63 protein-coding genes, 1 tRNA gene and 1 riboswitch (2 of these 65 only partly in view) are annotated in these 57,394 nt (G+C 36.7%); of the genes, 48 read left to right on the forward strand and 16 right to left on the reverse strand.

Annotated features, from left to right (window positions below):
- Window positions 1-333, reverse strand: partial view of a phospho-sugar mutase gene (locus QM859_RS00575; protein ID WP_414261725.1) — the beginning only. It extends 1,386 nt beyond the left edge of the window; only the first 333 of its 1,719 coding nucleotides appear in the window; its start codon is at window positions 331-333; the stop codon falls past the left edge of the window.
- 151 nt (window positions 334-484) lie between these two features.
- On the opposite strand from QM859_RS00575, the gene QM859_RS00580 reads away from it, so the two are divergent.
- The gene (locus QM859_RS00580; protein ID WP_414261726.1) at window positions 485-2,386 is read left to right on the forward strand and encodes an ABC-F family ATP-binding cassette domain-containing protein; all 1,902 of its coding nucleotides are present in this window, start codon (window positions 485-487) and stop codon (window positions 2,384-2,386) included.
- 44 nt (window positions 2,387-2,430) lie between these two features.
- Here QM859_RS00580 and QM859_RS00585 read toward each other — a convergent pair.
- From QM859_RS00585 to QM859_RS00595, 3 genes are all read right to left on the reverse strand, one after another.
- Window positions 2,431-2,502, reverse strand: a tRNA-Arg gene (locus QM859_RS00585).
- A gap of 106 nt (window positions 2,503-2,608) precedes the next feature.
- Entirely contained in the window at window positions 2,609-2,989 is a 381-nt protein-coding gene (gene mscL / locus QM859_RS00590) for a large conductance mechanosensitive channel protein MscL (RefSeq protein ID WP_414261727.1), read from the reverse strand.
- Window positions 2,990-3,067: 78 nt separating this feature from the next.
- On the reverse strand, window positions 3,068-3,502 hold the full coding sequence (locus tag QM859_RS00595) for a GtrA family protein (RefSeq protein ID WP_414261728.1): 435 nt from the start codon (window positions 3,500-3,502) through the stop codon (window positions 3,068-3,070).
- 28 nt (window positions 3,503-3,530) lie between these two features.
- A riboswitch (PreQ1 riboswitch) is annotated at window positions 3,531-3,628 on the forward strand.
- Between QM859_RS00595 and QM859_RS00600 the strand changes: the two genes are divergently transcribed.
- The 23 genes from QM859_RS00600 to QM859_RS00710 all read left to right on the forward strand — a co-directional run bounded on the left by QM859_RS00600 (window position 3,626) and on the right by QM859_RS00710 (window position 22,640).
- Entirely contained in the window at window positions 3,626-4,135 is a 510-nt protein-coding gene (locus tag QM859_RS00600; protein WP_004252705.1) for a QueT transporter family protein, read from the forward strand. (Overlaps the previous riboswitch by 3 nt.)
- Window positions 4,136-4,251: 116 nt before the next feature.
- Window positions 4,252-4,671 (forward strand): hypothetical protein, encoded by a 420-nt coding sequence (locus QM859_RS00605; protein ID WP_414261730.1) that lies wholly within the window; start codon window positions 4,252-4,254, stop codon window positions 4,669-4,671.
- An 89-nt stretch (window positions 4,672-4,760) separates the two neighbouring features.
- A complete protein-coding gene (locus tag QM859_RS00610; RefSeq protein ID WP_414261731.1) occupies window positions 4,761-5,558 on the forward strand; it encodes a formate/nitrite transporter family protein in 798 nt (265 codons plus the stop codon).
- Window positions 5,559-5,638: 80 nt separating this feature from the next.
- The gene (locus tag QM859_RS00615) at window positions 5,639-6,913 is read left to right on the forward strand and encodes a DUF2130 domain-containing protein (RefSeq protein ID WP_414261733.1); all 1,275 of its coding nucleotides are present in this window, start codon (window positions 5,639-5,641) and stop codon (window positions 6,911-6,913) included.
- A complete protein-coding gene (locus tag QM859_RS00620) occupies window positions 6,910-8,160 on the forward strand; it encodes a glutamyl-tRNA amidotransferase (protein WP_414261735.1) in 1,251 nt (416 codons plus the stop codon). The genes QM859_RS00615 and QM859_RS00620 overlap by 4 nt, the downstream gene beginning before the upstream one ends.
- Window positions 8,153-8,950, forward strand: a complete 798-nt coding sequence (locus QM859_RS00625; protein ID WP_414262181.1) for a hypothetical protein — start codon at window positions 8,153-8,155, stop codon at window positions 8,948-8,950. Before QM859_RS00620 ends, QM859_RS00625 begins: the two co-directional genes overlap by 8 nt.
- An 11-nt stretch (window positions 8,951-8,961) precedes the next feature.
- Entirely contained in the window at window positions 8,962-9,774 is an 813-nt protein-coding gene (locus tag QM859_RS00630; RefSeq protein WP_414261736.1) for a hypothetical protein, read from the forward strand.
- A gap of 186 nt (window positions 9,775-9,960) precedes the next feature.
- Window positions 9,961-10,779 carry a hypothetical protein gene (locus QM859_RS00635; RefSeq protein WP_414261737.1) on the forward strand — a complete coding sequence of 273 codons (819 nt, stop codon included), beginning with the start codon at window positions 9,961-9,963 and terminating at the stop codon, window positions 10,777-10,779.
- 11 nt (window positions 10,780-10,790) lie between these two features.
- On the forward strand, window positions 10,791-11,603 hold the full coding sequence (locus tag QM859_RS00640) for a hypothetical protein (RefSeq protein WP_414261739.1): 813 nt from the start codon (window positions 10,791-10,793) through the stop codon (window positions 11,601-11,603).
- Window positions 11,604-11,694: 91 nt separating this feature from the next.
- Window positions 11,695-11,895 carry a hypothetical protein gene (locus tag QM859_RS00645; RefSeq protein ID WP_414261740.1) on the forward strand — a complete coding sequence of 67 codons (201 nt, stop codon included), beginning with the start codon at window positions 11,695-11,697 and terminating at the stop codon, window positions 11,893-11,895.
- On the forward strand, window positions 11,873-12,715 hold the full coding sequence (locus QM859_RS00650; protein WP_414261741.1) for a hypothetical protein: 843 nt from the start codon (window positions 11,873-11,875) through the stop codon (window positions 12,713-12,715). Before QM859_RS00645 ends, QM859_RS00650 begins: the two co-directional genes overlap by 23 nt.
- Before the next feature lie 11 nt (window positions 12,716-12,726).
- Window positions 12,727-13,533 (forward strand): hypothetical protein, encoded by an 807-nt coding sequence (locus tag QM859_RS00655; protein WP_414261742.1) that lies wholly within the window; start codon window positions 12,727-12,729, stop codon window positions 13,531-13,533.
- Window positions 13,534-13,690: 157 nt separating this feature from the next.
- Window positions 13,691-14,452 (forward strand): hypothetical protein, encoded by a 762-nt coding sequence (locus QM859_RS00660; RefSeq protein WP_414261743.1) that lies wholly within the window; start codon window positions 13,691-13,693, stop codon window positions 14,450-14,452.
- Window positions 14,453-14,549: 97 nt separating this feature from the next.
- Window positions 14,550-15,272, forward strand: coding sequence for a hypothetical protein (locus tag QM859_RS00665; RefSeq protein ID WP_414261744.1), 723 nt, complete (start codon window positions 14,550-14,552; stop codon window positions 15,270-15,272).
- A 10-nt stretch (window positions 15,273-15,282) separates the two neighbouring features.
- Window positions 15,283-16,008 (forward strand): hypothetical protein, encoded by a 726-nt coding sequence (locus QM859_RS00670; protein ID WP_195184430.1) that lies wholly within the window; start codon window positions 15,283-15,285, stop codon window positions 16,006-16,008.
- Entirely contained in the window at window positions 16,001-16,429 is a 429-nt protein-coding gene (locus QM859_RS00675) for a hypothetical protein (RefSeq protein WP_195184431.1), read from the forward strand. Before QM859_RS00670 ends, QM859_RS00675 begins: the two co-directional genes overlap by 8 nt.
- A 1-nt stretch (window position 16,430) precedes the next feature.
- Entirely contained in the window at window positions 16,431-16,907 is a 477-nt protein-coding gene (locus QM859_RS00680; RefSeq protein WP_195184432.1) for a DUF5085 family protein, read from the forward strand.
- Window positions 16,908-17,361: 454 nt separating this feature from the next.
- Window positions 17,362-17,805, forward strand: coding sequence for a GNAT family N-acetyltransferase (locus tag QM859_RS00685; protein ID WP_195184433.1), 444 nt, complete (start codon window positions 17,362-17,364; stop codon window positions 17,803-17,805).
- Between the two features lie 31 nt (window positions 17,806-17,836).
- Window positions 17,837-18,640 carry an alpha/beta fold hydrolase gene (locus QM859_RS00690; protein ID WP_414261745.1) on the forward strand — a complete coding sequence of 268 codons (804 nt, stop codon included), beginning with the start codon at window positions 17,837-17,839 and terminating at the stop codon, window positions 18,638-18,640.
- Window positions 18,641-18,643: 3 nt separating this feature from the next.
- Window positions 18,644-19,522 (forward strand): tRNA pseudouridine(55) synthase TruB, encoded by an 879-nt coding sequence (truB, locus tag QM859_RS00695; RefSeq protein WP_414261746.1) that lies wholly within the window; start codon window positions 18,644-18,646, stop codon window positions 19,520-19,522.
- Window positions 19,523-19,716: 194 nt separating this feature from the next.
- Window positions 19,717-20,208: a DUF536 domain-containing protein gene (locus QM859_RS00700; protein WP_004252719.1), complete on the forward strand. Its 492-nt coding sequence runs from the start codon at window positions 19,717-19,719 to the stop codon at window positions 20,206-20,208.
- A gap of 69 nt (window positions 20,209-20,277) precedes the next feature.
- Window positions 20,278-20,868, forward strand: a complete 591-nt coding sequence (locus QM859_RS00705; RefSeq protein ID WP_414261747.1) for a 3'-5' exonuclease — start codon at window positions 20,278-20,280, stop codon at window positions 20,866-20,868.
- Window positions 20,869-20,876: 8 nt separating this feature from the next.
- Entirely contained in the window at window positions 20,877-22,640 is a 1,764-nt protein-coding gene (locus QM859_RS00710; protein WP_414261748.1) for a glycerophosphoryl diester phosphodiesterase membrane domain-containing protein, read from the forward strand.
- 46 nt (window positions 22,641-22,686) lie between these two features.
- Here the strand turns inward: QM859_RS00710 and QM859_RS00715 are convergent, their stop codons facing one another.
- Window positions 22,687-22,986: a YbaB/EbfC family nucleoid-associated protein gene (locus QM859_RS00715; RefSeq protein WP_049495195.1), complete on the reverse strand. Its 300-nt coding sequence runs from the start codon at window positions 22,984-22,986 to the stop codon at window positions 22,687-22,689.
- A gap of 437 nt (window positions 22,987-23,423) precedes the next feature.
- Between QM859_RS00715 and QM859_RS00720 the strand changes: the two genes are divergently transcribed.
- From QM859_RS00720 to QM859_RS00765, 10 genes are all read left to right on the forward strand, one after another.
- Window positions 23,424-24,131 carry an IspD/TarI family cytidylyltransferase gene (locus QM859_RS00720; protein WP_414261749.1) on the forward strand — a complete coding sequence of 236 codons (708 nt, stop codon included), beginning with the start codon at window positions 23,424-23,426 and terminating at the stop codon, window positions 24,129-24,131.
- 4 nt (window positions 24,132-24,135) lie between these two features.
- Window positions 24,136-25,158, forward strand: a complete 1,023-nt coding sequence (locus QM859_RS00725) for a ribitol-5-phosphate dehydrogenase (RefSeq protein ID WP_414261751.1) — start codon at window positions 24,136-24,138, stop codon at window positions 25,156-25,158.
- A 12-nt stretch (window positions 25,159-25,170) separates the two neighbouring features.
- Window positions 25,171-26,040: a phosphotransferase gene (locus QM859_RS00730; RefSeq protein WP_414261752.1), complete on the forward strand. Its 870-nt coding sequence runs from the start codon at window positions 25,171-25,173 to the stop codon at window positions 26,038-26,040.
- The gene (locus QM859_RS00735; protein WP_414261753.1) at window positions 26,030-26,908 is read left to right on the forward strand and encodes a DMT family transporter; all 879 of its coding nucleotides are present in this window, start codon (window positions 26,030-26,032) and stop codon (window positions 26,906-26,908) included. Before QM859_RS00730 ends, QM859_RS00735 begins: the two co-directional genes overlap by 11 nt.
- A 12-nt stretch (window positions 26,909-26,920) precedes the next feature.
- The gene (locus QM859_RS00740) at window positions 26,921-27,610 is read left to right on the forward strand and encodes a sugar phosphate nucleotidyltransferase (protein ID WP_414261754.1); all 690 of its coding nucleotides are present in this window, start codon (window positions 26,921-26,923) and stop codon (window positions 27,608-27,610) included.
- 248 nt (window positions 27,611-27,858) lie between these two features.
- Window positions 27,859-28,659: a dihydroorotate dehydrogenase electron transfer subunit gene (locus tag QM859_RS00745; protein ID WP_414261755.1), complete on the forward strand. Its 801-nt coding sequence runs from the start codon at window positions 27,859-27,861 to the stop codon at window positions 28,657-28,659.
- Window positions 28,622-29,605 (forward strand): dihydroorotate dehydrogenase, encoded by a 984-nt coding sequence (locus QM859_RS00750; RefSeq protein ID WP_414261756.1) that lies wholly within the window; start codon window positions 28,622-28,624, stop codon window positions 29,603-29,605. Before QM859_RS00745 ends, QM859_RS00750 begins: the two co-directional genes overlap by 38 nt.
- Before the next feature lie 54 nt (window positions 29,606-29,659).
- The gene (locus QM859_RS00755) at window positions 29,660-30,571 is read left to right on the forward strand and encodes a bifunctional riboflavin kinase/FAD synthetase (RefSeq protein ID WP_025170344.1); all 912 of its coding nucleotides are present in this window, start codon (window positions 29,660-29,662) and stop codon (window positions 30,569-30,571) included.
- Window positions 30,572-30,786: 215 nt separating this feature from the next.
- Entirely contained in the window at window positions 30,787-31,689 is a 903-nt protein-coding gene (locus tag QM859_RS00760) for a metal ABC transporter solute-binding protein, Zn/Mn family (RefSeq protein ID WP_414262182.1), read from the forward strand.
- A 7-nt stretch (window positions 31,690-31,696) separates the two neighbouring features.
- Window positions 31,697-34,765: a pneumococcal-type histidine triad protein gene (locus QM859_RS00765; protein ID WP_414261757.1), complete on the forward strand. Its 3,069-nt coding sequence runs from the start codon at window positions 31,697-31,699 to the stop codon at window positions 34,763-34,765.
- A gap of 26 nt (window positions 34,766-34,791) precedes the next feature.
- Here the strand turns inward: QM859_RS00765 and pepT are convergent, their stop codons facing one another.
- Window positions 34,792-36,015, reverse strand: a complete 1,224-nt coding sequence (pepT, locus tag QM859_RS00770) for a peptidase T (protein WP_414261758.1) — start codon at window positions 36,013-36,015, stop codon at window positions 34,792-34,794.
- A gap of 154 nt (window positions 36,016-36,169) precedes the next feature.
- Here pepT and hemH point away from each other — a divergent pair, with 154 nt between their 5' ends.
- The gene (hemH, locus tag QM859_RS00775; protein ID WP_414261759.1) at window positions 36,170-37,264 is read left to right on the forward strand and encodes a ferrochelatase; all 1,095 of its coding nucleotides are present in this window, start codon (window positions 36,170-36,172) and stop codon (window positions 37,262-37,264) included.
- 287 nt (window positions 37,265-37,551) lie between these two features.
- On the opposite strand, the gene mnmE is transcribed toward hemH, so the two are convergent.
- A complete protein-coding gene (mnmE, locus tag QM859_RS00780) occupies window positions 37,552-38,925 on the reverse strand; it encodes a tRNA uridine-5-carboxymethylaminomethyl(34) synthesis GTPase MnmE (RefSeq protein WP_414261760.1) in 1,374 nt (457 codons plus the stop codon).
- Window positions 38,926-39,049: 124 nt separating this feature from the next.
- Window positions 39,050-39,232, reverse strand: coding sequence for a 4-oxalocrotonate tautomerase (locus tag QM859_RS00785; protein ID WP_001117400.1), 183 nt, complete (start codon window positions 39,230-39,232; stop codon window positions 39,050-39,052).
- A 123-nt stretch (window positions 39,233-39,355) separates the two neighbouring features.
- On the opposite strand from QM859_RS00785, the gene QM859_RS00790 reads away from it, so the two are divergent.
- The 13 genes from QM859_RS00790 (at window position 39,356) to msr(D) (ending at window position 52,116) form a co-directional block, all read left to right on the forward strand.
- Window positions 39,356-39,940, forward strand: a complete 585-nt coding sequence (locus tag QM859_RS00790) for a thymidine kinase (RefSeq protein ID WP_414261761.1) — start codon at window positions 39,356-39,358, stop codon at window positions 39,938-39,940.
- A 2-nt stretch (window positions 39,941-39,942) separates the two neighbouring features.
- Complete coding sequence (gene prfA, locus QM859_RS00795; protein ID WP_414261762.1) at window positions 39,943-41,022, forward strand: peptide chain release factor 1; 1,080 nt, start codon at window positions 39,943-39,945, stop codon at window positions 41,020-41,022.
- Entirely contained in the window at window positions 41,022-41,858 is an 837-nt protein-coding gene (gene prmC / locus QM859_RS00800; protein ID WP_414261763.1) for a peptide chain release factor N(5)-glutamine methyltransferase, read from the forward strand. Before prfA ends, prmC begins: the two co-directional genes overlap by 1 nt.
- The gene (locus QM859_RS00805) at window positions 41,842-42,444 is read left to right on the forward strand and encodes an L-threonylcarbamoyladenylate synthase (protein ID WP_414261764.1); all 603 of its coding nucleotides are present in this window, start codon (window positions 41,842-41,844) and stop codon (window positions 42,442-42,444) included. The genes prmC and QM859_RS00805 overlap by 17 nt, the downstream gene beginning before the upstream one ends.
- Window position 42,445: 1 nt before the next feature.
- A complete protein-coding gene (locus QM859_RS00810; RefSeq protein ID WP_414261765.1) occupies window positions 42,446-42,892 on the forward strand; it encodes a GNAT family N-acetyltransferase in 447 nt (148 codons plus the stop codon).
- Window positions 42,889-44,145: a serine hydroxymethyltransferase gene (gene glyA / locus QM859_RS00815; protein WP_414261766.1), complete on the forward strand. Its 1,257-nt coding sequence runs from the start codon at window positions 42,889-42,891 to the stop codon at window positions 44,143-44,145. The genes QM859_RS00810 and glyA overlap by 4 nt, the downstream gene beginning before the upstream one ends.
- Window positions 44,146-44,151: 6 nt before the next feature.
- On the forward strand, window positions 44,152-45,126 hold the full coding sequence (locus tag QM859_RS00820; RefSeq protein ID WP_414261767.1) for a nucleoid-associated protein: 975 nt from the start codon (window positions 44,152-44,154) through the stop codon (window positions 45,124-45,126).
- Window positions 45,126-45,728: a lysozyme family protein gene (locus QM859_RS00825; protein ID WP_414261768.1), complete on the forward strand. Its 603-nt coding sequence runs from the start codon at window positions 45,126-45,128 to the stop codon at window positions 45,726-45,728. The genes QM859_RS00820 and QM859_RS00825 overlap by 1 nt, the downstream gene beginning before the upstream one ends.
- A 235-nt stretch (window positions 45,729-45,963) precedes the next feature.
- Window positions 45,964-46,938: a DUF1002 domain-containing protein gene (locus QM859_RS00830; RefSeq protein ID WP_414261770.1), complete on the forward strand. Its 975-nt coding sequence runs from the start codon at window positions 45,964-45,966 to the stop codon at window positions 46,936-46,938.
- Window positions 46,939-47,012: 74 nt separating this feature from the next.
- Complete coding sequence (gene rlmD / locus QM859_RS00835; protein ID WP_414261771.1) at window positions 47,013-48,368, forward strand: 23S rRNA (uracil(1939)-C(5))-methyltransferase RlmD; 1,356 nt, start codon at window positions 47,013-47,015, stop codon at window positions 48,366-48,368.
- A 390-nt stretch (window positions 48,369-48,758) separates the two neighbouring features.
- Window positions 48,759-48,929, forward strand: a complete 171-nt coding sequence (locus QM859_RS00840) for a hypothetical protein (protein WP_002941306.1) — start codon at window positions 48,759-48,761, stop codon at window positions 48,927-48,929.
- 386 nt (window positions 48,930-49,315) lie between these two features.
- Window positions 49,316-50,533 (forward strand): macrolide efflux MFS transporter Mef(A), encoded by a 1,218-nt coding sequence (gene mef(A) / locus QM859_RS00845; protein WP_018374806.1) that lies wholly within the window; start codon window positions 49,316-49,318, stop codon window positions 50,531-50,533.
- A 119-nt stretch (window positions 50,534-50,652) separates the two neighbouring features.
- Window positions 50,653-52,116 carry an ABC-F type ribosomal protection protein Msr(D) gene (gene msr(D) / locus QM859_RS00850; protein WP_414261773.1) on the forward strand — a complete coding sequence of 488 codons (1,464 nt, stop codon included), beginning with the start codon at window positions 50,653-50,655 and terminating at the stop codon, window positions 52,114-52,116.
- 117 nt (window positions 52,117-52,233) lie between these two features.
- Here msr(D) and QM859_RS00855 read toward each other — a convergent pair whose 3' ends face one another.
- From QM859_RS00855 to QM859_RS00890, 8 genes are all read right to left on the reverse strand, one after another.
- On the reverse strand, window positions 52,234-52,533 hold the full coding sequence (locus QM859_RS00855) for a DUF5960 family protein (RefSeq protein WP_414261774.1): 300 nt from the start codon (window positions 52,531-52,533) through the stop codon (window positions 52,234-52,236).
- Window positions 52,520-52,888, reverse strand: a complete 369-nt coding sequence (locus QM859_RS00860) for a hypothetical protein (RefSeq protein WP_027974807.1) — start codon at window positions 52,886-52,888, stop codon at window positions 52,520-52,522. Before QM859_RS00860 ends, QM859_RS00855 begins: the two co-directional genes overlap by 14 nt.
- Window positions 52,885-54,300, reverse strand: coding sequence for a Y-family DNA polymerase (locus QM859_RS00865; protein ID WP_414261775.1), 1,416 nt, complete (start codon window positions 54,298-54,300; stop codon window positions 52,885-52,887). Before QM859_RS00865 ends, QM859_RS00860 begins: the two co-directional genes overlap by 4 nt.
- Before the next feature lie 4 nt (window positions 54,301-54,304).
- Window positions 54,305-54,433 carry a hypothetical protein gene (locus QM859_RS00870; RefSeq protein WP_414261776.1) on the reverse strand — a complete coding sequence of 43 codons (129 nt, stop codon included), beginning with the start codon at window positions 54,431-54,433 and terminating at the stop codon, window positions 54,305-54,307.
- Window positions 54,423-54,650: a hypothetical protein gene (locus QM859_RS00875; RefSeq protein WP_046391441.1), complete on the reverse strand. Its 228-nt coding sequence runs from the start codon at window positions 54,648-54,650 to the stop codon at window positions 54,423-54,425. Before QM859_RS00875 ends, QM859_RS00870 begins: the two co-directional genes overlap by 11 nt.
- A gap of 2 nt (window positions 54,651-54,652) precedes the next feature.
- Window positions 54,653-55,342 carry a LexA family transcriptional regulator gene (locus QM859_RS00880; protein WP_414261777.1) on the reverse strand — a complete coding sequence of 230 codons (690 nt, stop codon included), beginning with the start codon at window positions 55,340-55,342 and terminating at the stop codon, window positions 54,653-54,655.
- 86 nt (window positions 55,343-55,428) lie between these two features.
- On the reverse strand, window positions 55,429-56,766 hold the full coding sequence (locus QM859_RS00885; protein WP_079268956.1) for a DNA cytosine methyltransferase: 1,338 nt from the start codon (window positions 56,764-56,766) through the stop codon (window positions 55,429-55,431).
- Window positions 56,767-57,016: 250 nt separating this feature from the next.
- Window positions 57,017-57,394 carry the end of a hypothetical protein gene (locus tag QM859_RS00890; protein WP_024388626.1) on the reverse strand. 453 nt of this gene lie beyond the right edge of the window, so 378 of the gene's 831 nt are visible here — the last part of the coding sequence; its start codon lies beyond the right edge, outside the window; its stop codon occupies window positions 57,017-57,019.

A 57,394-nucleotide genomic window follows, 5' to 3' on the forward strand; every position in this document is an offset into this window, starting at 1 on the left:
ACCGTGTTTAGCAAGAACTGCTGCTGATTCAAAGGCAAATTCTGGAGAGAAGTGACGGCTATCATAAGCGATGGCAACACCACGTTCTTTTTCGTTTCCACCTTTTGATTCAATCAAACGAGCCAAACCTTCAGTTGCTTGGCGAACAACGTAGATATTAATGCGGTTTGTACCAGCACCAATCAATCCGCGCATACCAGCAGTACCGAATTCAAGGTTTGTGTAAAAGGCATCTTCTTTGGTTTTTTCATCCATGTTTTCCAAATCACGACGAAGGTAATCTGGTAGGTCAGCGAAATCAGCCCATTTTTGGAAGTTTTCTTGATAAGTCATAGTGCAACTCCTTATTTCTATAATTAATCGCTTAAATTATACCACGATTTGAAGTTTTAGTAAAACGTTAGCATGAGTTTCTGAAAAAGTTATGAAATGTACCTAAACCACAAGTCTTGAACGGCTTATCGAAACATGCTATACTAACTGTATGATTATTTTACAAGCTAATAAAATTGAACGCTCTTTTGCAGGAGAAGTTTTATTTGATAATATCAATCTCCAAGTAGATGAAAGAGATCGTATTGCTCTCGTTGGGAAAAATGGAGCAGGTAAGTCGACGCTATTAAAGATATTAGTCGGGGAAGAAGAGCCAACTTCAGGTGAGATTAATAAGAAAAAAGATATTTCCCTTTCTTACTTAGCACAGGATAGTCGATTTGAATCCCAAAATACTATCTATGACGAGATGCTTCACGTCTTTGACGACTTACGTACTACTGAAAGACAACTTCGCCAAATGGAACTGGAGATGGGGGAAAAGACAGGTGCAGATCTCGATAAGCTCATGTCAGACTACGATCGTCTATCTGAAGAATTCCGTCAAGCTGGAGGATTTACCTATGAAGCTGATATTCGCGCCATTTTAAATGGTTTTAAGTTTGATGAGTCTATGTGGCAGATGAAAATTGCCGAGCTTTCTGGAGGTCAAAATACAAGACTAGCCCTAGCCAAAATGCTCCTTGAAAAGCCAAATCTCTTGGTTTTGGACGAGCCAACTAACCACTTGGATATTGAGACCATTGCCTGGCTAGAAAATTACCTAGTAAACTACAGTGGTGCCCTCATTATTGTCAGTCATGACCGTTATTTCCTCGATAAGGTAGCAACTATAACGCTCGACTTAACAAAACATTCTTTAGATAGATACGTTGGAAATTACTCCAGCTTTGTTGAGCAGAAAGAGCAGAAGTTACTGACTGAAGCTAAGAACTACGAAAAGCAACAGAAGGAAATTGCTGCTTTAGAAGACTTTGTTAACCGAAATCTCGTTCGAGCATCGACAACCAAACGTGCCCAATCTCGACGTAAACAACTGGAAAAGATGGAGCGTTTAGATAAGCCTGAAGCTGGGAATAAATCATCCAATATGACCTTTCACTCTGATAAAACATCTGGTAATATTGTGCTGACAGTTGAGAATGCTGCTATTGGATATGATGGAGAAATATTATCAGAGCCTATCAACCTCGACCTTCGTAAGATGAATGCCGTAGCAGTTGTAGGTCCGAATGGGATTGGAAAGACAACCTTTATCAAGTCTATTGTTGATCAGATCCCTTTTATAAAGGGTGAGAAGCGTTTCGGTGCAAATGTTGAAGTTGGCTACTATGACCAAACTCAAAGTAAGTTGACATCAAGCAATACAGTTTTAGATGAACTTTGGAATGATTTTATATTGACCCCAGAAATGGAAATCCGAAATCGTTTAGGCGCCTTCCTTTTCTCAGGTGACGATGTTAAGAAATCTGTAGGGATGTTATCGGGTGGAGAGAAAGCTCGCTTGCTACTGGCGAAGTTGTCTATGGAAAATAATAACTTCCTAATACTTGACGAGCCGACCAACCATTTGGATATTGATAGTAAGGAAGTTCTGGAAAATGCCTTGATTGACTTTGATGGAACTCTTCTATTTGTCAGCCATGACCGTTATTTTATCAATCGTGTAGCTACACATGTTCTGGAATTGTCCGAAAATGGTTCGACCGTCTATTTGGGTGATTATGACTATTATGTTGAAAAAAAAGCAGAGTTGGCAGCAAGTCGGGAGGAAGAAGCGAGAGCTTATAGCCAAGAAAAAGAGTCTTCTCCAGTTAATGACTACCAAGCTCAAAAGGAAAGTCAAAAAGAACTTCGTAAGTTAATGAGACAAATTGAAAGTCTTGAGACAGAAATCGAAGAGCTGGAAACTCAGTCCCAAGCCATTTCTGAACAAATGCATACAACCAATGATGCGGATGAACTCATGCAATTGCAGGCAGAACTCGATAAGATTAGTCAGCGCCAGGAAGAAGCTATGCTTGAGTGGGAAGAATTGTCGGAAAAAGTTTAATAATAAAAAAGCAACGTCAACCGTTGCTTTTTCCTTTATATCTATCCACCCTGAGGGAATCGAACCCCCATCTCAAGAACCGGAATCTTACGTGATATCCATTACACTAAGGGTGGAAACTCTCATCATTATATCAAAAATAGGAGTTTTACTCAAGACTAAAACCAATGTAAAAAGAGGAAGAAAAAAAGATTTAGACAATATCTAAATCCTTTTACATTTTTATTTTTTTTCAAGAAGTGCTTTGATTTCTTGAAGAACTTCCAATTCAGTTGGACCTGCTGGAGCTTCTTCAACAACTTCTTCTTTCTTACAAAGGTTTTGAGCTTTTTCAATAGCTTTAATCATGAAGAAGAGAACAGTACCAATTACAACGAAGTTGATAACAGCGCTCAAGAATTTACCATATGTAACACCATTCCAAGCAAGCTCCGCAATGTTTTGTACATTTGCAGCTTCCAAGGCTGGGTTCAATAGAAGTGGAGTGATGATATCATTAACAAATGAATTGATGATAGCACCAAAAGCAGTCGCGATGATCACACCGACAGCAAGGTCAACGACGTTGCCACGGAGCAAAAAATCTTTAAGTTCCTTTAACATAATATTTTCCTTTCAAAATTTATCAAATTTTTACAGAGACATTATATCGTAAATTTATGTTGAATGCAAGAAAAGTGATTATTTCTTTTTAAATACAAAAAGCTTACTAAAAACGTAGTTGAGAACAACCATCGTAACCTGTGCAATAAAGATTTCAACTGTATTAATTGTATTAATATCATTTCCAACAAAGTAACCAATGATCTGAGGGAAGCTTGTCACAAAAATAAAAGTTAGTAGAAGATCCAATAAAAAGGTTATAAGTCTTGCAGAGGTAAATTTAATTAATCGGTTAAACCAGTTTTTTCTTTCTTGCTTAAATACAAATGTGTCATTTGTAAAGAAAGCAAATAGGATTCCAGTAATATTTCCCAAGGCAGTCGCAACTAATTCTTGATGAGTAAGATAAAAGATGACGATGCGGACAAATATTGATACTACGGTAGTCGCAACTCCGAAAAATAGATAGGATAAAATCTCGTTATCAAAGAATTTTTTTATATATTTTTTCATAAGATTAGTATAGCATAAAGCTGATAAATGTGCTATACTTGTAAAGTTGACTTGCTCAACCCTTGGTGCTTAGCTTCTTTCACCAAGCATATTAAACGCGGTGGAGCCGCTAAAGGAGAAAACATGAAAAAACTTACTGTCCGCGATTTAGCAGATATTGCCATTGTCGCAGCAATTTATGTCGTTTTGACTATTACACCACCACTCAATGCCATCAGTTATGGCGCCTATCAGTTCCGTATTTCTGAAATGATGAACTTCCTAGCTTTTTACAATCCTAAGTACATTATTGGTGTTACTCTTGGATGTATGATTGCTAATTTTTTTAGTTTTGGACTCATTGATGTCGCTGTAGGTGGAGGATCAACTCTTGTCTTCCTAAGCTTAGGAGTTTGGTTGTTCAGTAAATATAGTAAAGACTATCTTTTTAATGGATTAATTCGAAAAGATCATTTCTTCTTTTCAATTCTATTTTCAATTTCAATGATCACTATCGCTGCTGAATTGAACATTGTAGCAGAAGCACCATTCTTCTTTACATGGTTCACTACTGGTATCGGAGAATTCGCTTCACTAATTGTTGGTGCAATTATCATTGGTAAAATTGGTCAACGTATTGATTTGACTAGATAAGATTATTCATTTTAAATATAAAGAATAGAGCTGGACTTTGTTCAGTTTTTTTCTTTGTCCATGAACCTAGAAGCTCAACAAAAGTGGTATAATAAGGTAGAAAAGGCGGTTTAATTATGATAGATTATTTTTTGATTGGGATAAAATTGATGATGAAAAGCTCGGTTTTGACTTTTGCTATTTACTTTATTTCCTTCCTTCTTTTACTGATTTTATGGCGTCGTTATGTCATTGTGCGTCAAAGTGGTGGAAACTTTTTTGCCCCGTTTCATATTGCTAAGGGAAGATTTTATATCCATAATGCTTATGTTTTTAGAAAGCGCATTATACCACTGAATAATATTAAAAAGATTGAGGTCCATTTTATTCCAAGTGTTAAATTGAATGGAGCTAGATATTTTTTGACTATCGAACAAAAGAGCGGAAAATCTCTAGCCTTTTTCTTTGGCAAATCAAAAGAGAATGATCAACTAGTCAATAACTTAAAGAATGAAACAAAAAAGTACAATATCAGGATCCGTATTTTAGAATCATAGATTTTAATTTTTTTTAAAATTTCAGAAAGCCTTTCCATAAAGTTGATTTTATGTTATAATATTCACAAATAAAAGTTTTAGGAGTTTTTATGGTCTCATCAGAATTTATTTCAAAAATCGAATTTGCTTGTAAGAAAAAGGAAAGTCTTTACAGTCAAAGTAAATTCAAATATGCAATTCGTTCAATGTTTGCAGGTGCTTTCCTTACCTTCAGTACAGCAGCAGGAGCTGTAGGTGCTGATTTGATCAATAAGATTGCACCAGGTAGTGGACGCTTCCTTTTCCCGTTTGTTTTTGCTTGGGGATTAGCTTATATTGTTTTCTTGAATGCTGAATTGGTAACGTCAAACATGATGTTCTTAACAGCGGGTAGTTTTTTGAAAAAAATTAGCTGGAGTAAAACAGCTGAAATTCTTCTATATTGTACCTTCTTTAACTTAATTGGTGCGCTTATCGCTGGTTGGGGATTTGCTCATTCAGCAGCCTACGCAAATCTTACACATGATAGCTTTATTTCTGGCGTTGTAGAAATGAAGTTAGCACGTTCGAATGAATTAGTATTGCTAGAAGGTATTCTAGCTAATATCTTTGTAAACATCGCCATTCTTTCATTTGTTTTAGTTAAGGATGGTGGAGCAAAACTTTGGTTGGTTCTATCAGCCATTTATATGTTTGTATTCTTAACAAATGAGCACATCGCCGCAAACTTTGCTTCATTTGCGATTGTGAAGTTCAGTGTTGCTGCTGATTCAATTGCAAACTTCGGTATTGGAAATATTCTTCGTCACTGGGGTGTAACCTTTATTGGTAACTTCATCGGTGGTGGTCTTCTGATTGGATTGCCTTACGCTTTCTTAAACAAGAACGAAGATACATACGTAGATTAAAAGTTGGATTGATTCCAACTTTTTCTTTTTGTTTATCCATGCTATAATGAATGTAGAATAGTATGATATAGAGGAAAATCATGAACGAAATTAAATGTCCAAATTGTGGGGAAGTTTTTACAGTAAATGAAAGTCAATATGCAGAGTTAATTTCTCAAGTTCGAACTGTAGAGTTTGACAAGGAATTGCATGAGAGATTGGAGCAAGAGTTGACATTGGTTGAGCAAAAAGCCTTAAATGAACAACAGTCAAAACTGTCTCAAAAAGACCAAGAAATAGCCCAGCTTCAAAGTCAAATTAACAACTTTAATACCGAAAAAGAATTAGCTAAGAAAGAAGTTGAGCAAAGTGCGAGTCAAAGCTTGCTAGAGAAAGAAAAAGAAGTCCAAGCACTGGAGAATCAATTGACTACCTTGCGCTTAGAGCATGAAAACCAGCTGCAAAAGACTTTATCTGATCTAGAGAAAGAACGGGATCAGATCAAAAATCAGCTCTTACTACAAGAAAAGGAAAATGAACTTTCCCTAGCTTCTGTCAAACAAAACTATGAGGCCCAGCTTAAGGCGGCTAATGAGCAGGTTGAGTTCTATAAGAATTTCAAGGCCCAACAATCAACCAAGGCAATCGGAGAAAGTCTGGAGCAGTATGCTGAGAGTGAGTTTAATAAGGTTCGCAGCTTTGCCTTTCCCAATGCTTACTTTGAAAAAGACAACAAGGTCTCTGCTCGTGGTTCTAAAGGCGACTTTATCTTCCGTGACTTTGATGAAAATGGGCTAGAATTCATTTCCATCATGTTTGAGATGAAAAATGAAGCTGATGGGACTGAAAAGAAGCATAAGAATGCGGACTTTTACAAGGAATTGGACAAGGACCGACGTGAGAAAAACTGTGAGTATGCTGTTTTGGTAAGTATGCTTGAAGCAGATAACGACTACTTCAACACCGGAATTGTTGACGTTAGTCATGAGTATGAGAAGATGTATGTGGTTCGTCCTCAGTTCTTTATCCAGTTGATTGGTCTCTTACGTAATGCAGCTCTCAACTCTCTTAAATACAAGCAGGAATTAGCACTGATTCGTGAGCAAAATATTGATATCACTCACTTTGAGGAAGATTTGGACGCTTTCAAGGTTGCCTTTGCCAAGAACTACAATTCTGCTTCTGTCAACTTTGGCAAGGCCATTGATGAAATTGACAAGGCCATCAAACGCATGGAAGAGGTCAAGAAATTCCTTACCACATCCGAGAACCAACTCCGCCTTGCAAACAATAAGTTGGACGATGTTTCCGTTAAAAAATTGACTCGTAAAAATCCGACCATGAAGGCTAAGTTTGATGCGCTGAAGGGGGAGTGACCTTGACTATCAAAAAGACTCTAAAATTTATGGATGTATATATTGCCTATTTACCATTGGTTGTTTTTTTGCTCAATTTTTTATACGGCTTTTTGAACTTAGAAGGCTCAACAGTTTCTAACGAAAGATCTAGATATGACTTGCTTTTTGGTGTAGTTGGGCTTCTTCCAACTATTTTTGGCTATATTTTTAGCTTTCTTGCCAATCTTATTGTAGGTATAACTTATGTGATAAAGGCAAAAAATCGAACGAAGTGTCTGATTGCATTCCTATTGATTGGCAATGTTTTTTTAGCATTATTTCTCATGTTTTTATTAAAGTTTAAGATGATAGTTTCCTTTGACTTTATAAAAGATCTGGATCTTTGGAGTTTCATTTTTTCTTTATTATTATTTCCGTATATAGATTGGATTTATCAAAATGATGAGTACGATCAAAAAGTGAGTAGAATGATACTCATTATAATTTTAGCGGGAATTTTTTCTCCATTTCTAGGTAGTGAAATTCAAACTTACTTGAGAAATAATGCCAAAGTACAACAATTACATGAGTTTTATCATTCTAGGGGTTTGAACTACGAGTTAACACTTAAGTCTACCTACTATGATAGTAATATTTCCGATGTTGGTGTTTTTGATGTTGTCGATAATGGAGTTACCATAAGAGTGGGTGCTAAGTACACGCGTCAAAAATTAAAATATGTTACTTTCATTGATCAAGACTACGGCCTAAAGGAATTTATAAAAAATGCTGTTACAAGTGATGAAGCTCAAATAGTTCTAAAAGATTTTAGGTCAGTAGTGGAAGATGCTATTAAAAAGAAAGGTTATGATTTATCTGTATTTGATGATGAAGATCAGCCATTAGCTAGTCCAGGTTTTCAAATATCACGTTCATTTAGAATCACTTCTTTTATTAAAGAAAAAGCAGTTCAAAATCAAAACTCATCTAGTCCAGAAAAACAAGCATTTGGAGGATATGCAGCAATTTCTCTTAAAGATTATATGAAAGAGGGAGCCCTTCGTTTATGTTTAAGACTTAGTGAAAGTGACAAATTAAAGTTAGAAGACATTGATTTTTCAAGACTTTCCGATGGACACTACAAGATCAATAATGACTATTTTATCGTTAACAACGGAATGTATACAATAGTTGAAGATGAAGGTGATTTTGAAAATTTTTTACTTAGAGAATCTAGTAAACAATTTTATTTGGAGGATTTTTATAAAATTGAAAAGCTTGATTAAATTATTAGCAAATAAAGATGTAAAATTTCTTTATAATATTTGTATTCGATTATCTTCATATTTAGTAGTCGTTGCAGTTTATATGGCCATTTTGGGTTTGTTTTTATTGTTTAAACAAAATATTATTGCAGTACGTTATCTGTTGTTTTTGTCGGTATTATTTATAGTTATTGGCATCTTTTTAAGTTTATTGACTTGGGAAGTTTTACTATATTGGAAAGTGGTTTTGATTGATTTTAAGAAATATCAATCTTACTTTGTATACAATGTTAGTCATTCCAATAAGTTTAATAAGAAATTTAATGAAGTAAGTTTTGAATTAATCACAGGAGAATTATCTTACCTCAGAGGAGATTTTTTATTATCACTTAGTCAATATTCAAATATCAATCTTTCTAATGTTTCTAAAAAAAATAGAAAAATATTTGAATTGAAGAAATTATATTATGAATTTCTATCTTCTATCCATCTTCAAGATGAGCAAAATATTCCTTTCTTTGAGGAACAGTTGTCCAAGGCGCCAGATTCGAAAGGTGGTAAGGTTAAATTCGTTGCTCAAGCCCAAGCCATAAAAGATATTGTGTTCAATCAAGAAGTGAACGACTACTTCGATACCACTGAACCAGAAAATAATCTAGCTCGAATCATGTTTTCTTATTACGGCGCTCTCAATGCCCAATTAAAAGGAGATGAAGCTTTTACTCGCAGTTTGTTTGAAAGCATCGCCCATGAAAATCCAGAACTCTTTTATGTTCAGGAAGCGCAGAAATATTTAGGATCAGAGGAATAAGAGAGTAACATATGAAATTAGTAAAAAAAATAGTCAGTTCAGCGACGGAGGATGTCTTACTTAAAATAGAGACTATTAGTCAAATTAGCTCAATTATTACACTTGTTTTGGATGTGTTGGCTGTGTTTTTAATTTTCCAAAGTGATACGAAAAAGTGGGGAGTAATATTATTATTAGTAGTAGTACTACTTGCTAGTCTAGTTTTATACTTACGTTTTGTCCTAAACAAGGTTATTTATCTAATGTTAAACGATGCTATTAATCTTAAGCTCTATGTGGACATGTTCAGAGTTCAATCAGAAAAATCTATTAAGCCTTTTAGGGCAACATATCGTGAGTATTACCAATTTATCCAAGGTCAAGTAGCTTATCTAAAAGGAGATTTTCAAGTTGCCAAGGAAAATATGTCCAAGTATAATTTGAAAAAAATTTGGGGCAGATTAAGAGACTATACATTTTTAATATCAACCTATGAACTATTAAAAGTTTCCATCCATCTTCAAGATGCGCGAGACATTGCTTTCTTTGAGGAACAATTGTCCAAGGCACCAGATTCGAAAGGTGGGAAGGCCAAACTCGTTGCTCAAACTCAAGCTATAAAAGATATTGTGTTCAATCAAGAAGTGAATGACTACTTCGACACTGCCGAACCAGAAAATAATCTAGCTCGAATCATGTTTTCTTATTACGGAGCTCTCAATGCTCAGCTAAAAGGAGATGAAGCTCGTGCTCGTAGTTTGTTTGAAAGCATCGCCCATGAAAATCCTGAACTCTTTTATGTTCAGGAAGCGAAGAAATATTTAGGAAGCAATAATGTTTCCTAGTACCTTTCGTTTAAATTAAGTAAAAGAGAGTAACCAGGTCAAACAAGATTACGCAACAGTTAAAACGACCACTGAAACAGGAGTGAGAAGGATGGATCATCTCACTCAAACTCTTAATACAACTGCTGTAGTTGCATTATTTGTAGGGATTACGGCGTTATTTAATAGCTAGTTATGGAGTGTTATATGAAAAGAGCTATAAAAATTATTAGAACATGGTCAGTTGATAAAATAGAATTAATTTTTCTTAAAATTATATTTAAATACCTGCTGTATTTTTTAGTGTTTTCAACAGTAATTGTTTATGTCTATATTTTTAACCATTCATCGACCACTTACACAAAGGCATTAACAATATTTCTTGTCTTTGTTATACTGTTTATTCTTCTATCTAAACTATTACTTGATAAGGCTTTAATTGATATTTTGTCTCAAGATATCAATTTAGCAAAGTATCAAGAAATAGTTGCTAGAGCTGAGGAAAATTCTTTAAACAGAAATGTTCAAGTTCTTCCAAAATATTTGGCAAATGCAAGAGTATCCTTTTATAGAGGACACTTCCAAGATAGTTTAGAATTGCTGAATAACATAAAAAATAGTAATCTAAAGAAATCCAAAAATCTGTACTATGTATTTAATATCAAGTATTATAGCATCCTAAACTTGCTTCATTTGAATAATTGTTTAGAATTAAAAGAATTGATGGTAGAAATTGAAGGACTAACAAGTAATGTTCAATCGCAAATTTTAAAATATCAGGAAGAAATTTTGAGTTTAAAGGCTATTGTTGATATCTATTGTAATAAAATATCAAACGACTACTTCGACACTGCGGAACCAGAAAGTAAATTAGCCCGAATCATGTTCTCTTATTACGGAGCTCTCAATGCTCAGCTAAAAGGAGATGAAGCTCGTACTCGCAGTTTGTTTGAAAGTATCGCCCATGAAAATCCAGAACTCTTTTATGTTCAGGAAGCGAAAAAATATTTAGGAGCAGAGAAATAAGAGAGTAATATATGAAATTAGAAAAAAAGATAGTCAGTTCAGCGACAGAAAACACTCTTCTACAAATAGAGACTATTAGTCAACTTACTTCAATTGTAGGATTAGTTGTAGGAGTGTTAGCATTATGCTTAAATACTAAAAATGATACAAAAATGTGGGCGATAATATTTATATCATTAATGTGGGTTGCTCTTATTTTAGTCTTGTATTTACGATTTATTTCCAATAGAGTAATCTATTTAATGTTACATGAAGCTATCAATCTTGAACTGTATGAAACTATGTTCAAGGTTGAAGCTGAGAAATCTATCAAGCCCTATAGAGCAACGTACCAAGAAAATTTCCATTTTGTTAAGGGGCAAGTCAGTTTCCTAAAAGGAGATTTTCAAGTTGCGAAAGAAAACCTAGCAAAAATTAATTTTAAAAAAATTTGGAAGAGATTCAGGGGAGACTTATTTCTAAGAGCAAGCTCCAATCAATTGCTAGTGTCTATTCATCTTCAAGATGCGCGAGACATTGCTTTCTTTGAGGAACAGTTGTCCAAGGCGCCAGATTCGAAAGCTGGTAAGGCTAAATTCGTTGCACAAGCCCAAGCCATAAAAGATATTGTGTTCAATAAAGAAGTGAATGACTACTTCGACACTGCGAAACCAGAAAATAAATTAGCCCGAATCATGTTCACTTATTATGGAGCTCTCAATGCTAAGCTAAAAGGAGATGAAGCTCGTGCTCGCAGTTTATTTGAAAGCATCGCCCATGAAAATCCAGAACTCTTTTATGTTCAGGAAGCGAAGAAATATTTTGGAAGAAATAATGTTGTCTAGTACCTTTCCCCTAAATTAAGTAAAGAGAGTAACCAGGTCAAAAAAAGACTACGCAACAGTTAACACGACCACTGAAACAGGGGTGAGAAGTGTGGATCATGGAGAACAGATATTAAAAGCGGGGAAAGTAGTAGTTGCTACAGTTTTTGTTATTGGTGCTATAATTTATGGTGTTACAGTTAGTGCATCTACATTTGGATTTGGAGTCTCGATAGCGGCTCCAGTAATAGCGAGCGCTTTCTTATATTTAAGTTCTACAATGGAGGATAATGATGAAAGAAATATTAAATAACTATTCGTTGAAAATATCTGGATTTGAAATTCCAAAATTATATAATTTGACAAAAATAGTATACATTTGCTTATTTCCTATAGTTTGTCTAGCATTTATAGGGATGGTTGTTGAATTATTTAAAGGTGGGGAAATGAATTTTATGAAATTCATTACTTATACGGTAGTATGTTTTGGGTTTGAGACACTCCTTTCATTAAACAATAAACTAGTTAAATTAGCTGTAGATAATATCCTTTTGACGGATATTAATTTCGACAAGCACATAAGTTATTATCGTTATGTGGCTGAACACTCAGTCAAGTCTCAACAACTGTTTAATAATGCAAATTATTTACTAGCTATTGCCCAAGCGTCATACTACCAAGGAAAGTTTGAAGAAACACTTGATAATTTGGAACGAATAAATTTTGAGGATAAAAATTTTAATAAGAAATTTGAGATCCAATTGTCCACAGCTTACTTTAAGGTTCTTTCTCTAATCCATGCTGATAAAACAGAAGAAATTTCGAACCAAATCGATATGTTAGCTACATTAAAAGTTCGAACAAATTCTCAGGTCACTAGGCAGACGAATGCAATAAACATAATACAAGCTATAGAGGATCTTGTTTTAAATAAAATATCAAACGACTACTTCGACACTGCCGAACCAGAAAATAAGTTAGCTCGAATCATGTTCTCTTATTACGGAGCTCTCAATGCTCAGCTAAAAGGAGATGAAGCTCATGCTCGTAGTTTGTTTGAAAGTATCGCCCATGAAAATCCAGAACTTTTTTATGTTCAGGAAGCGAAGAAATATATAGGAGCAGAGAAATAAGAGAGTAACATATGAAATTAGTTGAAAAAATAGTTAGTAGGGCGACAGAAAACACTCTGTTGCAAATAGAGACTGTTATTCTAATTAGTTCAGTTGTAGCAATAGATATTGGAGCAATAGGAGTTTTTTTAGTATACCAACCTGATACCAAAATTTTGGGGCTGATATTTGCTTCACTGATGTGGGTTCTAATCATCTGGATCTTATATCTACGTTTTTTCCTAAACAAAGTTATTTATCTAGTGTTAAACGATTCTATTAATCTTAAGCTCTATGTAGATATGTTCAGGGTCCAATCTGAGAAATCGATTAAGATTTATAGGGCAACATATCAAGAGTATTATCAATTTATCCAAGGTCAAGTAGCTTATCTAAAAGGAGATTTTCAAGCTGCCAAGGAAAATATGTCCAAGTATAATTTGAAAAAAATTTGGGGTAGATTAAGAGACTATACATTTTTAATATCAAGCTTTGAACTATTAAAAGTGTCTATCCATCTTCAAGATATGCAAGATATTGCTTTCTTTGAGGAACAATTGTCCAAGGCACCAGATTCGAAAGGCGGTAAGGCCAAACTCGTTGCTCAAGCCCAAGCCATAAAAGATATTGTGTTCAATAAAGAAATGAATGACTACTTCGACACTGCCGAACCAGAAAATAAGTTAGCTCGAATCATGTTTTCTTATTACGGCGCTCTCAATGCCCAATTAAAAGGAGATGAAGAACGTGCCCGTAGTTTGTTTGAAAGCATCGCCCATGAAAATCCAGAACTCTTTTATGTGCAGGAAGCGAAGAAATATTTAGAAGGAGAAAACTGATGTCAGAACGTACCGCTCTACCGATTGTGAGTGTTGTTCGGGCGAGAGAAGGTGTAGAGCCTGTCATGGTTGTTAATCATTGTCCAGATACTAAAAAGCAGAGGCAAAAATGAAACTAGGACCATTTGGATTGGGCTTATCAATAGGGGGGTGAAACATGGAAATACAATTAAAATTACGTGGAAACTCAGAAGGATTTATCCTTCAGTCAAAATTACCTGATGATGAATATTGGACTGAAAGAATTGAAATCGTTCAAGAAGAGGAAGGTTATCGTCTATATGCAAAAGATGTAGAAATTCTTGTCTTTAAAAAATCAGAATTCATTTCTAAGAGGAAAAGAATAGTCGCAAGAGGGTTAAATAAGGATTTGATTTATTATGAAGAAAAAAGATTTGAACATTTATGGGAACAAGCGTACTGGCATGGAGTTTTTCAATTCAATTTAAATAACTATGAAATGAGGAGTGTAGGTTCAGGTAGTAAAGGAGATATTTTACCTGTTACAAAAGATGGAATTCCGATTGCCGTTTATGCTGAAAGTAATATTGCAATTGCTGGAAAGAGAAACTTTTCTCTCTATACTGAAAATATTGACGAAATTGACAATTTACTGATGTTTTACATAATTGATTATATTAGGGGGTATGACTTTTTAGATATTGATTCTTTATCTGCAAGATATCGTTTCTTTTATCGATTCGATAATCGCTCAGCTATAACGAAGGAACATTTAGATATGCTTCCAGAGGAGAGAAGACCTTCTAAGTTAGAGGCGTTTATCATTTATTTTTTATCAGCCTTCCTTGTTGTAGGTGTAAGCTTGGTATCATTACGCCCTTTGTTCGCATTTTTAGTAGCAATACTGATACATTTAATTTATACTATCATAAAGAATTGGAGAGATAGAGGTGAATAGTAGATTATTTACCTATTGATTTATTATTGATACTGCATTAAAAGAAATATTAAATAGGTGTCAATAGCCTAATTAAAGGCATGAGAGGATGGTTTAAATGATTATTGAAAGAATCAAAAAATATTTTGACTTTCAAAAAAGTAGAATAAAGGGACCAGTTCCTCTCTGGGGCGTATTAAATGGGATTTTTATTTTATATCCTTTGGCATTTTTGTTTTTTCTTGCAGGAGGGTTAGAGGTTCTAAAAAATGAGGACTTATATCAAGGACTGCTTATTTCAGGGATTGTTGTTTGGGTTTTAAATTTAGTATTTTTACTAGATCTTAAGAGAGGGATTTTAACCAGTTTTGGAACCTATCTCATGTATTTGACTGGTCATGTTTATACTATTATTGGATTTAGTAGTTTGAGTGGGGACCATAACTTTATTGGTCTAAAGCTATCCCTCCCTCTTATTCAATCCATTATTGTTATAGTCGTCATGAGCTGCTTGGTCAATTTGGACTCTGAAGAAATTATCTCGCAGAAAGCCAGCAAATTTATGCTTAACTTTGTATTCGCTCCTCCACTTATTTTATCGTGTGTCTGTATATTTTTAGCGATAATTGGATATGAATATTTTTGGGGATGGGGTGTATCCTTATTTTCGATGACCTTTGGACATTTGTTTTATGCTACGTGGTTTATAATTATCTATGCCTACCAACATCGTCATGATATTGAGGAAACAAGACCAATCAAGCATATAGAAGTGTCTTCGGATTTGATTCAAAATAAAGAATTTGATAAAAATAGATTTAAAAAGGAAAAGTGTTTATAGGATGGTTTAAATGATACTGGAACGAATTAAAAAAACATTTGAATTTCAAAGAAGTAGAATAAAGGGACCGGTTCCTCTTTGGGGGGTGTTAAATGGGATTTTTATTTTGTATCCTATAGCATTTTTTATGTTTATGGCAGGAGGGTTAGAGGTTCTAAAAAATGAGGACTTATATCAAGGGCTGCTTATTGCAGGAATTGTTGTTTGGGTTTTAAATCTAGTATTTTTACTAGATCTTAAGCGAGGGATATTAACCAGTTTTGGAACCTATCTCATGTATTTGACTGGTCATGTTTATACCATTATTGGTTTTGGTGCTATGAGTGGGGACCATAACTTTATTGGTCTAAAGCTATCCCTCCCTCTTATTCAATCCATTATTGTTATAGTCGTCATGAGCTGCTTGGTCAATTTAGACTCTGAAGAAGTTATCTCGCAGAAAGCCAGCAAAGTTATGCTTAATTTTGTTATCGCTCCTCCACTTATTTTATCGTGTGTCTGTATATTTTTAGCGATGATTGGATATGATTATTTTATGGGATGGGGAATGTCTTTATTATCAATGACTTTTGGACAAGCTGTGTACTTACCTTTGTTTTATATTATCTATGCCTACCAACATCGTCATGATGTTGAGGAAACAAGACCAATCAAGCATATAGAAGTGTCTTCGGATTTGATTCAAAATAAAGAATTTGATAAAAATAGATTTAAAAAGGAAAAGAAACATGATTAAAGAAATCCAAATTCATATGGAACATTTGATGACAGACCAGGTCCAGATTCAAGCGGACGAACTATTAGAGTTGTTTGTCCACACAGAACTCTTACCCTACACCAATGGCATCTATAAAGATGGTCCGACCATTTTTGAAATGACTCCAACTCAATTTGACGAAGAAGAACAGGACGTTACCATTTATATACCTGTCATTTCAGAAACAAACTCAACGAGCCAACTAAGGTATCAAGCTAGTTTAAGTATTGAGGGTATCAGCAAACGTGTACCTTTTGAGGATGGCTTGGACCAGTCCATCTACGAGATGAAGGATTACATCAGAGACCATGGTTGGGAGTTGCAAGATAAGTTGTATCTTGTCTTGATTCCAGTTTATGATGATTTGTTTGTAGATTTGATTATCCCAGTGGAGAAGTAAAATGGCAGAAATTACATATGGTATGAATCAATCATTAATGATGAGTAATGTCTTAAGTGTCGATTACAACATTACTGGTGATGAAATTGCAGTAGCCTTTCAAGATATGGTTCAAACAGCCGTAGCAGCTGGATATACACCTAAAAGTAATCCATTTTACTCATGCCCTCATATCGGAGAGTTGGATGATGGGACATACAACATCACAGTCTATCTTCCTGTCCATGAGGATTATTTAGGAGAGAATGAATTACTGGAAGTGACAGCCTATAACAGTTATTTTTTAGTTCCTAGAATGGTAGGAGCTAGAGTTACTGGGGAGGAAGCAGTCAACTTTGATAAGGCTATATACGGCTTAACCAATTTATTGATTGATAATGACTTAGAAGAATCTACACCCGTATTTTATATTTCAAGTAAGATAAATGATGTTTTGTATACAGATATCATGGTAGGAATACGAGCTAAAAGAGATTAAAAGTTGGTAGAGGACTAAAAGAAGGAAGTCTCAAAAATAACAAATGATGTAGTAAAAGCAGGTAAAGAAGTTATAGATGGTGTTGGTAATGCAGTATCTGACTTTTTAGTGGTATTGGATCTGTATTTCAGTGATAGGAGATTCTCTTGGACGAAAATAAAATTATAAAGTTAAAAGACGTTGAATTTGTAGGAATTGGTAATTTTGAAGGGGAAACAGTTTTTTTGATAAGAAAAGAGGCAAGATGTTCTTAGGTCATTCTAAAACGAAGTTTAAAGTGTCTCCTGTCGCTTTCTTGACAGGAGCAGCACTTATTCTTTTTGTTCTTGTAAGAGAAATAACAAAAGTTCAGGTGTTCAGTGGGTTTTGGCCCTTGATTTTTGGTTTTTTTCTAATGATCATTGTCTCAAAACTCCTCTACAGACCAGCTTTGAAGGAAGACTAGGAGGCTCCTATGCAGATACGAAAAGCAACCATAAAAGATGCTGAAGCACTATTGTCTCTATATGAAGACTTGGGCTATCCAACGACCGCTTCTAAGCTGTCTCGACGTTTAGAAATGATTCTTTCTCAGCCGCATTATGGCTGTCTTTTAGCTGAAAGAAACGGAGAAATTTTAGGTTTCTTAGGTTACGCAAAGCTCTTCTTTTTTGAAGCAGATGGATCTTACTATCGTATTTTGGCTTTGTCAGTTGCAAAAGAAACAAGACGACAAGGAGTTGCTAGTAGGCTAATTGATGAATTGAAAAAACAAGCGGTAAAAGAAGGAGTTAAGGCACTGGCTCTAAATAGTGGTTTAACCGCTGAACGAAATGCTGCACATCAGTTTTATCAGGCGGTTGGATTTGAAAAAGTTACTCTCGGCTTTGCCTTGCATTTAAAAACTCAACATAAATAAATCATGAAAAAAAAGTGGAGGGAATGAGGTAATGTCTTCAACAAAAGGGATAACCTTATATTTTAACGATAAGAGCATGGATTATGTGACCTTTGGTAAAGGTAAGCAGCCATTAGTGATCATACCAGGCTTGGGGGATGGGTTGCAGACGGTTAAAGGAAAGGCCCATCTCTTTTCCCTCTCTTATCGTCTACTTGCTAAGCGCTATAAAATCTATGTTTTTTCTCGAATCAATGAGTTGAGGCAGGGTTATACGACACGGGATATGGCAGCAGATGTAGCAGAAGCAATGGAGACACTAAACCTAGATGCCGCCTATGTTATGGGGATTTCACAAGGTGGAATGATTGCCCAATGGTTGGCAGTTGATTTTCCTGAAAAGGTTCAAAAGCTCATCCTAGCCGTGACAACAGCTAAACCTAATCAACTTGCTAGAGAACGAATTGAGCGTTGGCAAAAACTCAGTCAATCTGGAAATTTTAAGCATCTCATGCAGGATATTGCACAGCACTCCTACACGCAAAAGAGCTATCAAAAGTGGCGCTTGCTTTATAATGTTATGGGAATCTTTGGTCGTATTAAAGATAAACAACGTATTGATATTCAGTCTGTATCTTGTTTGAAACATGATAGTCTAGATTTTTTGGAAAAAATCAACTGTCCTACGTTAATCATTGGAGCAGAAAAAGATGATGTTCTTGGCGTAGATGGTTCGCTTGGATTGCATCAGCATATCAAAGATAGCCAGCTCACCATTTTGCCAGAGTGTGGGCATGCACTCTATGAACAGAATAAGGATTTCCAAAAAAGAGTTTTAGTATTTTTAGAAAGTTAATAAATGAACGGTATTATCAACTTAAAAAAAGAAGCGGGGATGACCTCGCATGATGTAGTCTTTAAACTGCGTAAGATTTTAGGGACTAAGAAGATTGGCCATGGTGGGACCTTGGATCCGGATGTTGTGGGCGTTTTACCTATTGCAGTTGGTAAAGCTACGCGCATGGTAGAATTCATGCAGGATGAGGGCAAGGTCTACGAGGGGGAAATCACTCTGGGATATTCTACAACGACCGAGGATTCTAGTGGGGAAGTTGTCGCAGAGACTCCTGTTTTGTCTCCACTGGATGAAAAGCTTGTCGATGAAGCCATTGCCAGTCTGACAGGGCCTATCACCCAGATTCCACCAATGTACTCAGCTGTTAAGGTCAATGGTCGCAAGCTCTATGAGTATGCGCGTGCTGGACAGGAAGTTGAGCGTCCAGAACGTCAGGTGACCATTTATAGTTTTGAAAGAACCAGTGCCATTTCCTATGATGAGGAACTTGCGCGTTTTACCTTCCGAGTAAAATGTAGCAAGGGAACCTATATCCGTACCTTATCGGTTGACTTGGGCGAGAAGCTTGGTTATGCAGCTCACATGTCTCATCTTACACGGACTAGTGCAGCTGGTTTACAGTTAGAAGATTCCTTGACCTTAGAAGAAATTGCTCAAAAAGTAGAGGCTGGTGAATTAGACTTTCTCCATCCGCTCGAGATTGGGACAGGGGATTTAGTAAAAGTAAACTTGACTCCTGAACTGGCAGATGAAGTCCGTTATGGTCGTTTTATTGAGTTAGAGTGTAGCGAGAAGGAAGTTGCCGCTTTCGAAGGTGAGAAGTTACTTGCTATTATGGAGAAACGTGATTATCTCTACAAACCAAGAAAGGTTTTCTCTTAAAATTATACTGAATAAACGATTCTTATCTACTAGTCGAAAGATGAGATGCTCTCATCTTTTTAAAATATTAGCCAATAAATAGTTTTTACATTTTATGTCTTAAAAAACCATTGAAAATACAGTGTTATTTGACAGTTTTGCTTACTTATGATAAGATTTAATTTAAGAAAAGCTAGAGAAATATAGAGGATATTATGAGTATTGAAATGACTGTCAGTGAGATTGCTGAGGTCTTGGGACTATCCCGACAAGCAATCAATAATCGTGTCAAAGAATTACCAGAAGAAGATATTACAAAAAACGACAAGGGTGTTACTGTTGTTACTCGCAGTGGATTGATCAAACTTGAAGAAATCTACAAAAAGACTATCTTTGAAGATGAACCGGTTAGTGATGAAGTTAAGCAACGAGAACTCATGGAAATTCTTGTTGATGAAAAGAACGCTGAAATCATTCGTCTTTATGAGCAATTGAAAGCTAAAGATAAGCAACTGGCTGAAAAAGATGAACAGATGCGTGTCAAAGACCGCCAAATCGCTGAAAAAGATAAGCAATTGGACCAACAACAACAGTTAACCCTTCAAGCTATGAAGGATCAAGAAACACTTCAGTTGGAGTTGGATCAAGCTAAGCAAGAAGTTCAGGCATCGAAGAAAGGCTTCTTTGCTCGCTTATTTGGAAAATAAGAAAAAACTGCTTGGTTTCTAGAACTAGACCAGGTGGTTTCTTTTTACAAATCAATAAGGATTGATAAGATGGAAACATTAAGAGAATATATCTCCTTTGACTTAGAATTTAATAAACACCAGGATAAGACTCATTTGATTCAAGTATCAGCAGTGCATTTTAAAGAAGGTGAAGAAGTAGGAGCATTTGACTCTTATGTCTACACTGATGTTCCTTTGAAGAGTTTTATTAATGGTTTGACGGGGATTACTTCAGAGACATTGAAAGGCGCACCAAAGGTAGAAGAAGTCCTGCAAAAATTTCAAGATTTTGTTGGTAACTTGCCTCTAATTGGTTATAATGCAGAAAAAAGTGATTTACCAATTCTACTAAAGCATGGATTTGATTATAGTCATCAATATCTAGTTGATGTCTATAACGAAGCACTGGAGCGACGTAGTTCTGATCTTCATGGAATTGCTAATCTAAAATTACAAACTGTGGCTAATTTTCTAGGTTTTAAAGGGCAATCTCATAATAGTTTAGAAGATGCTCGTATGACTGCTCGAGTGTATGAAGCTTTTTTGGAGTCAGATGAAAGTAGACTGTTACTCAATTCTCAAAGTAGTCTCAATTCGAATCCATTTGGTGCTTTGGATTTATCAAAACTTTTTGATTAGGAGTTTTTATGAAACCTGAAAAACCGAAAAAATTGGGTTTTAAAAAGATTTACCTTAATCTAGATAAAATCCTCTTTCTATTCTTTCTAATTTTTATGTTGGTCGACTATATCTGGTTGCCACTAAACTCAGTGATAGCTGGATTTTTACTAAGTCAGACTGGATATTTGTTTATTTCCTACAACAATATTTTTGAGATAATAAAAAATGCTCCCATTGTCAGTCTTGGCTTCGTAATCTTAATAGCCATCAATCTACTAGTAGCCTATTTTCAACTTAGTATTCTCTTTATTGGAGCTCGCCACCTCCTATATCACGAAAAAAGGACTCTTATAGAATATAGTCGAAAAGTATTTCGTGAAAGCCTTGCTTTTATGAAAAAGATGACTATTTCAAAAGCTTTGTTTATCTTTTTATTTGTAGCAATGCTATTTCCTTTTATCAGGAAGATATTTAAGATTTATTATTTCAATAAAATCGTAATACCAGAGTTTATTCAAACCTACATGGAAGATAAGTACTGGATGTGGTGGATAGCCATTATTATCTTATCAGTCTTATTCTTCTATGTTTCTGTTCGCTTGATGTTCACTCTACCTAAGGTCTTTTATGAAAAGATGACGGTCAAGGAAGCGATCATTTATAGTTTGGATAAAACTAGAAATTATTTTTGGTTTTATGCCTGGCATTTATTCTTAATTATTGTAAAAACCAATTTATTCTTCTATCTTCCTCTCATCCCTTTACTATCAACCCAGTATATAGTGGATAGCCTTACTCAGAGAGAGTCTCTGGTCCTAGCTATTTTGAATTTTGTTCTTATCAAGAATTTCCACTATATGGCACTGACCTATTTCCTTGTGAAATTTACGTCCTTCTTAACAGGAGAAGAACTTGACATTATGCCAAGGCGAGAGAAGGACCATATCATGAGATGGGGTGTCATGGTGTGTGCAAGTATTTTCTTTGCGATTGAAGGATATAATTATCTGGAAGCTCCTGTAGTCAATCCACCGCTTGTGATTTCACACCGTGGCGTATCGAATGGAAATGGTGTCCAAAATACAGTAGAATCCTTAGAAAAGACAGCGCAGTTAAAACCAGATTTAATCGAGATGGATATCCAGGAGACTAAAGATGGTCAATTTGTTATGATGCATGATGCTAATCTTAAAGGCTTAGCTGGTATTAATAAAACACCCCAGGATTTGACCTTAGAAGAGTTAAAGCAGATTGACATTCATGAGAATGGTTATGAGACAAAGATTTCAAGTTTCGATGATTATCTGACTCGTGCAAATGAATTACATCAGAAACTTCTCATTGAGATTAAGACCAGCCACAAAGATAGCCCGCAGATGATGGAACATTTTCTAGACAAATACGGTGCAAAAATTAAGGTTTATGGTCATCAAATGCAATCCTTGGATTATAAGGTTATTGAAAAAGTGAGAGAGTATGACAAGGATATTCCTGTCTACTTTATTCTTCCCTATAATTCTGTTTTTCCTAGAACGGTTGCTACAGGCTACACAATGGAGTATTCTACTTTAGATGAATACTTTGTGACGAAACTATGGAATACTGATCAAAAACTCTATGTATGGACAATTAATAGTTCGGATTCATTTAATAAGTCTTTTCACCTAGGTGTTGACGGAATGATTACGGATGACTTGGAAAACATAAAAGAAGAACTAGTAACTGCTCAGGAAGACCCTGAATATAGTGACTTATTGCTAAATAAAGCAACTGAGTTCTTTGCTTATTAACATAAATTAAAAGAGGCTGTAAACCAGCCTCTTTTTGAGAATATAATTAAAATGGTAACTTACCAGCAAATGCTCCAAGTTTCTTTTTAGTAGTTTCATCAATTTGTTCAAGAGCAGCGTTGAGCGCTTGAACAGTCATATCTGAAAGTGTTTCAATATCTTCAGCATCCACAACTGCAGGTTCAAAATCAATTTTTACGACTTTTTTATCACCTGTTAAGGTAGCAGTTACAAGGTTTTGAGCAGAAGTCCCAACAAATTCTGTGGCAGCCAATTCAGCTTGGCTTTGCTCCATTTGTTTTTGAAGTTTTTGGGCTTGACGCATCATGTTTTGCATATTCATCATGGTGGTTTACAGTTTCCTTTTTTCTATTATTTTCTTTCTTATTTTAACAATTTTAGGATTAAAAGTCTAATATTAGTTAGTTATATTGTTGAGTATAGCTTGAACAATTGATATTTTTAAATTACTAAAAAAATCTTACGTTTTTCCTAGCTTATTTTTGTATTTTAAAAAATGTGTTTAAGCTTTCTTTAAGGTTTTTATTATATTCTGAAGAACTCTATGTTAACCGAACGTTAAACAGAGAATATAGAAGATAACCTAATTTTATTTCTTAATTTGTTATGATCTTTTTGGATTTAGTTTCTAATGTTCACTTTTTGGTTGAAATAGTGTGTTGATTCGGCTAAATGGAGCTCTATCTTTTCTTCATGATAAAGATAGATTGTGATATAATAGATGGTAATGAGTTTTTTCAGAATAAACAAAGGAGAAAATATATGATCTATGCAGGAATTTTAGCTGGTGGAACCGGCACGCGCATGGGTATTAGTAACCTACCCAAACAATTTCTTGAGTTGGGAGATCGCCCAATCCTAATCCATACAATTGAAAAATTTGTCTTGGAGCCAAGTATCGAAAAGATTGTAGTTGGAGTTCATGGAGACTGGGTGACACATGCAGAGGATTTGGTTGAAAAATTCCTTCCACTCCATAAGGATTGTATTATCATCACAAAAGGTGGAGCGGATCGTAATTCTAGTATTGAAAAGATCATCGAAGCTATTGATGCTTACCGTCCAATCACAGAAGATGATATCGTGGTCACTCATGACTCAGTTCGTCCTTTTATCACACTTCGAATGATTCAAGATAATATTGCTCTTGCACAAAATCATGATGCTGTTGATACAGTAGTTGAAGCAGTAGATACCATTGTTGAGAGTACTAATGGGCAATTTATTACAGATATTCCAAATCGTGCGCATCTCTATCAAGGGCAAACTCCTCAAACCTTCCGTTGCAAGGACTTTATAGATCTCTATGGTTCTTTATCAGCAGAAGAAAAAGAAATTTTGACAGATGCATGTAAAATCTTTGTCATTAAGGGCAAAGATGTAGCATTAGCAAAAGGTGAATACTCAAACCTTAAAATTACAACAGTTACAGACTTGAAGATTGCTAAAAGCATGATTGAGAAAGACTAAAGACATGATTAATCAAATTTATCAACTGACAAAGCCAAAGTTTATCAATATCAAATATCAAGAAGAAGAGATTGATCAAGAAAATCATATTCTCATTCGACCAAATTATATGGCGGTTTGTCACGCGGATCAACGCTACTACCAAGGTAAACGTGATCCAAAAATTTTAGCGAAAAAACTTCCAATGGCTATGATTCATGAGTCTTGTGGTACAGTCATTTCTGATCCAACGGGTACCTACAAAGTTGGTCAGAAGGTTGTGATGATTCCAAATCAGCCACCTATGCAAAGTGATGAGGAATTCTACGAAAATTACATGACTGGAACATATTTCCTTTCAAGTGGTTATGATGGGTTTATGCGAGAATTCGTTTCTCTACCTAAGGATCGTGTGGTCTCTTACGAAGAAATCGAAGATACAGTTGCTGCCATTACAGAGTTTGTCAGTGTGGGCATGCATGCTATGAATCGTTTCATGACGGTATCTCACAGCAGACGTCAACGCATCGCTGTCATTGGTGATGGAAGTTTAGCTTTTGTCATGGCCAATATTATCAACTACACTTTACCTGAAGCAGAAATTATCGTCATCGGGCGCCACTGGGAGAAATTGGAACTCTTTTCATTTGCCAAAGAGCTCTATATTACTGATAATATCCCAGAGGACCTTAGTTTTGACCATGGTTTCGAATGCTGTGGTGGTGATGGATGTGGACCTGCTATTAATGACTTAATCCGTTACATCAAACCACAAGGTACTATTCTGATGATGGGTGTTAGCGAGTATAAAGTTAATATCAATACTCGTGATTCATTGGAAAAAGGTTTATTACTAGTTGGCTCTTCTCGTTCTGGGCGAGTTGATTTTGAAAATGCAATACAGATGATGGAAGTTAAAAAATTTGCAAATCGTCTGAAAAATATCATCTATCTAGAAGAACCAGTAAGAGAGATTAAGGATATTCATCGAGTTTTTGCAACAGACCTAAATACTGCCTTCAAGACAGTATTTAAGTGGGAAGTCTAATGGAGGCTAATCGTGGAGAAAATCATCAAAGAAAAAATTTCTTCTTTACTATCTGAAGAAGAGGAAGTCCTCAGTGTTGAACAACTGGGAGGCATGACCAATCAAAACTATTTGGTTAAAACATCCTCAAACCAGTACATCGTTAAGTTTTTCGGTAAAGGTACGGATAAATTAATCGATCGCCAGAATGAAAAGTTCAATCTTGAATTGTTGAAAGATTTGAATCTCGATGTTAAGAATTATCTTTTTGATATTGAGTCAGGAATCAAGGTAAATGAGTACATTGATTCTGCCACAACGCTTGATTCCACTTCGATTAAGACCAAGTTTGAAAAGATTGCCCCAATTCTACAGACCATTCATGCATCAGGCAAAGAACTAAGAGGGGAATTTGCACCTTTTGAAGAAATCAAAAAATACGAATCATTGATTCAAGGGGAGATTTCTTATCCAAACTATGAAGCTGTCAGAAAGGCTGTATTTTCTCTGAAAGAAGAGCTTGAACAAATTGGAATTGATAAGAAATCATGTCATATTGATTTGGTTCCAGAAAACTTTATTGAAGGTCCAGACGGTCATCTTTATCTAATTGATTGGGAATATTCTTCTATGAATGATCCTATGTGGGATTTGGCAGCCCTCTTCCTAGAATCTGAATTTACAAGTGCAGAAGAAGAAGACTTTTTAAGTCATTACGAGAGTGACAAGACTCCAGTTTCAAGGGAGAAAATTCGTATTTACAAAATCTTGCAAGATATCATTTGGAGTCTTTGGACTATTTACAAAGAAGAAAATGGTGCAGATTTCGGAGATTACGGAATCTCTCGTTACAATAGAGCAGTAAAAGAATTAGAGTCTGAAGGAGATTTAAATGAAAACTAAAAATGGAGTTTCTTTTGGGCTACTATCAGGTGTGTTCTGGGGATTAGGATTAACTATTAGTGCTTATATCTTTTCAATATTCACGGATTTATCGCCCTTTGTAGTAGCAGCAGCACACGATTTCCTAAGTATTTTTATCTTGTTAGGATATCTTCTAGTTAAGGAAGGCAAAGTTCGTTTTTCAATCTTCTTGAACATTCGAAATGTCAGTGTTATCATCGGAGCTTTACTAGCCGGTCCGATTGGTATGCAGGCCAATCTCTATGCGGTTAAGTATATTGGAAGTTCATTAGCTTCGTCAGTCTCAGCTATTTATCCGGCAGTCTCAGTCTTGCTTGCCTTCTTCTTTTTGAAGCACAAGATTTCCAAAAATACAATTTTTGGTATCTTTCTAATCATTACTGGGATTATTGCTCAGACCTATAAAGCAGAGCAGGTTAATTCTTTCTACATAGGTATTCTATGTGCTTTGATTTGTGCTTTTGCTTGGGGAAGTGAAAGTGTTCTGAGCTCCTTTGCTATGGAAAGTGACCTCAGCGAAATTGAAGCTCTCTTGATTCGTCAAGTTACATCCTTCTTGTCTTATCTTGTTATTGTGCTTTTCTCGCATCACTCATTTGCAGAAGTGGCAAATGGCCAATTGTTTGGTCTATTAATTGTCTTTGCAGCATTTAATATGATTTCTTATCTTGCCTACTATATGGCTATCAATCGATTGCAACCAGCAAAAGCAACTGGTTTAAATGTCAGTTATGTAGTTTGGACTGTCCTGTTTGCAGCGATGTTCTTGGGGACACCTCTGACTGTCTTGACCATTATAACTTCATTTGTTGTAATGGCTGGTGTTTATATTATCATTAAAGAATAAAGGAGAAAACGCGTGAAAGCGATCATCTTAGCAGCGGGATTGGGAACTCGTTTACGTCCTATGACAGAAAATACTCCCAAAGCCTTGGTTAAAGTCAATCAAAAACCTTTGGTTGAATATCAAATTGAATATTTAAAAGAACGAGGAATTGATGACATTATCATCGTCGTAGGTTATTTGAAAGAACAGTTCGACTATCTCAAAGAGAAATACGGTGTGCGTTTAGTTTTCAACGATAAGTATGCGGATTACAATAACTTTTACTCTCTTTACTTGGTAAAAGAAGAGTTGGCTAACAGCTACGTTATTGATGCTGATAATTATCTTTTCAAGAATATGTTCCGCAATGATATCAAGTGTTCAACTTATTTTAGCGTTTATCGTGAAGACTGTGATAATGAGTGGTTCCTAGTTTATGGAGATGATTACAAAGTTCAAGATATCATTGTCGATAGCAAAAATGGTCGCATCTTGAGTGGTGTTTCATTCTGGGATGCTCCAACTGCTGAAAAGATTGTCGGATTTATTGACCAGGCCTATGAAAGTGGCGAGTTTGTTGACCTTTACTGGGACAACATGGTTAAAGATAATATCAAAGAACTAGATGTTTACGTAGAGGAGTTAGAAGAAAACTCTATCTATGAAATCGATAGTGTTAAAGATTATCAAAAATTAGAGCAGATTCTTTCATCACAAAAGTAAGTAACTTTTATGAACTGATACCTTACCTATTTTTACTTGACTTTTCAAGTTTGATACAGTATACTAGTGAAAATTTAACCTTTAAGGGCAGTCCAGAGAGACTCACAAGGTGTCAGAGAAAAGAAACTACGATTGAAGCAAGTAAGCACGTGCTTACTTGGTACTTTTGTGTGAATATCTTAACTGAAACCTTGCAATTGCAAGGTTTTTCTTTATCTGATCCCCTTAAAATTTAAGGAGGAAAAGTCATGAATCCAAATTGTAAAAAGCGCATGGGTGCTATTCGCTTAGAAAACATGAAAGTGATTGAGCAAGAGGAAATTGCGCCAGCAATCTTTGAACTAGTTCTAGAAGGAGAAATGGTTAAAGCTATGAAAGCTGGGCAATTTCTTCATTTGCGTGTACCTGATGACGCCCATCTTTTGCGTCGTCCGATTTCAATCTCATCCATAGATAAGCTTAAAAAACAATGTCATCTGATTTATCGCATCGAAGGTTCTGGTACAGCAATCTTTTCAAGCTTAAAACCAGGTGATAGTTTAGATGTCATGGGACCTCAGGGGAATGGTTTTGATTTATCAGATCTAGACAAGCATAGTAAAGTTCTTCTTGTTGGTGGAGGAATCGGTGTGCCTCCTTTACTTGAAGTAGCTAAACAACTGCATGAGAGAGGTGTAGAAATTACAACTGTTCTAGGATTTGCTACTAAAGATGCTGTTATTTTGGAAGATGAATTATCCAGATTTAGTCAAGTCTTTGTAACGACTGATGATGGATCTTATGGTATTAAAGGAAATGTTTCTGTAGTGATTAACGAATTTGACACTGAATTTGATGCCATCTACTCTTGCGGTGCACCTGGTATGATGAAATATATCAATCAAACCTTCCATGACCATCCCAGAGCTTACCTATCCCTAGAATCTCGTATGGCTTGTGGCATGGGGGCTTGCTACGCTTGCGTATTGAAAGTACCAGATAGTGAAACAGTTAGTCAACGTGTGTGTGAAGATGGGCCTGTATTTAAAACAGGAACTGTTGTTTTATAAGGAGAGTGTCATGACTACAAATCGATTACAAGTCTCTCTACCAGGATTAGAATTAAAGAATCCTATCATTCCTGCTTCAGGCTGTTTTGGATTCGGTCAAGAATATGCCAAATACTATGATTTGGATCTTTTAGGATCTATCATGATTAAAGCTACAACCCTTGAACCACGCTTTGGTAATCCTACTCCACGAGTGGCAGAAACACCTGCTGGTATGCTGAATGCTATTGGTCTACAAAATCCAGGACTAGATGTTGTTCTCTCTGAAAAATTACCTTGGTTGCAAAGGGAATATCCGAATCTTCCAATCATTGCCAATGTTGCTGGATTCTCAAAGCAAGAATACGCAGCAGTTTCTAGTGGTATTTCTAAGGCACCTAACGTGAAAGCCATTGAGCTCAATATTTCTTGTCCAAACGTCGATCATGGGAATCACGGACTTTTGATTGGGCAAGACCCAGATTTAGCTTATGATGTGGTAAAAGCAGCCGTAGGGGCATCAGATGTGCCAGTTTACGTTAAATTGACACCAAGTGTAACTGATATCGTGACCATCGCAAAAGCAGTAGAGGACGCAGGTGCTAGTGGCCTCACTATGATCAATACCCTTGTTGGTATGCGCTTTGATCTTAAAACTAGAAAGCCGATTATCGCAAATGGGACAGGAGGTATGTCTGGTCCTGCAGTCTTTCCGGTAGCTCTTAAACTAATCCGTCAAGTAGCTCAAACAACTAATCTTCCAATCATTGGTATGGGAGGAGTTGATTCAGCTGAAGCCGCTATAGAAATGTATTTGGCGGGTGCGTCAGCAATAGGAGTCGGTACAGCAAACTTTACCAATCCTTATGCCTGTCCTGATATCATTGATAACCTACCAAAAGTCATGGACAAATATAATATCGAAACTCTGGAGCAATTGAGAAAAGAAGTAAAAAGTAACTTATAGTTTTTTAAATTCGTAATATTTTGAATGCCTTCTTCTTTTTGGTATAATATGACTATGATTGTAACAATACCTATAAAAACTGAAAAAGACATTGCAACACCAGGTCCAACAGTCCTCGTTTTAGGATATTTTGATGGAATTCATCTAGGACATCAAAAATTGTTTAGTATTGCTGGTGAAATTGCTGCTAAGAAGAGATTAAGCGTTGCTTTAATTACCTTTCATGAATCACCAAAATTAACCTTAAAACCCTATTCACCAGAAAATTTACTTCATATCCTGAATGCAGAAGAACGTGAACGCAAGTTTAAACGAGCTGGTGTCGAAAATCTTTATTTAATGGACTTCTCAAGTCGTATCGCTAATATGACAGCTCAAGAGTTTGTAGATACCTTTGTCAAAGAAGTTAAAGCAGATACCATTGTAGTTGGATTTGACTATAGTTTAGGTTCAGATAGAAAATCAGCAGAAGATTTAAAAGAAATCTTTGATGGAGAAGTAGTCGTAGTACCTCCTGTAGAAGATGAAAAAGGAAAGATTAGCTCTACTCGTATTCGTCAAGCTATCCTTGAAGGGAATGTGAAAGAAGCAGGTCAGCTGCTTGGAAGTCCACTTCCTACAAGAGGAATAGTCGTACATGGCAATGCTCGCGGTCGAACAATCGGTTATCCAACTGCCAATCTCGTGCTCTTGGATCGTACTTATATGCCAGCAGATGGTGTCTATACTGTTGATATCGAAATCAAGAGAAAACTCTATCGAGGAATGGCCAGTGTCGGGAAGAACGTTACTTTTGATGGAGAGGAAGAGCGTTTTGAAGTGAATATCTTTGATTTTGATGAAGATATTTATGGCGAAACAGTGACCGTCTATTGGTTAGATCGTATCCGAGATATGGTAAAATTTGACGGTATTGAACAACTGGTCAAACAACTCGAAGAAGATGAAAAAGCGGCAAGAAAATAAAAGAATCAAAAAGTTCCGATGATTGTCCGAGCTTTTTGTTTTTCAAAAGTAGTCGATTAAGAGTTTTAGAATTATTTTTTCTATTGGTAAAATTTTGGGAAAAATTAAATTTCTAGCTTGACATCCTATTTTTTTAGGAGTAGAATATTTACTAGTTAATTAAATGGTTAAATACTAGTTAAGGAGTTCTAGTGAAAAAGAAAATACTAATAGGTATGCTATCTTCGGTACTTGCCTTATTTTTAGGAGCTTGTAGTCAAGATAAGCAAAATGATGTCAAAGAATCTCATGGAATGAAAATAGTTACCAGTTTTTATCCTGTATATTCTATGGTAAAAGCAGTTTCTGGTGATCTTAATGATGTAAGAATGATTCAGTCTAGTTCAGGCATTCATTCTTATGAACCGTCAGCAAATGATATTGCAGCTATCTACGATGCGGATGTATTTGTTTATCATTCTCATACCTTAGAGTCTTGGGCGGGTAGTTTAGATCCAAGTCTAAAAAAGTCCAAGGTTAAGGTTCTAGAAGCATCTGAGGGTATGACCTTGGATAGAGTATCTGGCTTAGAAGATATAGAAGTAGGAAAAGGTGTGGATGAGAAAAGTCTTTATGATCCCCATACTTGGTTAGACCCTGAAAAGGTAGCTGAGGAAGCACAAATTATTGCTGATAAATTATCAGAATTAGATAGTGAGAATAAAGAAATATATCAGTCGAATGCGAAGAAGTTTATTGATCAAGCTCATGAGTTAACAAATAAATATAAACCTATCTTCGATAAAGTGGAGCAAAGAACGTTTGTGACACAACACACTGCTTTTTCTTATTTAGCAAAGAGATTTGACTTGAAGCAACTTGGTATTGCTGGTATTTCTCCTGATCAAGAACCAAGCCCAAGACAACTGACTGAAATACAAGAATTTGTTAAGACCTATAAAGTTAAAACTATTTTTACAGAGAGCAATGCTTCGTCTAAAGTAGCTGAAACGCTTATCAAGTCAACAGGTGTGAGTCTTAAAACTCTAAATCCTTTAGAGGCAGACCCACAAAATGATAAGTCTTATTTAGATAATTTAGAAGAGGATATTGCAATACTAGCAGAAGAATTGAAATGAGGAAATTATGAATAAAACAAAGAAATATTTAGCTGGATCAGCAGTAGTTATTGCGCTTAGTGTTTGTGCTTATGTTTTAAATCAGCACCAAGAAGCAGAGAAGAAGGAAGATAATCGTGTATCTTATGTTGATGGGAAAAACAATGAGTCTAAAAAGAACGAAAATTTGACTCCTGATCAAGTTAGCAAAAAGGAAGGCATTGAGGCCGAACAAATTGTTGTGAAAATTACTGATCAGGGATATGTGACTTCTCACGGAGACCATTTCCATTACTATAATGGTAAAGTTCCTTTCGATGCGATTTTTAGTGAAGAACTAGTCATGAAAGATCCAAGTTATCAATTGCGTGATGAACACATCGTTAACGAAATTAAAGGTGGTTACATCATCAAAGTTGATGGAAAATATTATGTCTACCTAAAAAATGCTAGTCAAGCTGAAAATATTCGAACCAAAGAACAAATTGAAAAACAAAAACAAGGGCATACATCTGACCAAAAAAATGATTCTAAGGAAGTTGTGGCAGCTAGAGCTCAAGGACGTTATACAACTGATGACGGTTATGTTTTTAACGCTTCTGATATCATTGAAGATACAGGAGATGCTTATATCGTTCCCCACGGAGGACACTTCCATTATATTCCTAAGAGTGATCTGTCAGCGGGTGAATTAGCTGCCGCAAAGGCTTATTTATCTGGCAATAGTTCAGCTCTCAGTCAACCCTTGTCACTGACACCGAATAATGGTGTTACTGCAGCAGATGATGGTTATGTCTTTAACCCTAATGATATTGTCAGAGATACTGGCGATGCTTATATCGTACGACATGGGGACCACTATCACTATATCCCTAAATCATCTCTTAACAATCATCAAGCACAATCTAACACTCCAAGCTTAGAAAGTCCTTCTAATTCTACACCAAATAATCCGTTACCACATGTTCACCATGAAGAAGAGGAACACGATCATGGTTTTGATGCAAATAGAATTATAAGTGAAGATTCAGAAGGTTTTATTATGAGCCATGGAGATCACAATCATTACTTCTTTAAAAAAGATTTATCCCCTGCTCAAATCAAGGCCGCACAAGATCACTTGTACGGAAATAAACATTCAGAAACTAACCCAGATAACCATAGTAGTCAAAAACCAGAAGAACACCATCATGAGGAAGAGCACGATCATGGTTTTGCAGCAGATCGGGTGATAAGTGAAGATGAAAAAGGATTTGTCGTTTCTCATGGAGATCATAACCACTATTTCTTTAAAAAAGATTTAACAAAAGATCAGATTAAAGCTGCTCAAGAACATTTAAACAGTCATAAAACTGAGTCTGTTAAACCTCTTGCAAAAGATGTAGAAGCATTTTCTAGAGATGCCAGTGATAAAGAAAAAATGGAGTACATTGCTAAGACCTACGGTGTACCGCTAGAAGCCATTCGTATCTCAAATGGATTCTTTGTATTTGGTAATCCTGATCAAGACTATGACCCAACTCACATTCACCCTTACGCCGTTCGTAAGGAACACGTTCGTATTCCGATTCAAACTGGAGATGCAGAGCTTGATTTCCTAAATGAACTCTATACAACCGCTCTACGTGATGGAGTCTCTCCTTATAGCTTGCAGGTTGAAAATGGTAGTTTCGTCATTCCTCATGGTGACCATAACCACTACATCAAGGTTCAAACCAAAGGTTATGAAGTCGCTTTGAAAAACAAAATTCCTGCATTACAGTCAACTTACCAACCTGGTGCTTTTGATGAAAAAGCAGTCCAGTATAAGATTGATCAACTCTTGGCAGAAAGTCGCGAAGTTTATAAAGATAAACCAATTTTACAAAGACAGATTGAACTTGCTTTGGGGCAATTTTCTGAGAATATGAAGAAGCTATCAACCAACTCTACTGCAGGTTATTTGGCAGCTTTGGATTTGTTTGATAAGCAGTATATTCACATTGACTCAAGTGTCAAACCAACAGAAATCAGTCCTTTAGACAAGAAATATCAAGCTTTAGTAGATAAGATTAATACCTTAGACACAGATGCTTATGGACTTCCTAAGAAGGATCTCTTGGTACAATTACAGGAAAGCAAACTAGCCCAAGATGAAGCAGGTTTAGATGCAGTTGAAGCTAAGTTACAAGCTTTGCAAGATTTTAATGACCGTACTGGAGTTACAACAGTAGAATACATCAAGTATTTCTACCAACATCTATCTGACGGTCGCTTAAATGACACTCTTAGAAATAAAGTTGCCAACCTAACGTGGACACTTTATCAGTCACAATCCTTCCTTAAGGCAACCGACTTGAACAAACTCTTCCCAGAAATCTATCAAACAAAACTGGAAGTAGAGGAAGCACTGAAAAATGAGCCAGTTGCAAGCAAGACTTCTGAAACAATCTTAGATACAGAAAAAGTGGATGGACATAGTGCTAAAACTGCAGTCTATGAGTTCTTGAAAGGTTTGTATGATGATCTCAAACCTGAGGAACAAAGTAACCATGTCTTAAAAGGGCAAGTAGGAGAGTTACTAACAAAAGCTGAAGAATTAGTGAATCAAGTCAATGAGGATGGGGTTAAAGCTTCACTCTCTGACGAAGTGAAAAATCTGAAGGCTGCTTTGGAGAAAGAAGACGCAGACCTTGATGAATTAAATACACAGGTTCAAGATCTTTTGAAACGTATTTCACTAACAATCCAAAATGAACGTGATAATTCGAAACAAGACCCAGAGGTTGTGGCTCTCTATCAACAGCTTTATAATGGTATCATTGCCCTTCATAGCTATTTAGAGATGAATAATGGTTCAGATGCTGACTTTGAGAAAGTAGATGCCTTGTTTGATAAACTAGCAGCAGCAAGTAAGGATAAGCAGGCTCTTCTAGCAGTTGCCCAAGAAATAGTCTTGTTAAATCAAGAGCTTAGAGCTAAAGCAACGCCAAGTCAAGAAACACCTGTTGAAGCAAAACAAGAAACACCAGGTCAAGCAAGCACTGATGAGCAAGTAGAACCAGGCTCACATTCAACAACTACAAGTCCTGAAATAAGTGACAAAGAAGTAAGTTAAAAAGAAGTAGCAATGCTACTTCTTTTTTAGTCTTTGTAAGATACGATACCAATGATGGTATCAACTGCACGTTCCATTGTTTGAAGGCTGACATATTCAAAACGGCCATGCATGTTTTCACCGCCAGCGAAGATATTCGGCGTTGGAATTCCCATAAAGGAAATCTTAGAACCATCTGTTCCTCCACGGATAGGCTCGATAATTGGTGTAATATCAAGACTTTCCATTACTGATTTAGCGATGGTGATTGGAGTCATATCCTTTTCAATGACTTCCTTCATGTTGTAATACTGGTCTGTCAAAGTCAAGGTTACACGATTGCTAGCAAGTTCTTGGTTCATCTTATCAGCGATAGCTTGCATAGCAGCTTTACGCGCTTCAAAGGTTTCTTTTTCGAAGTCACGAATGATGTAGCTGGCACGCGCTTCCTCAACAGTACCCGAAACATCCATTAGATGGTAGAATCCTTGGTACTCCTCAGTCAATTCTGGTCGGTCACCAGCTGGAAGTTGGTTGTGGAAATCAATCGCTAACTGAAGGGCGTTAACCATTTGTCCTTTAGCTGTTCCTGGGTGAACATTACGACCTTGGAAGTGAAGTTCTGCACCTGCAGCAGAGAAGGTTTCGTATTGAAGTTCACCAAGAGGTCCACCGTCGACTGTATAAGCAAAGTCAACATTGAAGTCCTCTGCATCAAATTTATTGGCTCCAACACCAATCTCTTCATCAGGTCCAAATCCGACACGGATTTCACAGTGTTTAATCTCAGGATGAGCGTTCAAGTATTCGATAGCTGTCATGATTTCTGCGATTCCTGATTTATCATCAGCACCGAGAAGGGTAGTACCGTCTGTCGTAATTAACGTTTGTCCATGATATTTCTCTAAGCTCTTGAAATCTGCTGGATCAAGCTTGAAACCAGAATTACCAAGCTCGATAACCCCGCCATCATAGTTTTCAATAACTTGAGGGTTAATCCCTTCAGCATTAAAATCAGCTGTATCCATATGTGAGATAAAACCAATCTTACGAGTCAAACTAGGATCGTTAGCTGGAAGAGTACCAATAGCAAAACCATTTGGCAAGTAATAGACATTTTGCAAACCAACACGTTTCATTTCAGGGATAAGAACATTAGTCGCAAAGTCTACTTGACTGTGAGTACTTGGTGTAGTAGTTGAGTGTTCATCTGAACGTGTGTTAACTTTGACATAAGTCAAAAAACGCTCTAGTAATGTAGGGTATTTCATCATAACTCCTTTTTTTCCTTCTTTAAAACCATTGTATCATAGAAAGAAGAGAAAAACAAAATTTGGAAAGTTGATAACAGCCTTATGTTAGCGTTTACTTATTATTGGTTTAGTGATACAATGGAAAAGATAAAAATATCACAAGGAAGCAGTTATGAAAAAAGCAATTTTAATGATGACTTTCGGTTCCCCAGAAGAGATTACCTTCGAAGGTGTGGCTGATTTTTTCACAAATATTCGTCGTGGGGTGAGACCTCAAGACCACGAGATTCAAACCCTCTATGACAATTATGTACGAATTGGAGGAACTCCTCTGCAAAAAATTACCCGTGAAGAGGTTGCTTTGGTAGAAGCTAGATTAGGAAATGAATACAGTGTCTATTTTGCTAATAAGTTTTCTAGACCCTTTATTCCAGATGTGATTGGTCAGATGGAAGCAGACGGTATTGAGCAGTGTATTTGCTTGATTTTGGAGCCCCATTATTCTTTCTACTCTGTTATGGGCTATGAGAAATTTTTAGAAAGCAAACAAATTCAGTTTTTAGTTATTAGGGACTGGTATCAAGAAGAAGCACTATTAAACTATTGGACAGCTGAAATTGCTAAGATTTTAAAAGAAAAAGTGAAACAAGATAGCTTTAAAGTCATCTTTTCTGCCCACAGTGTGCCCATTTTTGCCTTGGATTTTGGCGATCCCTATATCGACCAGATTTTCGAAAATAGCAAGTTAATTGCTGAGAAATTAGGTTTGAAACCAGAGCAATATATCAACACTTGGCAGAGCGAAAGTGATATTGGTATTCCTTGGATTAAACCAGATGTATTGGAGTATCTTAGAGAACAGGAAGAACATCCAGAGCATTATATTTTTGTGCCTATTAGTTTTATCAGTGAGCATATTGAAGTCTTGTTTGACAACGATGTGGAATGTCATGACTTGTGTCAGGAATTGGAGGTGAACTACCATCGTCCACCAATGCCAAATACAGATTCTCGTTTGATTGATGCCTTGGTCAATATTATCCGAGCTAATGAACATAAAGAATTTAGAGAATTCCTCCCAGAAGAAGAAACCTTTGATGAATTAGTCCCTTCGGAGGAAACTAAGAATATTTTAGATGAATCACAAGACTTACAAATGCCAGAATTTGTTAAAAAATTAATTGAGAAAAAAGGTCGTGAAAATGTCAAGATGCCCTATTTAATCAAAAAAATGCTTGAAAAAGCTGGCAAATTACCTAAAGACTAAGTGAAAATAGAAAAGAACTGGTAAATTTTGTTTCAAACATCTGCTAAGGTAGGATATACTTAGAAGGTGAAAGAAAAGGCGGTGGGACAGAAATCGATAGACAAAGTCTTGATTTCGTAGTCCCAGCCCCGCGAGGATGATTAGGAGCTTTTTGGAGTCTAAAAGACGAACAAAAAGTTCAATCAGCTACCGCGTCAAATTATGATTGATAATAAAAAGTGAGGTCGGGATCTTTTTGTCCCAACCTCTTTTTAGGTGACTAGCATTTTTATGACCTAGTTTTTATGTTATTTACCTAAACAAAATTGACTAAACAACTGGGTAATCAGTTCATCTGGCGCAGCATCACCAGTAATTTCTCCAAGGATTTCCCAGGTGCGAGTCAAATCTACTTGAAGAAGGTCAACTGGCATACCCAGTTCAAGACCTTCGTTAACTGCTTGTAAGCTTTCAACAGCCTTTTCGATTAATGAAATATGACGGGCATTAGACAAGTAAGTGGCATCTTGTTCGACAAGTCCCGCATTTTCGAAGAATAGATTATTGATTCGCTCTTCAATTTTATCAATGTTTTGATTTTTCAGGACTGAAATGCGGATGATATCTTCTGGAAGTTCCTCTGTTTCAATAGCTTCTGGCAGGTCAGTTTTGTTGAGAAGAATGATTCGATTAGTATCTTGACTAATTTCAAGAAGTTGTCGGTCTTGAGCAGTCAGAGGTTCACTAGCATTTAGAACCAGTAGAACCAAGTCAGCTTCCTTGAGGGCTTTCTTGGAGCGTTCAACACCAATTTGTTCCACGACATCATCCGTTTCACGAATACCTGCAGTATCAATCAATTTCAGTGGAATACCGTTGATATTGACATATTCTTCAATGACATCTCGAGTAGTCCCTGCAATATCCGTTACAATGGCCTTGTCTTCACGCAGGAGATTGTTGAGGAGACTCGATTTCCCAACGTTGGGACGACCAATGATGGCCGTTGAAATTCCTTCACGGAGAATTTTACCACGACGGGCTGTCTTTAGAAGATTGGTCAAGAGTTGTTCAAACTCCATAGTTTTTTCACGGACAACAGCAGTAGTGGCTTCTTCTACATCGTCATACTCAGGGTAGTCAATATTAACTTCAACCTGAGCCAAGGTATTGAGAATTTCCTGACGAGTATTGTTAATAAGGTCAGACAGGGATCCATCTAGTTGTTTGACTGCTATATTCATGGCCTTGTCAGTCTTAGCACGGATGATATCCATCACTGCCTCAGCCTGTGTCAAATCCACACGACCATTGAGGAAGGCACGCTTGGTAAATTCTCCAGGTTCTGCCATGCGAGCCCCTTCACGGATAGCCAGCTGCAGAATTTCATTGGTTACGGCAATCCCACCGTGGGTGTTAATCTCGATAATATCCTCGCGAGTGAAGGTCTTTGGAGACTTCATAGCTCCTACCATAACCTCGTCCATAACCTTACCAGTCAAAGGGTCAATAATATGGCCGTAGTTCAGTGTGTGGCTAGAAACTTTGCTCAAGTCTTTGCCTTTAAAAATCTTTTGCGCAATGGCAAAACTGTCTGTTCCGCTCAAGCGGACAATACCAATGGCTCCTTCACCAAGAGGTGTAGAGATTGCAGCAATGGTATCAAATTCACGTGTAATCATGTTAATTCCTTTTTAAAAATTGAAGCCTTTTATTTACTAATATCTCTTAAAATTGTAACAAAATAAAGTTATTTATTCAACGAATGCCACTTATAAAGAAAAGCCTAAGCGTATCGCTTAAGCTTTACTTAGTGCGCATTTCCCCTTGCGGGAAGTAAGTTCCTTCAGGCATATCGTTAATAATAACGTGAATAGCAGACTGGGGTGCTCCAGTGTTACGAACAACAGCTTCAGTTACTTCCTTTGCTAGAGCTTTCTTTTGCTCAAGAGTGCGTCCTTCAAATAAATCAATGCGTACAAATGGCATAATAGTTCCCTCCACTCACTAAATGATTTCTTTTATTTTACCATAATTTGCCATTTAAAGCTTTGAGAAAATATGATATACTAGAATGTAGCAAAAAATTAGAAATGGACGTGAAATAGAAACATGGCACAGTTGTATTATCGTTATGGGACCATGAATTCAGGAAAGACCATTGAGATTCTTAAAGTAGCCTATAACTATGAGGAACAAGGCAAAAGTGTTGTCATCATGACTTCAGCTCTTGATACGAGAGATGGTGTTGGCTATGTTTCAAGTCGAATTGGGATGAAAAGACCAGCAGTTGCTATCGATGATACTACGGATATTTTTGGATTTATTCGTGATTTACCTGAAAAGCCCTACTGTGTTCTTGTTGATGAAGCCCAGTTTTTAAAGCGTCACTATGTTTACGACCTAGCGCGTGTTGTAGATGAGTTAGATATACCTGTTATGGCATTTGGTTTAAAGAACGACTTTCGTAATGAACTTTTTGAAGGATCTAGACATCTATTGTTACTAGCAGACAAAATTGATGAGATCAAAACCATCTGCCAGTACTGTAAGAAAAAGGCGACCATGGTACTACGAACACTAGATGGGAAACCCACTTATGAAGGTGAACAAATCCAGATAGGTGGTAATGAAACCTATATCTCGGTTTGCCGTAAACATTATTTTGCCCCTGAAATCAATAAGGAGAATCAATAAGAATGAACATCTATGATCAACTACAAACTGTAGAAGACCGTTATGAAGAATTAGGAGAATTGCTGAGCGACCCTGATGTGGTCTCTGACACCAAGCGTTTCATGGAGCTTTCAAAAGAAGAAGCTTCAACTCGTGATACCGTAACAGCCTACCGTGAATACAAACAAGTCCTTCAAAACATCGTTGATGCTGAAGAAATGATTAAAGAGTCTGGTGGAGATGCTGACTTGGAAGAAATGGCAAAGCAAGAACTCAAGGATGCTAAGGCAGAAAAAGAAGAGTACGAAGAAAAATTGAAAATCTTACTCCTCCCTAAAGATCCAAACGATGATAAGAACATCATCCTTGAAATCCGTGGAGCTGCTGGTGGAGATGAGGCAGCACTTTTTGCTGGTGACCTTCTAACCATGTACCAAAAATATGCTGAAGCCCAAGGCTGGCGCTTTGAAGTTATGGAAGCCTCAATGAACGGTGTCGGCGGTTTCAAAGAAGTGGTTGCCATGGTTTCAGGTCAGTCAGTTTACTCTAAGCTTAAGTACGAGTCAGGTGCCCACCGTGTGCAACGTGTCCCTGTGACAGAAAGCCAAGGTCGTGTTCATACTTCGACAGCAACTGTCCTTGTCATGCCTGAGGTAGAAGAAGTAGAGTACGATATTGATCCAAAAGACCTTCGTGTTGATATCTACCACGCATCTGGTGCTGGTGGACAGAACGTCAACAAGGTTGCAACTGCTGTTCGTATCGTTCACTTGCCAACCAATATCAAGGTTGAGATGCAGGAAGAACGTACCCAGCAGAAAAACCGTGAGAAGGCCATGAAGATTATTCGTGCGCGTGTGGCAGACCACTTTGCACAGATTGCCCAAGATGAACAAGATGCTGAACGTAAGTCTACTATCGGTACTGGTGACCGTTCAGAGCGTATCCGTACTTATAACTTCCCACAAAACCGTGTAACAGACCACCGTATCGGTTTGACTCTACAAAAACTTGATACAATTCTAGCTGGTAAATTGGATGAAGTTGTAGATGCCTTGGTTCTTTATGACCAAACACAAAAATTGGAAGAATTAAACAAATAATGAAATTAGCTCAAATTTTTAAAGATTTTGAGGAAAAGTTGATAGTACAAGGAGAGGAAGCAGAAAGCCTCTCCTTTGTCTATCGTAGCCAAAAAAAACTATCTTTTACAGACTTTGTCTTTTCCCTTCAGCAAGAAGTAACAGAGGAAGAGAAGCAATTTGTAGAGGAAATCTACAAAAAATTGGCAGCACATATACCTGCCCAGTACATTATTGGTCATGCTGAATTCTTTGGGATGCAGTTAAAAGTAGATGAGCGGGTTTTAATTCCCCGCCCAGAGACAGAAGAGTTGGTGGAGCTCATCCTAGCCGAGAATCTAAAGGACAATCTCAAAGTTCTGGATATCGGAACAGGAAGCGGTGCAATAGCCCTTGCTTTAGCTAAAAACAGACCAGATTGGTCGGTCACAGCTGCGGATATTTCACAGGATGCTTTAGACTTATCGATGGAGAATGCTAACGATCAAAATCTAAATCTCTCTTTTATCAAATCTGACTGTTTCTCTGAAATTTCTTCAAAATATGATATAATTGTATCCAATCCACCATACATTTCTCGTGAAGATCAAGAAGAAGTTGGCTTGAATGTTTTGCATTCAGAACCACATTTGGCACTTTTTGCTGACGAGGATGGCCTATCTATCTACCGTAGAATAGCGGAAGACTCCAAGGACTATCTAAATGATGGTGGTAAGATTTATCTTGAAATTGGCTACAAACAAGGTCAAAGTGTACCGGATCTCTTTATGAAAAATTTTCCAGAGAAACGAGTTCGAACGCTTAAAGACCAATTTGGCCAAGATAGGATGGTAGTCATTGATGATGGAGAAAATTAAGCAAGAGTTGGAAAAAGGTAGAGCAGTAGTTTTGCCAACTGAGACAGTTTACGGTCTCTTTGCAAAAGCATTGGATAAAAAGGCTGTTGACCATGTCTACCAGCTAAAACGTCGTCCAAGAGACAAGGCACTTAATCTCAATGTTGCTCATCTAGACGATATCTTGAACTTTTCTAAGAATCAGCCACCTTATTTACAAAAACTTGTTGATAGTTTTCTTCCTGGTCCATTGACCATTATCCTAGAAGCTAATGACAAGGTCCCTTACTGGGTCAATTCAGACTTAACGACTGTTGGATTTCGCATGCCCAGTCACCCTATAACACTAGAATTGATTCGTGAGTTTGGTCCCTTAATCGGCCCTTCTGCAAATATTTCGGGTCAAGCTAGTGGTGCTAGCTTTAAAGAATTTTTAAAAGACTTCGGACAAGAGGTTCTTGGGATAGAAGATGATGCTTTTTTGACAGGTCAAGATTCGACTATTTTAGATTTGACTGCTTGTAAGGCAAGAATTCTACGCCAAGGTTCGATAACTCGAGAAGATATCCTTGCCAAGATACCCGAAATTCCTTTTGAGGAGGTATAAGATGCTACGTGATTTGAAAGCAACAGATGTTGAATCGATTCATGAGATTAACAAAGATGCTTTAGGTTATGATTTTAGCCCTGAGAAAACGGCTAGTCAACTAGCTAAGTTGTCTCAAGACCCCCATCACTTCTTACTTGGTTATGAGGATGATACTAGTCATGAACTCCTTGGCTACGTTCATGCTGAAGTCTACGAATCTCTCTATTCCAAGGCAGGATTTAATATCTTGGCCTTGGCAGTTTTACCTCAAAGACAAGGGAAGGGGATAGGTAAAGCTTTACTTGAAGGGTTGGAGCAAGAAACAAAAAGACGGGGTTATGAGTTTATACGTTTAAACTCTGCAGACCATCGTATTGGCGCTCATACTTTCTACGAAAAAGTTGGTTATACCTGTGATAAAATGCAGAAACGATTTATTAAGTTAATTAAAGGAGAAGACCTATGATTTTGGACAAAGAAGATTTTAAAGCTTATGATGCTGATCTTTGGAATGCCATTGCCAAAGAAGAGGAACGCCAACAAAATAATATTGAATTAATCGCTTCAGAGAACGTTGTATCTAAGGCTGTTATGGCTGCTCAAGGTTCTATCTTGACTAATAAATATGCTGAAGGATATCCTGGACGTCGTTACTATGGTGGTACTGATGTAGTGGATGTTATCGAAAGTCTAGCTATTGAACGTGCGAAAGAAATCTTTGGTGCTAAATTTGCCAATGTCCAACCTCACTCAGGAAGTCAAGCTAACTGTGCAGCATACATGGCCTTGATTGAGCCAGGTGATACGGTTATGGGGATGGATTTAGCTGCGGGTGGGCACTTGACTCACGGAGCTCCTGTCAGCTTCTCAGGTCAAACCTATAACTTTGTTTCATATAGCGTTGATTCAGAGACAGAGCTATTGGATTTTGACGCCATCTTGAAACAAGCTCAAGAAGTGCAACCAAAACTTATCGTTGCTGGTGCCTCAGCCTATTCTCACATTATTGATTTCTCAAAATTCCGTGAAATTGCGGATGCCGTGGGCGCAAAACTCATGGTCGACATGGCTCACATTGCTGGCTTGGTTGCAGCTGGTCTTCACCCAAATCCAGTTCCATACGCACATATCACAACGACAACGACCCACAAAACTCTTCGTGGACCACGTGGTGGGTTGATTTTGACGAACGACGAAGACCTTGCTAAGAAAATTAATTCCGCTATTTTCCCAGGTATTCAGGGTGGTCCTTTAGAGCATGTTGTTGCTGCTAAGGCTGTAGCCTTTAAAGAAGTATTGGATCCAGCCTTTAAAGAATATGCTGCTAATGTCATCAAGAACAGCAAGGCCATGGCAGATGTCTTCTTGCAAGATTCTGATTTCCGTATTATCTCTGGTGGTACTGAAAACCACCTCTTCCTTGTTGATGTAACCAAGGTTGTAGAAAGTGGAAAAGTAGCCCAAAACTTATTGGATGAGGTCAACATTACCCTTAATAAAAACTCAATCCCTTACGAAACATTGTCGCCATTCAAGACAAGTGGTATTCGTATCGGAGTGGCAGCAATTACTGCTCGTGGTTTTGGTGAAAAAGAAAGCCGTCAAGTTGCTGAACTTATTATTAAAGCCCTTAAGAATGCAGAAAACGAAGCTGTCTTAGAAGAAGTGAGAAGTGCAGTCAAATCCTTGACAGATGCCTTCCCATTATATGAGGACTAATATTTTATGGATATTTATATTAAGAAAGCCATTATCCATCAGTTCAGCCCTGATGACACAGAGTTGTTCTTGGCGGATAAGTTTCTCAATATCACTCCTAAAATCGAGGAATACTTGCGTAAAAAAGTGGAGCGTGTGTATTCGGATGATGCCAAAACTGGTATTTTTGAAGAGGATAATCCTTTTTTCAATCACATCACAGAAGATTTAATGGGAACATCTGTTACAATTGCTAATCTCTGGAAAGAGGAATTCTCTGTATCTGAAAACCAAAAGACTAATGACTTGGTTTTTGTCCAGTTTTCAAAAGAGGGAGTAGACCACTTTGCCTTTCTACGAATTGCATTGCGTGAAACCTTGACACACTTGGGTGGAGAGGTCGATAATCCTATCAGGCTGACTCAAAACAACTTACCTGGGTTTGGAACTGGAGCAGATGAAGCCCTAGTTGTTAATCTTCAAAGTCGCAAGTATCACTTGATTGAAAAACGTATCAAGTATAATGGAGCCTTTTTAAACTATTTTTCTGAGAATCTTATCCAAGAACAACCAAAGATTTCACCTAAGAAATCCATTAAGGAACTAGAAAAAACGGCTCAAAAGATTGCCGAAACCTTTAACACAGATGATTTTCAATTTCAATCTAAGGTAAAATCAGCAATTTTCAATAATCTTGAAGAGAATAATGAGCTCTCTCCAGAAAAATTAGCCAATGATCTTTTTGACAATAATCTTACTGCTCGACTTAGCTTCATTGACCAGGTCAAAGAAACAGTACCAGAGCCAGTACAGTTTGATGAGATTGATGCCAGTCGTCAGTTAAAGAGATTTGAGAATCAGAAACTTTCGTTGTCAAACGGAATTGAACTCATCGTACCAAACAATGTCTATCAAGATGCGGAATCAGTTGAGTTCATTCAAAACGACAATGGAACCTATTCTATCTTAATCAAAAACATCGAGGATATAAAAAATAAATAATGTTTAAATTTATACGAAGAATGCTGGTACTAGCAGTCTTCCTTTTCGCTGGATATAAAGCTTATCTGATTCGTCAGGATGTCAAACAAGTCATGACCTACCAACCCATGGTTCGCGAAATCTTGAATGAAAGAGATACCCCAGCAAACGAAGAGCTTGTGCTCGCCATGATTTATACAGAAACTAAGGGTAAAGAAGGAGACGTGATGCAGTCAAGTGAATCTGCTAGTGGCTCTACTGATACCATAAACGATAATGCAAGTAGTATTCGGCAAGGGGTTCAAACCTTGACAGAAAATCTCTATCTAGCTCAAGAAAAAGGAGTGGATGTCTGGACAGCCATTCAAGCTTATAATTTTGGGCCTGCTTATATCGATTTTATCGCCCAGAATGGGAAAAAGAATACTCTTTTCCTAGCTAAGCAATACTCCAGAGATACAGTTGCGCCTATATTAGGAAATACAACAGGGAAAACCTATCGCTACATCAATCCCATTTCTATTTTTCAGGGTGGAGAACTTTATGTGGACGGGGGAAACTATTATTACTCTAGACAGGTTCAGCTAAATCTTTATATTATGAAAATTTTTAATCTATTTTAAGAGGCTGGGATAAAAGTCCTAGCCTCTCAATTGTCTTTGGATTATCGAGCAAGACGCAGTGGTTGAGTGGGCTATACTACGCTGATTTCATCAGCTTTTACAGCCCTACTCAACTGTGCGGAGGTGGGACGACGAAATCGAATTCTAACGAATTACCGATTTCTGTCCCACTCTCTTTTATAAGTTTTCTTTAAGGATACTTTAATATGCTAGACTAGAAAAGGAGGAACGTCTCATGCGAAAGAAATTCTTTCTGACTAGCGCTGCTGTTCTTTTGGCGGTTGCAACATTGCAAAGCGTTCAAGCAGCAACTAATATTCAAAAAGTCATTGATGAAACCTATGTTCAACCTGAGTATGTCTTAGGTTCTTCATTAACGGAAGATCAAAAAAATCAAACACTTAAAAAACTTGGCTACGATGCCTCTAAAGATACAAAACAGTTGAAAACTATGACACCGGATGTCTACTCAAAGATTATGAATGTAGCAAATGATTCAAGTCTTCAACTTTATTCATCAGCAAAAATTCAAAAATTAGGAGAAAAATCTCCCCTTGAGGTCAAGATTGAAACACCTGAAAATATCACAAAAGTCACTCAAGACATGTACCGTAATGCTGCTGTTACCTTGGGTGTAGAGCACGCGCGTATCACTGTTGCTGCACCAATTCCAGTTACTGGTGAAAGTGCCTTAGCAGGTATTTACTATTCCCTTGAGTCTAATGGTGTTCAGTTACCTCAGGAAAATAAAAACTTGGCTCAGGAGGAGTTAAAAGCCTTGTCAGACATCAATGATGAAAACAAGGACAAATCTGGCTATGATGCCAATAAACTTAATGTAGCCCTTGCTGATATTAAGGCTGCTATTGCTAAAGCCAAAGAGTCTAAGGGTGAACTTACAGAAGATGATGTTCGTAAGATTGTCGAAGATACCTTGAAAAACTACAAACTGGATCAAGTAGTTACTGGCAACCAAGTCAATGTCATCATCAACTTTGCCTTCAATCTTTCAAAGAGCGATATTCTTAATAACGAAGACTTTACTAAGACGCTAAAAGATCTGAAACAAAGTATCGTTGCACAAGCAGGTGATAGTTTCAGCAATATCGATCTAAACTTTGATGCTAATAAAGCTATTCAAGACGGTGGAAACATCCTCAGCTCAATTTGGCAAACTATCCTTGATTTCTTCAAGAGTTTTGGTGCTTAGATCAATTCATGGTATAATAGATGGTAACAGGATTGTTGCCGTCTTTTTTTGTCGGCTTATAGAAAGTGAAAATTATGTTAAAGAAAAATGATATTGTAGAAGTTGAGATTGTCGATTTGACCCATGAAGGAGCAGGTGTTGCCAAGATCGATGGCTTGGTCTTTTTTTTAGAGAATGCTCTGCCGACTGAAAAAATTCTTATGCGTGTCCTTAAAGTCAACAAGAAAATCGGCTTTGGTAAGGTTGAGGAATATCTTACACAATCTCCACATCGTAACCAAGACTTAGATTTGGCTTACCTACGTTCAGGCATTGCTGACTTGGGACATCTAGCTTATCCGGAGCAACTCAAGTTTAAAACCAAGCAAGTAAAAGATAGCCTATATAAGATTGCTGGAATCATGGATATAGAGGTCGCAGATACTCTTGGCATGAAAAATCCGATCAAGTATCGTAACAAGGCTCAGGTTCCTGTTCGTCGTGTCAATGGTGTTCTGGAGACTGGTTTCTTCCGTAAGAATTCTCATGATCTTATGCCTCTTGAAGATTTTTATATCCAAGATCCAGTCATTGATCAAGTTATTGTGGCTTTACGTGATTTGCTTCGTCGCTATGACTTAAAACCCTATGATGAGAAGGAACAGTCCGGCTTGATTCGTAACCTTGTCGTTCGTCGAGGACATCATTCTGGAGAAATCATGGTCATTTTGGTCACCACTCGTCCTAAAATTTTCCGAGTTGAACAGTTGATTGAACAAGTCATCAAGCAGTTCCCAGAGATTGTGTCTGTCATGCAAAATATCAATGACCAGAATACTAATGCCATTTTTGGAAAAGAATGGCGAGTTCTCTATGGTCAAGATTACATTACGGACCAAATGTTGGGGAATAGCTTCCAAATTTCTGGACCAGCCTTTTATCAGGTCAATACCGAAATGGCAGAGAAGCTTTATCAGACAGCTATTGATTTTGCGGAGTTAAGAGAAGAGGATGTGGTGATCGATGCCTACTCAGGAATCGGGACTATTGGCTTATCAGTCGCTAAGCATGTTAAGGAAGTTTATGGTGTCGAAGTCATCCCCGAAGCAGTAGAAAATAGCCAGAAGAATGCAGAGTTGAACGGTATCACCAATGCTCATTATGTTTGTGATACAGCAGAAAACGCCATGAAGAATTGGCTTAAGGAAGGCATCCAACCAACCGCCATCCTAGTCGACCCACCACGTAAGGGCTTGACTGAAAGCTTTATCAAAGCAAGTGCCCAAACAGGAGCTAACCGTATCGCCTATATCTCCTGTAACGTCGCCACCATGGCGCGTGATATCAAACTTTATCAAGAATTGGGCTATGAATTGAAGAAAGTCCAACCGGTGGACCTATTTCCGCAAACGCATCACGTGGAGTGTGTTACTCTGCTCTTAAAAGCTTAGAAACCTTTGAACGAAAGGGATAATGAAAGCCTTGATTGCAAGGCTTTTTGCTTTATGGTGGGTAAGTATCAGAGTGAGAAAATTTTTGGAATGAGTAGAAGTGATAGCTAGAAATTATCAGTTTCTATTTCCATTTACCCTGTGGGTACGTGTTTGTTTCCATTGACAAGGAGTTTGTGGGAATAGAAATGTACCCACCTTGTTTGAATCAAGTGAAGTGTAGTTGAAGGAAATCTGTTGAAAGCAATACTTCATTTTACCGAATAAGTAATAATTTAGGCAACTTCAAATCGATTAAAAAAAACTATTTTAAAGGTTAAGAGTAGACAAAAATTGTCCACTCTTTTTTGTAAACTCAATTTATCAATAAATGAAATGAGGGAATGTAAAATGAAATATTTTGAGGTTGAGTTAGAAAATCCTGATGAATTTTTAAAACTACAAACAGAAGATTTTGTGAAAGCTAATCGCTTGCTACTAAGGAAGATAATCCAGAGCGTTACAGTCTATGAAGAACACTTCGTCATATCCTTTAAATCTGGCATCGAATTGGAAGTATGAGACTCATTCCATAACTTTTATATTGAACATATCATCTTGTTGTGTTATACTATAAATTGATATAAACAAAGATGTAGGAGGAACCGAAACTATGACAGCCTCAATGCGTTTAAGATAAGCTGGCAATAAGAAAAGCAGAATCTATACCCGATGATAGGCTTTTTTGTTGTGCTTATTTATACGATATTGAGCATTCATTAGTTACGGTGAGGATATTGGTTATTTAACTATACCTTTATTTAACTATGTCTTTAATATGAATGTTTCCAAATTGTATGTATGCAGACCAAAAGCCACATTGTGGATTTAGGCCTGCATTTTTTTATTGCCTATAATGCTATTCAAAATAGAAATTTAAGCAAAATAATATGCAGGAGATAATATAAATGGAAAAATACAACAATTGGAAACTTAAGTTTTATACAATATGGGCAGGGCAAGCAGTATCATTAATCACTAGTGCCATCTTGCAAATGGCGATTATTTTTTACCTTACAGAAAAAACTGGATCCGCGATGGTCTTGTCTATGGCTTCACTATTAGGTTTTTTACCCTATGCGGTCTTTGGACCTGCAATTGGTGTGCTAGTGGATCGTCATGATAGGAAGAAGATAATGATTGGTGCTGATTTAATTATCGCAGCAGCTGGTTCGGTGCTTACTATTGTTGCATTCTATATGGAGCTACCTGTCTGGATGGTTATGATAGTATTGTTTATCCGTAGCATTGGAACAGCTTTTCACACCCCGGCTCTCAATGCGGTTACGCCACTTTTAGTACCAGAAGAACAGCTTACGAAATGTGCAGGCTATAGTCAGTCTTTGCAGTCTATAAGCTATATTGTTAGTCCGGCGGTTGCAGCACTCTTATACTCCGTTTGGGAACTAAATGCTATTATTGCCATCGATGTATTGGGTGCTGTGATTGCATCTATTACGGTAGCAATTGTACGTATTCCTAAGCTGGGTGATCGCGTGCAAAGTTTGGACCCAAATTTCATAAGAGAAATGAAAGAAGGAATGGCTGTACTACGGCAAAATAAAGGATTATTTGCTTTATTACTCGTTGGAACATTATATATGTTTGTTTATATGCCAATTAATGCACTATTCCCTTTAATTAGCATGGATTACTTTAATGGAACACCTGTGCATATTTCTATTACGGAAATTTCCTTTGCATCTGGAATGTTGATAGGGGGTCTATTATTAGGGTTATTTGGGAATTACCAAAAGCGAATCTTATTAATAACGGCATCCATTTTTATGATGGGGATAAGCTTAACCATTTCAGGATTACTTCCCCAAAGTGGATTTTTCATTTTTGTAGTCTGCTGTGCAATAATGGGGCTTTCTGTTCCGTTTTACAGCGGTGTGCAAACAGCTCTTTTTCAGGAGAAAATTAAGCCTGAATATTTAGGACGTGTATTTTCTTTAACTGGAAGTATCATGTCTCTTGCTATGCCAATTGGATTAATTCTTTCTGCACTCTTTGCTGATAGAATCGGTGTAAATCATTGGTTTTTACTATCAGGTATTTTAATTATTTGCATTGCAATAGTTTGCCCAATGATAAATGAGATTAGAAAATTAGATTTAAAATAAACAATATTGGAGGGATATTTATGTATCTTATTTTCATGTAATTCTTCCTGCTAAAATCGCAGGGTTTTTCCTGCGTACAAGCAAATGAAAGCATGCGATTATAGACAGGAGGAAATGTTATGGAATTAATATTAAAAGCAAAAGACATTCGTGTGGAATTCAAAGGACACGATGTTTTAGATATAAATGAATTAGAAGTATATGATTATGACCGTATTGGTTTAGTAGGAGCAAATGGTGCAGGAAAAAGCACTTTATTCAAGGTACTTTTAGGAGAATTAATTCCCCCAGGATGTAAAATGAATCATCTGGGTGAACTTGCCTATATTCCCCAGTTGGACGAAGTAACTCTGCAGGAGGAAAAAGATTTTGCGCTTGTAGGCAAGCTAGGTGTTGAGCAATTAAATATACAGACCATGAGCGGTGGTGAAGAAACAAGGCTTAAAATAGCACAGGCCTTATCGGCACAGGTTCATGGTATTTTAGCGGATGAACCTACGAGCCATTTAGACCGTGAAGGAATTGATTTTCTAATAGGACAGCTAAAATATTTTACAGGTGCACTGTTAGTTATTAGCCATGACCGCTATTTTCTTGATGAAATAGTAGATAAAATATGGGAACTGAAAGATGGCAAAATCACTGAGTATTGGGGAAACTATTCTGATTATCTTCGTCAGAAAGAGGAAGAACGTAAGAGACAAGCTGCAGAATACGAACAATTTATTGCGGAACGTGCTCGATTGGAAAGGGCTGCGGAGGAAAAGCGAAAACAGGCTCGTAAAATAGAACAGAAGGCAAAAGGTTCTTCAAAGAAAAAAAGTACTGAAGGCGGAGGGCGTTTAGCTCATCAAAAATCAATAGGAAGTAAGGAAAAAAAGATGCATAATGCCGCTAAATCCCTAGAGAACAGGATTGCGGCATTAGGAAAAGTAGAAGCTCCGGAAGGCATTCGCAGAATTCGTTTCAGGCAAAGTAAAGCATTGGAGCTCCATAATCCATACCCTATAGTCGGTGCGGAAATTAATAAAGTATTTGGGGATAAGGCACTGTTTGAAAATGCATCTTTTCAAATTCCGCTAGGAGCAAAAGTGGCATTAACGGGTGGTAATGGAACCGGAAAAACAACTTTAATCCAAATGATCTTAAACCATGAAGAAGGAATTTCTATTTCACCTAAGGCAAAAATAGGTTACTTTGCACAGAATGGTTACAAGTACAACAGTAATCAGAATGTTATGGAGTTTATGCAGAAGGATTGTGATTACAATATATCAGAAATTCGTTCTGTGCTAGCATCTATGGGGTTCAAACAGAACGATATTGGAAAAAGCTTATCTGTTTTAAGCGGTGGAGAAATTATAAAATTGTTGCTTGCTAAAATGCTCATGGGTAGATATAACATCCTAATAATGGATGAACCCAGTAACTTCCTTGACATACCAAGTTTAGAGGCTTTGGAAATACTAATGAAGGAGTACACCGGAACTATCGTGTTTATCACCCACGATAAACGATTACTCGAAAATGTAGCAGATGTAGTTTATGAAATTAGAGATAAGAAAATAAATCTGAAACATTAAATTTAAGGTAGTCGCTGGTCAGTATAGTCTGTTCTGGTTGGCGACTCCATTGTTAAAGAGTATAAAGACTTTAGATTTTATGAATATTAAAAATAGGAACAGTAAATCGAACTGCTCCTATTTTTCTGCTAAATATGATGTAGTTTTCTTATATGTATAATGATAGATTAGTGGATTCTCTTCTAAGGTTCTTACTTCAAATATGAAGAAGTGATCGCGGTTATCTTTGGACTTCTCCTTATTCAGGACAAAGTAATTCTTACGTGAAGTCGCCATTGTTTTGAGGATATCATCAGTCAGAAAGGTCAATGGAATATTCATGTTGGAGTAGCGGTAGAAGTCACGTTCAAAATCTTGGTAGCTCTCGCTGTAATAGTCCATTTGCAGGTGATTACGCTGAAATTCAAGCTGATTCATAGAGCACCTCCTCTACAAGTTCAATACTAACAATGTCTTTCAATTTCAAATTAATGTGACCTGTTGGAGTTTTTATTAATATGAAATCTTTGGTCAGACTTGGTATTGTTCCAGTATAGGAAACTCGATTGTTTTTTTCAACGACATGAATGCGCGTGTTCAGTTGCCCAGCATACACCTGACTGAGGAGTAATAATTTCTTCTCCAGTGACAAATCTGACATATACGTTACTTTGTTTGCATCATCAGTGAGTGCTGATGTATGTTCAGATAGGAAAAAGCCCATCCATTTTTGCATCTTTGTATCCTGGTACTCTCTTGCTGACTGAAATGGTAAGTATGAACGGTCAATCATTTTAATCCCTCCAATCCACCAGCGGAATGACCGCCGATAAGTTTACTGCGTTCAATATTTCTGGAACCTTCAGTTAGGACGGTTCCTTTTTGAATAGCTAAAAAGCCAAACTGTTCTCTGACAACATCAATAGCTGTCTGAAGTCTATTTTCTTTTTCAATTTGTTCTACATCATCAAATAGTGATAGTAGAGTATAGTTTTCATCTACGAAGCCACTATAAGAGACACCAATTTGTCTCACTGCACCAGAGGTGTATTTCTTTCGGAATAATTCAAGTACATGGCTTACCATTGTTTTTGGGAGATTTGCGGGGTCAATTTTTTTCTGAGCATTTATAGATTTTTTCATTTCAGTCCTAGAATATCCAATATGAATAGAAACGATAGTAGCTTTCTTATGGGCTGAACGCAGTCGATTAGCAACCTGATCAGCCATTTCAGCTAATACGATTTCAATTTCTCTTTGGGTTCTGTAATCTCTAGGAAGTACTTGTGAGTTACCCAATCCTCGTGATTTTGGTTTATAGGGTTCATGGACGTTGCTCTCGTCAACTCCATTGGCGTGAAACCAAAGTTGAACACCGACTTTACCGAATTCTTTTTTGAGAATATCAGGATTGAAATTGGCTAGTTCTTTGATTGAATGAATACCAAGTTTTTGTAAATGAATCTCGGTTTTACTACCGATCCCCCAAAAGTCTGTTAATTTTGGAATGGCCCATACCTTGGTTTCTACATCTTCGTATGACCAGTTAGCTCTCATTGTAGCAGTTTTCTTAGCTTCATTATCTAGAGCTAGTTTAGCTAGAAGAGGATTGGAATTGCTCATTCCGACAGTTGAGATAATACCTGTTTTACGGTAAATCTCTCTCTGAATCATAGCCGAAACATTATCTAACTTATCTTTCCTTGACATTGACTTATCAGAAATAAAGTAAGAAAGTGAACTAGTAAGGTCAATAAAGCCCTCATCGATTGAATAGGGGAGAATGTCATCTGGAGCAGCATAGTCTTGAAAGATATGCTGAATCTCTAGATTCTTCTCAATATATCTGTCCATTCGAGGAGGAACGATGAGTGTACGCTTTGCCCAGTGTTCAATAAACGATTGATACTTTGGTGTTACCTCAATTCCCTGTTTCCATGCATTTTGATAGCTGAATTTTCGAGTGTTGATATCAAATGGCAAGTCGTAGGAACGACCTACATTTGCTTTACCGAAGACTTTCTTGAACATTGGAGAAGAAGCGAGAATCAATCCTGCCGAGTTGTCTGCACGGCTCATGACGCACAGTGATGTGTAGAGTGGATGTAAACCTCTATCCACACATTCTACGGAAGCGTAGAAGGACTTCATATCGAGGAAGGCTATGTCACTTTGAGGTTCAATAGAATAGTCGATATAGCCCATAGGATTATCTCCTTTTAAGTTTTTCTAGCTCTTCGATAAGTTCACCGATGTAATCTGTGATGTCGTATTCAAATTTGTCAGGGGTGAAGATAATACGTTCGTCTTTGATGTAAATCAATTCTTTAACATTCATTGGTATTGTCATCCTCCTCGGTCATAGCAATTAAAATAGAATCTTCAATCAAAAAAGCGTAAGGATAGATTTTAGCATCCTCATTTTGAGGAATAAGAATTTCATCGAATCCTTCATTTTCTAGTCGTTCTTCAAAGTTGTCCATATTGAATATTTCAACTTTACAATCAGGGTTGAAACCATACATTCCAAGTTCTAAAATATCCTTTAGCTTCATGATTATACCCCCACTACAGGCATGAAGTGGCCTACAACTAGACCAACAATTCTTGGCTCATCCTCATAAGGGATGAATTTCTCTGGATAGTCCTTATTCAAGGATACCATTCTAAATCCATCCTCATCACGGTAGAGTTTTTTGATATAGACAGAGTCTTTCCATGATAATGCATAGACCGCACCATCATAGTCGAAACCGTTCGAGCGAATAAGTGCGACTTCACCGCTCTTATAAACGGGCTCCATAGAATCTCCCTCAATCCATGCGGCAATATCGTAGCCGTATTGTTCCTCATCAGAGTAGACTGTTTCGGTTTCAAACTCGTCAAAGAATCCTTCTCCGAGACCAGCTGAGAGTTGGATATCTGATAGCACTTGGACTGAGAAGAGTGGAGTTACGTTAGAGGTTTGTTGAGAAAGAAGAAGCTCCTCTACAAAGTCTTCTGCTTTTGCCTGATTGTCAGGAGATAACTGAAGATAGTTATTGACGATATTGTACTCAGATTCGAAATAGGTGACTGGTACATCTAGGATTTTGGCGAGAGCTGTTAGGTTTTTTTGGTTAGGGATAGATTTACCAGATTCCCAATTATGAAAGGCAGTTCTGTTGATTCCAATTTTCGAAGCAATTTCGGATTGTGATAACTTTTTTTCATTTCTTCGATTCTTTAGACGTTCTTTTGAAAACATAAAATCCTCTTGTTAAATTATAACTTAACAAAATTATAACAAAAATACTACAAATTGCAATATAAAATAGCCATACACGAGTAGGGCTATTCTATGTTTGTATGGATAGAAGCTAAGAAATCAGAAATTGGTTGTATAATTGCCCTTGCTAGCAAGACTGGGACAGCATTTCCAATTTGCTTATATGCTTTATCAAGAAGTGCATTTTCTGAAATAGGCTTACCGTTTTTTCCAATTGGTGAACCTAAACTGAAATCATACCAATCTGGGAATGTTTGTATTCTCTGAATTTCTTTTACAGAAAGACGTCTATTTTCTCCTTTAAATATCCATTTATTATGTCCTATTTTTTCCATTGGTTCACCTCCAGGATGTTGAGGTGCCTGACGTCCACTGGCTTGTATAGTGAAACTTTGTTCATCCCAATTTTTTTTTCTATTTCGACTCATGTAGATAGTACTATAAGAACCTTTAAAATATGGGCCAGGGTTATTTTCTAAATCACCGATAGCTTCTTTTAATGTAACCCAAGGCTTTCTTTCAGCAAAAAGGCTTATTTCGTTGGGGTTGCCATGAGTAGGTTGTGGAAGGGAGTAGGAATAGTTAAATTTTTTCACTATTTTTTCTTTGTGGACTCCAATTAAAAATACACGTTCTCGAGATTGAGGTACACCATAGTCCCTCGCATTGACTAGATGGGCAGTAACTTCATAACCAGCACTTGAAAAATCTTCAATAATTTGTTTAAGAACTTCACCTTTTCCAAGTGTCATCATTCCTTTGACATTTTCTGCTACAAAGAATTCTGGTTGTGTTTGTATCAGTGCGCGAATAAAATGTAAGTAAAGAAAATTACGTTCATCATCAATTAGCCTTGGTCCTGCTTCGCTAAAACCTGGACAGGGAAAGCCTCCAATCATTAGTTGATTATTAGGAAAGTGTGCTACTTTTCGTATGTCTTTTTGATGCTGAAGAATTTTATGATTAAAGTTTTTTTTGTAAGTTTTATTAGCTTCTACAAACATATCATTTGTATATACGGTATTAAAAATTGATTTTTTTCTTTCATTTTCATAGATTTCTTTTGAGCGAAACGCATCAAAAGCTTTATCATATCCGATTGAAGTAACCAGACCGGCTAATTCTGTACCTAAGTCTAATCCACCAGCACCTGAAAATAAACTTACAACATTAATTTTATTTTTAGGTTGGAAATTATTACATTCTTTAATTAATTCTTCATCCAACTCATCTTCAATGATTTTTGATGTTTCTTCTTTTATTTTGTTAAGTAACACTGACTGAATCTCATCTAGTGATAAGTCTTTTGCAGGTTTAAACTTACCACGAGAACGTTCAGTGGATTCGGATGTCTTGATATTACTTTCAAAATTTTGATGTGGTTCTATGCTTGTACTTAACATAATCTATGATTTTCTCGCACTCTCTATTAAATTCTGTAATAATCATTTTACCATATTTCTTTACATAAATCGAAACAATAGCTAATAAAGAATTTTTATTATATTTTGGTATGATTAGTATTTTCAGAAATTGATATTATCATATTTTTTTGTTTAGGATTATTATAGAAAAGAGAATAAATAAGTATTTAGAATCATTGTTTTTAACAATTAGACTTTAAACACTCTAATTTTAATAATTTCCACTGTGTTATGATTCTTTACGTGGAATTTTGATATTATAGTCTCTCTCTAATTCATCTAAAATATGATTGTGATTGATTTTAGTAGGTTCAACGGTAACAAACTCTCCGAGTTCAAATAGTTGTTTGGCACTAGAAATCGTCGTAAGCTCATCTAAACGCTTATATGGTTTAAATTTAGAATAAACATTCTTACCCCTATTTGATTTTTCTGTTATAGGGTTGATAGGTCTGTAGGCAACTTTAAATTCCTCAGTTACTTTATTTATGTTCTCAATACTAATTTCATCTAAACTTTGAATAAGTTCGGAAAGTGTATTAGCAGGAGTATCAGCAATATACATACAGTTAGCAACAGAATCACTTTCTCCGTATCCTTTTGCTAC

The sequence above is a fragment of the Streptococcus infantis genome, assembly GCF_047463175.1.
Taxonomy (GTDB): Bacteria; Bacillota; Bacilli; order Lactobacillales; family Streptococcaceae; genus Streptococcus; species Streptococcus infantis_AC.

Bases quoted from the DNA above. Each gene is read 5' to 3' on its own strand.
- QM859_RS00580 (WP_414261726.1), top strand. From the start codon at position 485: ATGATTATTTTACAAGCTAATAAAATTGAACGCTCTTTTGCAGGAGAA.
- mscL (WP_414261727.1), bottom strand. From the start codon at position 2,989: ATGTTAAAGGAACTTAAAGATTTTTTGCTCCGTGGCAACGTCGTTGAC.
- QM859_RS00595 (WP_414261728.1), bottom strand. From the start codon at position 3,502: ATGAAAAAATATATAAAAAAATTCTTTGATAACGAGATTTTATCCTAT.
- QM859_RS00600 (WP_004252705.1), top strand. From the start codon at position 3,626: ATGAAAAAACTTACTGTCCGCGATTTAGCAGATATTGCCATTGTCGCA.
- QM859_RS00605 (WP_414261730.1), top strand. From the start codon at position 4,252: ATGATAGATTATTTTTTGATTGGGATAAAATTGATGATGAAAAGCTCG.
- QM859_RS00610 (WP_414261731.1), top strand. From the start codon at position 4,761: ATGGTCTCATCAGAATTTATTTCAAAAATCGAATTTGCTTGTAAGAAA.
- QM859_RS00615 (WP_414261733.1), top strand. From the start codon at position 5,639: ATGAACGAAATTAAATGTCCAAATTGTGGGGAAGTTTTTACAGTAAAT.
- QM859_RS00630 (WP_414261736.1), top strand. From the start codon at position 8,962: ATGAAATTAGTAAAAAAAATAGTCAGTTCAGCGACGGAGGATGTCTTA.
- QM859_RS00635 (WP_414261737.1), top strand. From the start codon at position 9,961: ATGAAAAGAGCTATAAAAATTATTAGAACATGGTCAGTTGATAAAATA.
- QM859_RS00640 (WP_414261739.1), top strand. From the start codon at position 10,791: ATGAAATTAGAAAAAAAGATAGTCAGTTCAGCGACAGAAAACACTCTT.
- QM859_RS00650 (WP_414261741.1), top strand. From the start codon at position 11,873: ATGATGAAAGAAATATTAAATAACTATTCGTTGAAAATATCTGGATTT.
- QM859_RS00655 (WP_414261742.1), top strand. From the start codon at position 12,727: ATGAAATTAGTTGAAAAAATAGTTAGTAGGGCGACAGAAAACACTCTG.
- QM859_RS00660 (WP_414261743.1), top strand. From the start codon at position 13,691: ATGGAAATACAATTAAAATTACGTGGAAACTCAGAAGGATTTATCCTT.
- QM859_RS00665 (WP_414261744.1), top strand. From the start codon at position 14,550: ATGATTATTGAAAGAATCAAAAAATATTTTGACTTTCAAAAAAGTAGA.
- QM859_RS00670 (WP_195184430.1), top strand. From the start codon at position 15,283: ATGATACTGGAACGAATTAAAAAAACATTTGAATTTCAAAGAAGTAGA.
- QM859_RS00675 (WP_195184431.1), top strand. From the start codon at position 16,001: ATGATTAAAGAAATCCAAATTCATATGGAACATTTGATGACAGACCAG.
- QM859_RS00680 (WP_195184432.1), top strand. From the start codon at position 16,431: ATGGCAGAAATTACATATGGTATGAATCAATCATTAATGATGAGTAAT.
- QM859_RS00685 (WP_195184433.1), top strand. From the start codon at position 17,362: ATGCAGATACGAAAAGCAACCATAAAAGATGCTGAAGCACTATTGTCT.
- QM859_RS00690 (WP_414261745.1), top strand. From the start codon at position 17,837: ATGTCTTCAACAAAAGGGATAACCTTATATTTTAACGATAAGAGCATG.
- truB (WP_414261746.1), top strand. From the start codon at position 18,644: ATGAACGGTATTATCAACTTAAAAAAAGAAGCGGGGATGACCTCGCAT.
- QM859_RS00700 (WP_004252719.1), top strand. From the start codon at position 19,717: ATGAGTATTGAAATGACTGTCAGTGAGATTGCTGAGGTCTTGGGACTA.
- QM859_RS00705 (WP_414261747.1), top strand. From the start codon at position 20,278: ATGGAAACATTAAGAGAATATATCTCCTTTGACTTAGAATTTAATAAA.
- QM859_RS00710 (WP_414261748.1), top strand. From the start codon at position 20,877: ATGAAACCTGAAAAACCGAAAAAATTGGGTTTTAAAAAGATTTACCTT.
- QM859_RS00715 (WP_049495195.1), bottom strand. From the start codon at position 22,986: ATGATGAATATGCAAAACATGATGCGTCAAGCCCAAAAACTTCAAAAA.
- QM859_RS00720 (WP_414261749.1), top strand. From the start codon at position 23,424: ATGATCTATGCAGGAATTTTAGCTGGTGGAACCGGCACGCGCATGGGT.
- QM859_RS00725 (WP_414261751.1), top strand. From the start codon at position 24,136: ATGATTAATCAAATTTATCAACTGACAAAGCCAAAGTTTATCAATATC.
- QM859_RS00735 (WP_414261753.1), top strand. From the start codon at position 26,030: ATGAAAACTAAAAATGGAGTTTCTTTTGGGCTACTATCAGGTGTGTTC.
- QM859_RS00745 (WP_414261755.1), top strand. From the start codon at position 27,859: ATGAATCCAAATTGTAAAAAGCGCATGGGTGCTATTCGCTTAGAAAAC.
- QM859_RS00750 (WP_414261756.1), top strand. From the start codon at position 28,622: ATGGGCCTGTATTTAAAACAGGAACTGTTGTTTTATAAGGAGAGTGTC.
- QM859_RS00755 (WP_025170344.1), top strand. From the start codon at position 29,660: ATGATTGTAACAATACCTATAAAAACTGAAAAAGACATTGCAACACCA.
- QM859_RS00760 (WP_414262182.1), top strand. From the start codon at position 30,787: ATGCTATCTTCGGTACTTGCCTTATTTTTAGGAGCTTGTAGTCAAGAT.
- QM859_RS00765 (WP_414261757.1), top strand. From the start codon at position 31,697: ATGAATAAAACAAAGAAATATTTAGCTGGATCAGCAGTAGTTATTGCG.
- pepT (WP_414261758.1), bottom strand. From the start codon at position 36,015: ATGAAATACCCTACATTACTAGAGCGTTTTTTGACTTATGTCAAAGTT.
- hemH (WP_414261759.1), top strand. From the start codon at position 36,170: ATGAAAAAAGCAATTTTAATGATGACTTTCGGTTCCCCAGAAGAGATT.
- mnmE (WP_414261760.1), bottom strand. From the start codon at position 38,925: ATGATTACACGTGAATTTGATACCATTGCTGCAATCTCTACACCTCTT.
- QM859_RS00785 (WP_001117400.1), bottom strand. From the start codon at position 39,232: ATGCCATTTGTACGCATTGATTTATTTGAAGGACGCACTCTTGAGCAA.
- QM859_RS00790 (WP_414261761.1), top strand. From the start codon at position 39,356: ATGGCACAGTTGTATTATCGTTATGGGACCATGAATTCAGGAAAGACC.
- prfA (WP_414261762.1), top strand. From the start codon at position 39,943: ATGAACATCTATGATCAACTACAAACTGTAGAAGACCGTTATGAAGAA.
- prmC (WP_414261763.1), top strand. From the start codon at position 41,022: ATGAAATTAGCTCAAATTTTTAAAGATTTTGAGGAAAAGTTGATAGTA.
- QM859_RS00805 (WP_414261764.1), top strand. From the start codon at position 41,842: ATGATGGAGAAAATTAAGCAAGAGTTGGAAAAAGGTAGAGCAGTAGTT.
- QM859_RS00810 (WP_414261765.1), top strand. From the start codon at position 42,446: ATGCTACGTGATTTGAAAGCAACAGATGTTGAATCGATTCATGAGATT.
- glyA (WP_414261766.1), top strand. From the start codon at position 42,889: ATGATTTTGGACAAAGAAGATTTTAAAGCTTATGATGCTGATCTTTGG.
- QM859_RS00820 (WP_414261767.1), top strand. From the start codon at position 44,152: ATGGATATTTATATTAAGAAAGCCATTATCCATCAGTTCAGCCCTGAT.
- QM859_RS00825 (WP_414261768.1), top strand. From the start codon at position 45,126: ATGTTTAAATTTATACGAAGAATGCTGGTACTAGCAGTCTTCCTTTTC.
- QM859_RS00830 (WP_414261770.1), top strand. From the start codon at position 45,964: ATGCGAAAGAAATTCTTTCTGACTAGCGCTGCTGTTCTTTTGGCGGTT.
- rlmD (WP_414261771.1), top strand. From the start codon at position 47,013: ATGTTAAAGAAAAATGATATTGTAGAAGTTGAGATTGTCGATTTGACC.
- QM859_RS00840 (WP_002941306.1), top strand. From the start codon at position 48,759: ATGAAATATTTTGAGGTTGAGTTAGAAAATCCTGATGAATTTTTAAAA.
- QM859_RS00855 (WP_414261774.1), bottom strand. From the start codon at position 52,533: ATGAATCAGCTTGAATTTCAGCGTAATCACCTGCAAATGGACTATTAC.
- QM859_RS00860 (WP_027974807.1), bottom strand. From the start codon at position 52,888: ATGATTGACCGTTCATACTTACCATTTCAGTCAGCAAGAGAGTACCAG.
- QM859_RS00865 (WP_414261775.1), bottom strand. From the start codon at position 54,300: ATGGGCTATATCGACTATTCTATTGAACCTCAAAGTGACATAGCCTTC.
- QM859_RS00870 (WP_414261776.1), bottom strand. From the start codon at position 54,433: ATGAATGTTAAAGAATTGATTTACATCAAAGACGAACGTATTATCTTC.
- QM859_RS00875 (WP_046391441.1), bottom strand. From the start codon at position 54,650: ATGAAGCTAAAGGATATTTTAGAACTTGGAATGTATGGTTTCAACCCT.
- QM859_RS00880 (WP_414261777.1), bottom strand. From the start codon at position 55,342: ATGTTTTCAAAAGAACGTCTAAAGAATCGAAGAAATGAAAAAAAGTTA.
- QM859_RS00885 (WP_079268956.1), bottom strand. From the start codon at position 56,766: ATGTTAAGTACAAGCATAGAACCACATCAAAATTTTGAAAGTAATATC.